This window comes from Ignavibacteriales bacterium (assembly GCA_026390795.1).
In the GTDB taxonomy this organism is placed as follows: domain Bacteria; phylum Bacteroidota; class Ignavibacteria; order Ignavibacteriales; family Melioribacteraceae; genus Fen-1258.
The window spans coordinates 115,343-173,013 of record JAPLFG010000001.1 but is presented as its reverse complement, the minus strand read 5'-3'; the positions used below and the strand labels follow the sequence as shown (position 1 = coordinate 173,013).

General features: G+C 36.1%; 53 protein-coding genes and 1 pseudogene (2 of these 54 running past the window's edge). 14 read left to right on the top strand and 40 right to left on the bottom strand.

Annotated elements, in window-relative coordinates:
* The 10 genes from NTX65_00690 to NTX65_00645 form a co-directional block, all read right to left on the bottom strand.
* On the bottom strand, positions 1–648 hold the beginning of the coding sequence (locus tag NTX65_00690) for a fibronectin type III domain-containing protein (GenBank protein ID MCX6167828.1). 2,958 nt of this gene lie to the left of the window's left edge; only the first 648 of its 3,606 coding nucleotides appear in the window; the start codon lies at positions 646–648; its stop codon lies beyond the left edge, outside the window.
* Positions 649–1,147: 499 nt separating this feature from the next.
* On the bottom strand, positions 1,148–4,366 hold the full coding sequence (locus NTX65_00685; GenBank protein MCX6167827.1) for a fibronectin type III domain-containing protein: 3,219 nt from the start codon (positions 4,364–4,366) through the stop codon (positions 1,148–1,150).
* Positions 4,367–4,934: 568 nt separating this feature from the next.
* Positions 4,935–5,981: a 6-phosphofructokinase gene (locus tag NTX65_00680; protein ID MCX6167826.1), complete on the bottom strand. Its 1,047-nt coding sequence runs from the start codon at positions 5,979–5,981 to the stop codon at positions 4,935–4,937.
* A gap of 36 nt (positions 5,982–6,017) precedes the next feature.
* On the bottom strand, positions 6,018–8,195 hold the full coding sequence (locus tag NTX65_00675) for a UvrD-helicase domain-containing protein (protein ID MCX6167825.1): 2,178 nt from the start codon (positions 8,193–8,195) through the stop codon (positions 6,018–6,020).
* 109 nt (positions 8,196–8,304) lie between these two features.
* A complete protein-coding gene (locus tag NTX65_00670; protein MCX6167824.1) occupies positions 8,305–9,267 on the bottom strand; it encodes an aminopeptidase in 963 nt (320 codons plus the stop codon).
* 11 nt (positions 9,268–9,278) lie between these two features.
* On the bottom strand, positions 9,279–10,019 hold the full coding sequence (locus NTX65_00665; GenBank protein ID MCX6167823.1) for a hypothetical protein: 741 nt from the start codon (positions 10,017–10,019) through the stop codon (positions 9,279–9,281).
* 38 nt (positions 10,020–10,057) lie between these two features.
* Positions 10,058–11,419, bottom strand: a complete 1,362-nt coding sequence (locus NTX65_00660) for an MFS transporter (protein ID MCX6167822.1) — start codon at positions 11,417–11,419, stop codon at positions 10,058–10,060.
* A gap of 83 nt (positions 11,420–11,502) precedes the next feature.
* Complete coding sequence (locus NTX65_00655) at positions 11,503–12,963, bottom strand: aminoacyl-histidine dipeptidase (GenBank protein ID MCX6167821.1); 1,461 nt, start codon at positions 12,961–12,963, stop codon at positions 11,503–11,505.
* A 2-nt stretch (positions 12,964–12,965) separates the two neighbouring features.
* Positions 12,966–13,346, bottom strand: a complete 381-nt coding sequence (locus tag NTX65_00650) for a PqqD family protein (GenBank protein ID MCX6167820.1) — start codon at positions 13,344–13,346, stop codon at positions 12,966–12,968.
* Positions 13,347–13,401: 55 nt separating this feature from the next.
* Complete coding sequence (locus tag NTX65_00645; protein MCX6167819.1) at positions 13,402–15,351, bottom strand: oligopeptide transporter, OPT family; 1,950 nt, start codon at positions 15,349–15,351, stop codon at positions 13,402–13,404.
* A gap of 205 nt (positions 15,352–15,556) precedes the next feature.
* Between NTX65_00645 and NTX65_00640 the strand changes: the two genes are divergently transcribed.
* Positions 15,557–17,644 (top strand): tetratricopeptide repeat protein, encoded by a 2,088-nt coding sequence (locus NTX65_00640; GenBank protein ID MCX6167818.1) that lies wholly within the window; start codon positions 15,557–15,559, stop codon positions 17,642–17,644.
* Here NTX65_00640 and NTX65_00635 read toward each other — a convergent pair.
* From NTX65_00635 to NTX65_00625, 3 genes are all read right to left on the bottom strand, one after another.
* Positions 17,633–18,427, bottom strand: coding sequence for a TIGR02757 family protein (locus tag NTX65_00635; protein ID MCX6167817.1), 795 nt, complete (start codon positions 18,425–18,427; stop codon positions 17,633–17,635). The two genes, NTX65_00640 and NTX65_00635, sit on opposite strands and share 12 nt — an antisense overlap.
* Positions 18,428–18,508: 81 nt before the next feature.
* Positions 18,509–19,222: a pyridoxine 5'-phosphate synthase gene (locus tag NTX65_00630; protein MCX6167816.1), complete on the bottom strand. Its 714-nt coding sequence runs from the start codon at positions 19,220–19,222 to the stop codon at positions 18,509–18,511.
* 70 nt (positions 19,223–19,292) lie between these two features.
* Entirely contained in the window at positions 19,293–19,919 is a 627-nt protein-coding gene (locus NTX65_00625) for a hypothetical protein (protein ID MCX6167815.1), read from the bottom strand.
* Positions 19,920–20,161: 242 nt separating this feature from the next.
* Between NTX65_00625 and lat the strand changes: the two genes are divergently transcribed.
* Both lat and rsmI read left to right on the top strand, forming a co-directional pair.
* Entirely contained in the window at positions 20,162–21,523 is a 1,362-nt protein-coding gene (gene lat, locus NTX65_00620; protein ID MCX6167814.1) for an L-lysine 6-transaminase, read from the top strand.
* A gap of 73 nt (positions 21,524–21,596) precedes the next feature.
* Positions 21,597–22,310 carry a 16S rRNA (cytidine(1402)-2'-O)-methyltransferase gene (gene rsmI, locus NTX65_00615; protein MCX6167813.1) on the top strand — a complete coding sequence of 238 codons (714 nt, stop codon included), beginning with the start codon at positions 21,597–21,599 and terminating at the stop codon, positions 22,308–22,310.
* On the opposite strand, the gene NTX65_00610 is transcribed toward rsmI, so the two are convergent.
* The 8 genes from NTX65_00610 to NTX65_00575 all read right to left on the bottom strand — a co-directional run bounded on the left by NTX65_00610 (position 22,292) and on the right by NTX65_00575 (position 30,013).
* Positions 22,292–22,813, bottom strand: coding sequence for an adenine phosphoribosyltransferase (locus NTX65_00610; GenBank protein MCX6167812.1), 522 nt, complete (start codon positions 22,811–22,813; stop codon positions 22,292–22,294). The two genes, rsmI and NTX65_00610, sit on opposite strands and share 19 nt — an antisense overlap.
* Positions 22,814–22,825: 12 nt before the next feature.
* Positions 22,826–23,818 carry a tRNA dihydrouridine synthase DusB gene (dusB, locus tag NTX65_00605; protein ID MCX6167811.1) on the bottom strand — a complete coding sequence of 331 codons (993 nt, stop codon included), beginning with the start codon at positions 23,816–23,818 and terminating at the stop codon, positions 22,826–22,828.
* The gene (locus NTX65_00600; protein ID MCX6167810.1) at positions 23,811–25,010 is read right to left on the bottom strand and encodes an MFS transporter; all 1,200 of its coding nucleotides are present in this window, start codon (positions 25,008–25,010) and stop codon (positions 23,811–23,813) included. Before NTX65_00600 ends, dusB begins: the two co-directional genes overlap by 8 nt.
* Positions 25,011–25,075: 65 nt before the next feature.
* Positions 25,076–26,230 carry a CapA family protein gene (locus NTX65_00595; GenBank protein MCX6167809.1) on the bottom strand — a complete coding sequence of 385 codons (1,155 nt, stop codon included), beginning with the start codon at positions 26,228–26,230 and terminating at the stop codon, positions 25,076–25,078.
* 123 nt (positions 26,231–26,353) lie between these two features.
* Positions 26,354–26,554 (bottom strand): histone H1, encoded by a 201-nt coding sequence (locus tag NTX65_00590; protein ID MCX6167808.1) that lies wholly within the window; start codon positions 26,552–26,554, stop codon positions 26,354–26,356.
* Between the two features lie 26 nt (positions 26,555–26,580).
* Entirely contained in the window at positions 26,581–28,578 is a 1,998-nt protein-coding gene (locus NTX65_00585; protein MCX6167807.1) for a (Fe-S)-binding protein, read from the bottom strand.
* A gap of 14 nt (positions 28,579–28,592) precedes the next feature.
* Positions 28,593–29,168 (bottom strand): biotin transporter BioY, encoded by a 576-nt coding sequence (locus NTX65_00580; protein MCX6167806.1) that lies wholly within the window; start codon positions 29,166–29,168, stop codon positions 28,593–28,595.
* Positions 29,169–29,176: 8 nt separating this feature from the next.
* Positions 29,177–30,013 (bottom strand): alpha/beta fold hydrolase, encoded by an 837-nt coding sequence (locus NTX65_00575; protein ID MCX6167805.1) that lies wholly within the window; start codon positions 30,011–30,013, stop codon positions 29,177–29,179.
* Positions 30,014–30,176: 163 nt separating this feature from the next.
* On the opposite strand from NTX65_00575, the gene NTX65_00570 reads away from it, so the two are divergent.
* The 5 genes from NTX65_00570 to NTX65_00550 all read left to right on the top strand — a co-directional run bounded on the left by NTX65_00570 (position 30,177) and on the right by NTX65_00550 (position 33,164).
* Complete coding sequence (locus NTX65_00570) at positions 30,177–30,443, top strand: hypothetical protein (protein ID MCX6167804.1); 267 nt, start codon at positions 30,177–30,179, stop codon at positions 30,441–30,443.
* 118 nt (positions 30,444–30,561) lie between these two features.
* Entirely contained in the window at positions 30,562–31,314 is a 753-nt protein-coding gene (locus NTX65_00565) for a 1-(5-phosphoribosyl)-5-[(5-phosphoribosylamino)methylideneamino] imidazole-4-carboxamide isomerase (GenBank protein MCX6167803.1), read from the top strand.
* A gap of 9 nt (positions 31,315–31,323) precedes the next feature.
* The gene (locus NTX65_00560) at positions 31,324–31,857 is read left to right on the top strand and encodes a cyclic nucleotide-binding domain-containing protein (protein MCX6167802.1); all 534 of its coding nucleotides are present in this window, start codon (positions 31,324–31,326) and stop codon (positions 31,855–31,857) included.
* An 11-nt stretch (positions 31,858–31,868) separates the two neighbouring features.
* Positions 31,869–32,345, top strand: a complete 477-nt coding sequence (locus tag NTX65_00555; GenBank protein MCX6167801.1) for a universal stress protein — start codon at positions 31,869–31,871, stop codon at positions 32,343–32,345.
* A gap of 15 nt (positions 32,346–32,360) precedes the next feature.
* Complete coding sequence (locus NTX65_00550) at positions 32,361–33,164, top strand: hypothetical protein (GenBank protein MCX6167800.1); 804 nt, start codon at positions 32,361–32,363, stop codon at positions 33,162–33,164.
* A gap of 35 nt (positions 33,165–33,199) precedes the next feature.
* Here the strand turns inward: NTX65_00550 and NTX65_00545 are convergent, their stop codons facing one another.
* A complete protein-coding gene (locus NTX65_00545; protein MCX6167799.1) occupies positions 33,200–33,823 on the bottom strand; it encodes a tetratricopeptide repeat protein in 624 nt (207 codons plus the stop codon).
* A gap of 268 nt (positions 33,824–34,091) precedes the next feature.
* On the opposite strand from NTX65_00545, the gene NTX65_00540 reads away from it, so the two are divergent.
* From NTX65_00540 to NTX65_00520, 5 genes are all read left to right on the top strand, one after another.
* Positions 34,092–34,706 (top strand): YHS domain-containing protein, encoded by a 615-nt coding sequence (locus NTX65_00540; GenBank protein MCX6167798.1) that lies wholly within the window; start codon positions 34,092–34,094, stop codon positions 34,704–34,706.
* A gap of 136 nt (positions 34,707–34,842) precedes the next feature.
* Positions 34,843–35,511 carry a sigma-70 family RNA polymerase sigma factor gene (locus tag NTX65_00535; GenBank protein ID MCX6167797.1) on the top strand — a complete coding sequence of 223 codons (669 nt, stop codon included), beginning with the start codon at positions 34,843–34,845 and terminating at the stop codon, positions 35,509–35,511.
* A gap of 331 nt (positions 35,512–35,842) precedes the next feature.
* A complete protein-coding gene (locus tag NTX65_00530; protein ID MCX6167796.1) occupies positions 35,843–36,703 on the top strand; it encodes a sigma-70 family RNA polymerase sigma factor in 861 nt (286 codons plus the stop codon).
* A 98-nt stretch (positions 36,704–36,801) separates the two neighbouring features.
* Positions 36,802–38,217 (top strand): alpha/beta fold hydrolase, encoded by a 1,416-nt coding sequence (locus NTX65_00525; protein MCX6167795.1) that lies wholly within the window; start codon positions 36,802–36,804, stop codon positions 38,215–38,217.
* Positions 38,218–38,279: 62 nt separating this feature from the next.
* Positions 38,280–39,749, top strand: a complete 1,470-nt coding sequence (locus NTX65_00520; GenBank protein MCX6167794.1) for an aminotransferase class V-fold PLP-dependent enzyme — start codon at positions 38,280–38,282, stop codon at positions 39,747–39,749.
* Positions 39,750–39,756: 7 nt separating this feature from the next.
* Here the strand turns inward: NTX65_00520 and NTX65_00515 are convergent, their stop codons facing one another.
* The 16 genes and pseudogenes from NTX65_00515 to hisG form a co-directional block, all read right to left on the bottom strand.
* A complete protein-coding gene (locus tag NTX65_00515; protein MCX6167793.1) occupies positions 39,757–40,266 on the bottom strand; it encodes a GNAT family N-acetyltransferase in 510 nt (169 codons plus the stop codon).
* 39 nt (positions 40,267–40,305) lie between these two features.
* Positions 40,306–40,923, bottom strand: coding sequence for a pentapeptide repeat-containing protein (locus NTX65_00510; GenBank protein ID MCX6167792.1), 618 nt, complete (start codon positions 40,921–40,923; stop codon positions 40,306–40,308).
* A gap of 149 nt (positions 40,924–41,072) precedes the next feature.
* Positions 41,073–41,378 (bottom strand): hypothetical protein, encoded by a 306-nt coding sequence (locus NTX65_00505; GenBank protein MCX6167791.1) that lies wholly within the window; start codon positions 41,376–41,378, stop codon positions 41,073–41,075.
* A gap of 46 nt (positions 41,379–41,424) precedes the next feature.
* Positions 41,425–42,357 (bottom strand): annotated as a pseudogene (locus NTX65_00500) (cysteine synthase family protein).
* Between the two features lie 160 nt (positions 42,358–42,517).
* Positions 42,518–43,156, bottom strand: coding sequence for a porin family protein (locus NTX65_00495; protein MCX6167790.1), 639 nt, complete (start codon positions 43,154–43,156; stop codon positions 42,518–42,520).
* Between the two features lie 232 nt (positions 43,157–43,388).
* On the bottom strand, positions 43,389–44,051 hold the full coding sequence (locus tag NTX65_00490) for a DUF4395 domain-containing protein (GenBank protein MCX6167789.1): 663 nt from the start codon (positions 44,049–44,051) through the stop codon (positions 43,389–43,391).
* Positions 44,052–44,421: 370 nt separating this feature from the next.
* Positions 44,422–44,754, bottom strand: coding sequence for a cupin domain-containing protein (locus NTX65_00485; protein MCX6167788.1), 333 nt, complete (start codon positions 44,752–44,754; stop codon positions 44,422–44,424).
* 598 nt (positions 44,755–45,352) lie between these two features.
* Positions 45,353–46,279: a sugar phosphate nucleotidyltransferase gene (locus tag NTX65_00480; GenBank protein ID MCX6167787.1), complete on the bottom strand. Its 927-nt coding sequence runs from the start codon at positions 46,277–46,279 to the stop codon at positions 45,353–45,355.
* Positions 46,280–46,563: 284 nt separating this feature from the next.
* A complete protein-coding gene (hisIE, locus tag NTX65_00475) occupies positions 46,564–47,178 on the bottom strand; it encodes a bifunctional phosphoribosyl-AMP cyclohydrolase/phosphoribosyl-ATP diphosphatase HisIE (protein ID MCX6167786.1) in 615 nt (204 codons plus the stop codon).
* Positions 47,175–47,927, bottom strand: coding sequence for an imidazole glycerol phosphate synthase subunit HisF (gene hisF / locus NTX65_00470; GenBank protein ID MCX6167785.1), 753 nt, complete (start codon positions 47,925–47,927; stop codon positions 47,175–47,177). The genes hisIE and hisF overlap by 4 nt, the downstream gene beginning before the upstream one ends.
* Positions 47,920–48,636 (bottom strand): 1-(5-phosphoribosyl)-5-[(5-phosphoribosylamino)methylideneamino]imidazole-4-carboxamide isomerase, encoded by a 717-nt coding sequence (gene hisA / locus NTX65_00465; GenBank protein ID MCX6167784.1) that lies wholly within the window; start codon positions 48,634–48,636, stop codon positions 47,920–47,922. Before hisA ends, hisF begins: the two co-directional genes overlap by 8 nt.
* Complete coding sequence (gene hisH, locus NTX65_00460; GenBank protein ID MCX6167783.1) at positions 48,630–49,217, bottom strand: imidazole glycerol phosphate synthase subunit HisH; 588 nt, start codon at positions 49,215–49,217, stop codon at positions 48,630–48,632. Before hisH ends, hisA begins: the two co-directional genes overlap by 7 nt.
* A complete protein-coding gene (hisB, locus tag NTX65_00455; GenBank protein ID MCX6167782.1) occupies positions 49,214–49,825 on the bottom strand; it encodes an imidazoleglycerol-phosphate dehydratase HisB in 612 nt (203 codons plus the stop codon). The genes hisH and hisB overlap by 4 nt, the downstream gene beginning before the upstream one ends.
* Positions 49,822–50,865, bottom strand: a complete 1,044-nt coding sequence (gene hisC, locus NTX65_00450; GenBank protein MCX6167781.1) for a histidinol-phosphate transaminase — start codon at positions 50,863–50,865, stop codon at positions 49,822–49,824. The genes hisB and hisC overlap by 4 nt, the downstream gene beginning before the upstream one ends.
* Positions 50,855–52,144: a histidinol dehydrogenase gene (gene hisD, locus NTX65_00445; protein MCX6167780.1), complete on the bottom strand. Its 1,290-nt coding sequence runs from the start codon at positions 52,142–52,144 to the stop codon at positions 50,855–50,857. The genes hisC and hisD overlap by 11 nt, the downstream gene beginning before the upstream one ends.
* Complete coding sequence (gene hisG / locus NTX65_00440; GenBank protein ID MCX6167779.1) at positions 52,141–53,007, bottom strand: ATP phosphoribosyltransferase; 867 nt, start codon at positions 53,005–53,007, stop codon at positions 52,141–52,143. Before hisG ends, hisD begins: the two co-directional genes overlap by 4 nt.
* A 283-nt stretch (positions 53,008–53,290) precedes the next feature.
* On the opposite strand from hisG, the gene NTX65_00435 reads away from it, so the two are divergent.
* The gene (locus tag NTX65_00435; GenBank protein ID MCX6167778.1) at positions 53,291–54,130 is read left to right on the top strand and encodes a metallophosphoesterase; all 840 of its coding nucleotides are present in this window, start codon (positions 53,291–53,293) and stop codon (positions 54,128–54,130) included.
* Here the strand turns inward: NTX65_00435 and NTX65_00430 are convergent.
* Positions 54,127–57,324: a pyruvate, phosphate dikinase gene (locus NTX65_00430; GenBank protein ID MCX6167777.1), complete on the bottom strand. Its 3,198-nt coding sequence runs from the start codon at positions 57,322–57,324 to the stop codon at positions 54,127–54,129. The two genes, NTX65_00435 and NTX65_00430, sit on opposite strands and share 4 nt — an antisense overlap.
* Positions 57,321–57,671, bottom strand: partial view of a hypothetical protein gene (locus NTX65_00425; GenBank protein ID MCX6167776.1) — the end only. 1,395 nt of this gene lie beyond the right edge of the window; only the last 351 of its 1,746 coding nucleotides appear in the window; the start codon falls outside the window, past its right edge; the stop codon is at positions 57,321–57,323. The genes NTX65_00430 and NTX65_00425 overlap by 4 nt, the downstream gene beginning before the upstream one ends.

Below are 57,671 nucleotides of genomic sequence, written 5' to 3'. Positions count from 1 at the left end.
TGTTCCTGCAACATCGGTTGCTGCAGATGAAACTGGATCGGAAGGAATTGTCCAAACCGTTATAGAATTAGAAGCCGTACTTATTGATAAACTAGTACTGACTGCTTGAACACTATATGTATACATTGTGCCGGCAGTTAAACCTGTGACAGCATAAGAAGTACCAACAATTAAAAAATAAGGACTTGAACCATCCACTACATTTGTTAATGTATATGAAGAAGCTCCTGCTACCGCACTCCAATTAGCAGTGAAACCGGAATTTGAAATTGATGTAGCAGCAGATGCAACTGAAATACCTGCAACATCAATAGTACTTGAATTGGGGCTACTCCCGAATCCGTTATATCCTCTTACTCTATAATAGTAAGTTGGACCGGCAGTTAAACCCGTAACAGAGTACGAGGTAACGAGACCTACATTTAAATTATTATATCCGGAAACAAATGATGCAAAAGAACTACTTGTAGATACATCCAGATAGTAGGCTGTTTCAGCCGCTCCACCTCCCGATGCCCAATTTGCAGTAAATGATGTAGCAGTTATCGAAGTCGCCGCCGAAGCTAATGGTGCAGCGGGAACTTGAGCAAAGATAACGTTGAAACTTATTAACGTTATAATTGCAAAAACAGTTAATTTTTGTTTCATGACACCCTCTTAAGTGATTAATAAGATATTTAAAATTCGGCTGAATTTTTCTCTCTACTTGGCTGGTAAGAGTAAAAAGATATTATATACTATATTTTTCTAATCTCTATGGATAATATATCCATTTTAAATTAATTGTCAAGGATATTCTATCTTTTTATTAAAAAAAAAATTGATATAAATCACATTGCTATCTTATTTGAAATTAGAGAATGAGTTTATCTTAAATGAAGGTTACCAAAGTTTTTCAAATTACTTATTGAGAAGACTAAGAATTGAAAATAAATTATGAATGACTCTATCTTTAAAATGCAAGAAGGTCACCAAAATTGGTGACCTTCTCACAATAAATAATTGTATCTATTTTTTTATTCAGCTATACAAAATATGCTTGATGACATGCGTACAGGGCTAGACCTACCGCAGCTATTACAAGAAAAAATATGATTCGAGCGCTGATATTTTTCATTTTAGTTTCCTCTTCTAGTATTAAAGATTATTATTTAATTAATACCATCTTCTTAGTTGAAACAAAGTTTCCGGCTGTTATCCTGTAAATGTACATTCCGGTGGCTACTTTGATTCCTAAGTTGTTATCAGCGTTCCAATCAATTGAATGATTCCCCGATACCATTTCTTGATTGATTAAGGTCTTTACTTCTTGACCAAGCATATCATATACTTTTATTGATACAAATGAATTTTGAGGTATAGCAAAATTTATCCTTGTCGTTGGATTGAATGGATTTGGATAGTTCTGTGATAACTCAAATTGGGTTGGAATAACTTCTTGATTTTCAACTGCTGTAGTGCCGCTTGTAATAAATGATCCTGTTGTAGAGTAACTTGATACTGAACCATTATCCGTCTTTGATAATACTCTCCAATAATATCTTGTGTTTGATTCTAGTCCCGATACTTGTGCAACGGATTCATTTAGATTTGTTATCGTTTGTATATTATTGAAATTCGAATTCTTTGAATATTGTAAATCATATTTCAAGTGAGATTCTGTCGGTACCGGTATCTTCCAGGTTAATATTGCACTAGTGTTATTTATCGGTTGTCCATAGTTAGGGCTGATAACCAATGGTACTACGGAAGAAGATCCGGCGGCTGTTGAAAATGTCGCAACCATTGACCATGCGGAAAAAATTAGAGGGTTTGAAACCAATCTAGATCTTACTTGCCAGTAATAAGTCGCTCCTGGTGTTACCGAATATGGTATGTCAGTTATTAGGATAGAATTGGTTGGATCACTTACTGGATATCCTCCGCCTGCCGTTGTCGAAACTGCCAATGGATGATCTAACATACCACTTCCGTCAACACTGGAACTTTGCGCAATCCTGACCTGATACTGCAATGGTTCAGTAGCTGGAGCAGTCCATGCTAACGTAATTCCTGAAAGTGGACTATCAAGAATTATTCCCCCAACCGGAGCTGAAGGGATTGGAGTAGTAGCTGCGCCGCTTGCAGTTGTAGCAATTTTGAAAGATGCGGGATCGGAGTAAAGAGAAACAACACCTGGATTTGCTGCTAACCTCGATCTAACATGCCAATAATATGTATTTCCCGGAATTAAGGAAATTTCTACCGCAGAGAACAGATCAGTAGTCCATGGTAAATCGACCGGTGAATTATTAAATGAAGTTCCTGCCCCGCCTAATAATGTGTTAGCTGGTGAATACTGTGCCTGGAATTCTAGACCTGTTGCGTATACATCGATATAGAAATAGAGAACAGGAGGATTATTATAAATTGTTGGTGTAGGACTTCCAGCAGGCCAGGATGGGAATGGAACAGGCGGTACTGTGGCCAAACTGCTAAACTCTACAAATGTTGCTGGATCTGACCAACTTGATACGTTGGCTCCCGCCTTTGATCTAACTTGCCAATGATAAGAACCACCTGCAGTTAGAGCAGTCGTAAGAGTTTTATATAATTTGTTTGATGTAGTTGTAATCTGAGGAACGTTTGTAAATGGAGTTGCCAAAGGTTGCCATTCAATTTCATAATCGAGAGCTGGTTCATTGCCCTCAATATACCAGAAGAATGTAGGAGTAGAAGCATAGACCGTAACACCACCGATAGGATAAGAAATAGTCGGTTTTGGCGGAGCTAAAGTTGTGAATGATTTTACATCAGAATAAGAAATAATAACAGCCCCTGTGGAGTTCTTTGCGCGAACCTGCAAGTAATAAGTTGTACCGTTGCTTAATCCATTATAAGTATAATAGGAATTGGTGAGATCAGTCACTGTTGTTAGATTGGCTGTCATTCCTACATTAGTAGCTCGATATAAATCGAACTTTAAACCGGATGAGTAAGGAACCTGATACCATCCGATAAATGCGGAAGTAACTCCCGGATTAATTGGATTGATTTCCGGTTTAGAAATATTGACCGATGTAAACTGCCATGCAGGTGAATAGATACCATTCAATGCCCCAGCTCCAACAGTTGCTTTCACACGCCAGTAATAAAGTGTTCCATTATTTAGGAATTCAGGATAGATAACAGTATATGAATTACCAACAATACCTGCATTACCGGTTAATGTAATTAAGGAGCCAAATGATGAACTGGTTGAAACTTCCAGAGTATAAGTTGTTCCTGCACCAATTGCATCCCAATCAAAAACAGGGAGAATACTTACACCCGTAACAAAATTAGTTGAAATTGATGCACTAGCATTAAAATTTGCTGCTACAAATGTCACTTCATTTCCATAAGCTGTACCTGCTGCATTAGTTGCATATGCTCTCAAATAATATTGAGTACCAACTACTAATGGTGTAACTGTGCTTGTAAAAGTTCCACCGCCTGCACCGTTAGTAGTCTTCGGATCTGCAGTCGTTGGTGTACCAGATGTATTCCAGCATACACCGCGCACTGTTACAGTTGAGCCACCATAAGTAACATTTCCTCCGCTGAAAACACTGGTACCCACCAGAATGTCAGCAGTGATCGGAGTTGTTGTTACTACAGGCATAGTAACCTGGGTGTTTGGATTGCCGGCTGCAGTATTAATATTGTAAGCTTGAGTACCGACGCCACCATTAAGATCGCATACCATTACGGAATATGTCGAACCAGCTGTAAGACCCGTAACGGTTACTGGACCACCAGGCCCACCATTAAAAACACAATACCAACCGCTAGCGCTGATTTGAGTACCCGAGCCAAATAGGGTATTCGGTGTATAAGTTGTGCCGTTGATGGGAAATGCCGTACCTGTACTGCCAGTACGAACAAATACCGCTTCGGTTGCACCGTTTCCAACTGTCCAGTTAACCTGGAATGAAGTTGTTGTAACACTTGAAATAACTACTGCTGACGCTTGAGAAGTTGGAAGCAGAATGGTTGTAAAAGAAAACGTGTACCATGGTCCATCTGCACCCGCACCATCAATATTAGTATCTCTCACTCTCCAATAATAAGTATTTGAAGGAATGAGCAGAGTTGGAATTGCCAATGTAGTCGCTGCTGTATTTGTTGCGAAAGCAACAGTCGAATGAGAACCCGCGAAAGAAGCGTCGGCTAATTCCACATCATAATTTCCCACACCGTTTCCATCATCAAATGCCGTCCATGAGATCGAAGCAAGATTCAGCGAAATCGTTGGGGCTGCATCCGCTGGTGTTGGTGTTGGTGGTCCTGCTTGCGCAGATAATATCAATGGAATAAAAATTAGCAATGTAATTAGTTTTTTCATAAGCACCCTCTTATGTGATTAAAAAAAATTTCTTTCGGCTGTACTATTTTTGGCTGTTGGCTGGTAATAATATTTTGACACAAGTAAACCACCGCGCCCTCGCGGCATTTAATTTTTTTACAAACTAATGTTTTCTTGTTACTTCGGCTGGTAACTGGTGTGAAATTACAGTTTCAGACATGAATTGTCAATAAAAATCTAGTTTAAGACTATGGAATATTGCACCTTATGTCCATTTTAAGTTCGTTTAAATATATAAGATTCTATAAAAATTAAATTCTTGAACAAGAAATGCCCATAGCTAGATGGCGGTTTTCAAAAAAAATAAAAATTAAACAAACATTTAAAAATTCACTTGTCATTCCCGTATATGCAGGAATCTTTTTAGAATTAAATTGCATTCCATTTTCTTAGGAATGACCGTTCTCAAAGAAATAATTTTTTAGAAGATTCACTTTTGTAATAGATAGATTTTTCAAATTTGAGTTAGAAAAAAAAACTAAACGGATCACAAAAAAAATCCCGCTATAAGCGGGACTTTTCATTTTTTTCCAATTTAAATTTATTATCATCCAAAAAAAGTACTGGCTACATTGAATAATTCTGCATCAACAAGTTTAAGTTGACCTACAGCTACATCTAAACTTTCGGCAACAATCTCATTTCCTCTTAATGCGGCCATCATTCCCCACTTTTCTTGATTAACAAGTTCTGTTGCAAATACCCCAAAACGGGTTCCAAGTACACGGTCAAAAGCAGATGGACTGCCACCGCGTTGTATATAACCAAGAACTGTAGCGCGAGTTTCAAATCCGGTCCGCTTCTCAATTTCATCAGCTAAAATATTTCCAATTCCACCGAGACGCACATGACCAAATGAATCTTTTTTCATACTGCTTAGAATAAAAGATCCATCCTTATCCATTGTCTCTTCTGTTTGAAGTTTTGCACCTTCGGATACAACTACAATACTGAAATTTCTTTTACCTGAATGTCTCTTCATTATCACACTGCATACTTCATCTATATTGAAAGGTCTCTCAGGAATTAAGATAATATCCGCTCCACCTGCGATACCGGAATGAATCGCGATCCAACCCGCATGCCGTCCCATAACCTCAACCACCATAACGCGGTTATGTGATTCGGCTGTTGTATGAAGACGATCAATTGCATCAGTAGCGATATTAACAGCGGTATCAAAACCAAAAGTATAATCTGTTCCAAATAAATCGTTATCAATTGTTTTGGGAACTCCGACTACTTTAACACCGGCTTTGAATAATTTAGCTGCTATTCCTAATGTATCTTCACCGCCAATAGCAACAAGAGCATCAATTCCGCTTTCTTTCATATTGTTAATGATTCTTTCTTCACCATCTTTTTCTTTGTAAACATTTGTCCTAGATGTACCGAGAATAGTTCCGCCTCTATGAAGAATTCCCGAAACCGATTCTCTATCAAGCTCGACAAAATTCTTCTCTAATAATCCTTTCCATCCTTCACGAATCCCGATCACTTCATAATCAAATTGTATCGCTTTTCTAACAACTGCTCTAATAACAGCATTCAACCCCGGACAATCTCCCCCGCCCGTCAAAACACCAAGTTTCATTTTAATTTCCTCTCATAATCTGAAGTTAATATTTCATTAAACTAATTTTAAATTTGCAAATTTAGTTAGAAGTTGTTTAGTCCCCACACCTTCAAATGCAATCGCAACTCTTTGCATATCGCCTGTGCCTGTAATTTGTAATATTTTTCCCATTCCAAAAACAGAATGTGTAACACGACTTCCGACTCGAAGTGAGCGTCTTTCCTGGTCGAATTCATCGTAACTTTCCTGGTAGAACTCATCATAAAAAGTTTTCTTTTTTCTTCCCGCTTTTCTTCCGGCCGCACCGTTTAATTCTTCATAAGTTGATTCATCAAGTTCATCAAGGAATCTTGATTTGCTTTGATATGCAACTTCTCCAAAGCGGTAACGTGAACGTGCATAACTTAAAAATACTTTTTCTTTTGCACGCGTAACTGCGACATAAAATAATCGTCTCTCTTCTTCAAGCTTTGATTCATTATCAAATTTTTGACTGAGAGGAAAGATATCTTCTTCGCAACCGGTAATGAAAACGATCGGGAATTCAAGACCCTTCGCGCTATGTATTGTCATCAGAGTTACAGAATTTACTTTTTCATCATATTGGTCAACACCGGCAATCAGTGAAACTTCAGAAAGAAAATCGTCGAGAGAAGAATTCGGATTTGTTTTACTGTAATCCTGAACTGCAGAAACCAATTCCTGAATATTGTCGTACCGTGCTAATGATTCTTGAGTTCCTTCTTCTTTATAGATTTTCAAAATACCAAGTTCATCTACAAGAGCCGCAGTTAACTCTCCAAGGGAAAATTTGCTTTTTAGATCAATGTATTTATCGAGTAATTGCTTGAACTGCTTAACATTTTTTTGAATTCTTTCTTTTACTTCAATTACTTCAAAAACGCGTGACATTGTAGTAAAAAGAGAAATATTAAGTTTACGAGCAAACAATATCATTTTTGAGATTGATGTATTACCGATCCCACGCTGAGGGAAATTCATAACGCGCAGTAAACTTTCTTCATCATTCTGATTTGACAACATTCTTAAGTAAGCCAATACATCTTTAACTTCTTTTCTTCTGTAGAATTCAACACCGCCGACAATTTTGTACGGAATTTTTTCTCGGCGTAATGCATCTTCCAAAGCACGCGACTGTGAATTGATTCTATAAAAGATTGCAATATCATTTAAAGAAAGTTTGCGTGTAGTAATCTCTTTTTTGATTCTTTTAGAAATTTGAAATGCTTCGTCTTTTTCATCGGAAGCTCTCATAACGGTTAGTTCTTCGCCGTCATTATTTTGCGTCCATAGTGTTTTTTGAATCTGTCCGGTGTTGTTCTTAATTACAGAATCCGCGGCGGCTAAAATCATTTTAGTTGATCTGTAATTCTGTTCCAGACGGAATATTTTAGACCCTTTAAAATCCTTTTTGAAGTTGAGCATATTTTTAATTTCTGCACCGCGCCAGCTGTAGATGCTCTGTGCATCGTCTCCAACAACACAAACTTTATCTTTTAGAGGGCTCAATAATTTTAATAATTCATATTGAGCTTTATTTGTATCCTGATATTCATCAACTAAAATATACTTGAACATTTTTTTGTATTTACTTAATACCTTTTCGTTTTTTTCAAAGAGTTCAATCGGTTTTAAAAGAAGATCATCAAAATCCATTGCGTTATTTTCAAATAGCCGTTGGTTGTATTCTGCATAAATCTCACCTAATTTTCTATCTGACGGTGTTGTAGCATTGTGTTTCAAATATTCTTCCGGCGACATCATCTGGTTCTTCATAAAACTAATTTTATGCTGAACTCCATTTGAAGAAAGGTTTTCTAAATTTATGTTAAGATTGGACATAATATTACTAACTAATGACTGTGAATCTTCACGGTCATAAATCGAAAAGTTAGGTTTGTAATTAAGCTTATCTGATTCAACTCTTAGCATTCGAGCAAAAATTGAATGAAACGTGCCCATCCACAGATGTTCGGCTTTTTTACCAATCAAGCTCTTAATTCGCTCTTTCATCTCTTTTGCTGCTTTATTAGTAAAAGTAAGAGCTAAAATTTCTGAAGGGTCGTATCCTTTTTCTTCAATTAAATATGCGATTTTAGTCATTAAAACGCGTGTTTTACCGGATCCGGCACCGGCAACTATCATATGCGGACCGGAATTGTATTCTACAGCTTCTAGCTGTTTGTCGTTAAGTTGGTTTAGTATTTTCATTGAGTGGTCTGTTTTTTGGTCGGCAAATATACAAAAAAATGATGGGATTTTTCAATTTAATTTAGTTGGATAATCTTGAGTAAACGACCAAGTGATTAAAATTATAGCTTTAAACCAATAGTTTACCGTTCTTCATTATCATTTTCCCATCGAAATAAACTGTTGGTTTCTTAACAACGCCATCGAGATGGATCGGAATATCAACAGTTCCTCCCATCGATTTATTATCGCCGAGAGCAATATGGATTGTCCCCATTACTTTTTCATCTTCCAGAAGAACGCCGCTCAATTTAGCTTTGTGATTTGTACCGATACCAAATTCCGCAATGTTTCTTGATAGATTTCCAAATTTGTTTAATGTAGCATCAAGTTTTTTTGCTTGAGCGCTGCCGGAAATATTTATTGCAAAACCATCTTTAACTTCAATACGAATCGGTTTCCCTTTTACAACGCCAAGTGATGCCATCGAACCGTCAACAAAAAAAACTCCGTTCGATTTTCCTTCGAGCGGTGCAATATAAGCTTCACCAGTAGGAAGATTTCCGCTTTCCCCTTTTTTATGAAAGAGTCCTTTACTCGGAAGAGCTTTCCTTCCGGTGATGTCCATCGTAATATCAGTTCCAAGCGGCGTTGTTACTCTAACCAGATTGACATCATTTAATATTTCTTGAAGTTTGATAGTGAGAGCTGCAATTCTATGATAATCTGCATTCAATCCCCGTATCATAATTTCTTCTGTAATACCTGGAAATGTTGCAATACGTACACCTAACGCTGAAGCGTTTCTTCTTGCATTTGTATGTGTTAGTGACTTTGCAGTAGGGCATAAAACAACATCAAACATTTTCATAAGCTCCGCAACTTGTGGTATCGGTTCCTGACCATGCATTTCTTTTGATTTCATTTCTACAAATAATGATTCATGCCCAAGACGTTTTGCATTTTGAAAAAGCGAATAACCGATTTTCTTTTTGAATTCATCCGTAACGATTAGAACTGTCTCATTAGGCTGTGTGCCCATGCAATCACGGATTGCAATTATGGAAGCTTTGTCAAGTTGTGTTAATTTCATATTCCCAGCAATTAGAAAGGAAAGCCAACGTTTAATTGAATTGTAGCGCTGAAACCGCCAGACGGTACCGCATTATTTATAAAAATTTCGTTACCTAAAGAATCGGTTCGCTTCATGCTCTCTAATTTCAAAAAATTATATCCAGCGGTTCCTTCAAGACTAATGTAATCCGGGATTATATGTAGAATTAATCCGGAGCCTAAATAATAACCTACTTTGGTTTTATCGAGATTATATTTTTCATCACTTTGAAAAATATTGTCTTTTGAATATTCCGAAGTAAAGTCTCCGTTATAAAAAGTTACATCTCCTTCCACTACCTTCCAATCGAGGATCCAGAAAAGTTTAACACCGAAATCAATTCCAACTCCCCAGTGGTTCATAGAGAGAGTATGTGTTGAAGTTAAATTAGAACCCGAAGATAAAACCGAAGTGGTATGTTCCTCTTTTAGAAACTGATAATATCCTTTTGCAGAAATAAAGACCTTATCAAATTTTACGCGAATAAAATTTGCGCCCACTCTATAACCGGTTCCCTTTTCAAATTTAATTGCATCACCGGATTGAAGATTAAAGAGTCTTACATTAAGATGATCATTTATACCGGAAGCATTATAACTTTCTTGAGAAATTCCGGCATAGAAACCGCTTAAACCTAAGCAACCAAAACCAAATGTCTGCGCATTAAGTGTTGAAGAAACTGTTAAAAGTAAAAGAGTTCCAAAAAAATATTTGATGAAAGAAGATTTCATTCAGTATCACTATTCTAGTGATGGAAATTTACAAAAATTTAATTTGTTTTGGAGTACCCTTTTTCCAAACCGTGTCCATTGGCACCGAGTTCACTTCGCCTTAAAAGATATGCAAAGAGTAATCCGAAGAACCCGAGTGAAGAGAAAATCCACATTCCCGCATTATAACCTGCAGGATTAGCTGCGCTCGCTCCGGAAAAATCATTTGCAAAACCGATGAGTAGATTGAATCCGAATAAACCGATATTCTGAATCATAGTCATCAATCCGTATGCAGTACCAAGTTTGGGACTGTCAATAATAAGAGCTACCGAAGGCCACATTACCGCCGGAACAAGAGAGAATGCTATTCCCATCATCGACATTGGAAGAAGTAGATAGATTGGGATGGCGGCATGAATATCAACAAAGTTGATATTAATATTTATAAAATCTGACGGAGACATTACTGCCAGTCTGCCAAATTTATAAGCCATCATGAGATAAACAGGAATAATTAGAAGAGAACCGAACATCATTAACAAAGATCTTTTTCCAATCTTATCAGCCATCAATCCAAAAAGCGGTGTGAAAAACATTGCCGCCAATGTTAGCATACTCGAAAGATTTCCCCCTACTTCACGGGAAGTACCGTGCGCATCTTGAAAAAATTTAATTGCGAATGTTTGAAATGGAAACATGGCAGAATAAAACGTTACACAAAGTGCGGTGATATACCAGAATGATTTATGAAAAGTAAAAATTTCCTTGAATACAATTTTATCCTGCTTTCCTTCTTCCGGAAGGGCATATCTCTTAGCTGCGTAAGCATCCAGAATGTAATAAATTATAATAGTAACAAATGCAAATACTCCGGCAGCAATCGTTATTAATAAAGGTGTCTGCCAATATTCATATAAACTTTTTCCCCATGTGGGAGAATTAAGTGCCAGGAAAGAACCAAGACGTGCTACAGTCAAATTCAAACCGAATGCAAACGACAATTCCTTTCCTTTAAACCATCTTGCTATAATTGTTGTGATCGCGACTATCATAGATTCAGCACCCATACCAAAAATCAAACGTCCGGCAGCCATGAAAAATAATTGACTGCTTAACGCTGTGATAATCGCACCTATCATAATTAGAAGTGTGAAAATCACGACGGAGATTCTTGTGCCGATCCTGTCTATTATAATTCCGCCGATAAGAACCATTATAATATTTGGAAAACTGTAAATCCCTTGAAGCAAACCGATATCGGAATCTGTGAAATGTAGTTGCTTAACGAGAAGATCTGCGAGAGGACTTACTGAATCATATATATAGTAATTGCCAAACATTGCCAAACTGATGAGAAGAAGAATTCCCCATCTTAGCAATGCATGCGGTTCCGGTTTTTGTAAGGATTGAGTTTCCATGAAGTCTCTAATTATAGAATAATCATGCTCTTGATCCTGAAGTTAATCTGCAAAAATAAGATTAAGATCAAGAGCAAGAAAATTTAGTTAGAAGGAATATTTTTTAAAACTGCTTTTAGTAGATCCCAGAATTTAGAAACTGTGCTGATTTGAATTTTTTCAGCCGGTGAATGAACATCCATAAGAGTAGGACCAAAAGAAATCATATCCATATCAGGATAATGTTCTTTAATTATTCCGCATTCCAGTCCCGCATGAATAGCTTTTACTTCAGGATAGTTCCCATACATTTGATGATATACATTTTTCATAGTTACTAGCACAGTAGAATTAATATCAGGTTTCCATCCAGGATAACCATCACCTTGAGTTACTTCTGCTTTTGCTAATTTGAAAAATGCTGCTATTGAATTCGAGATATCATTTTTCTCAGATTCGACAGAACTTCTCTGGCTCAATGTAGCTTCTACGACTTTCCCTTTCGTAACTACAACAGCAAGATTCGTTGAGGTCTCTACTAAACCTGGAATATCAGCACTCATTTTTATAACGCCGTTCGGCACTGCATAAAGAGAATCGATCAGGTGCTTTGTTGTAGTTTTATCCATTACTTTAGATTTCGATTTAGATTCCGTTGCTACAACTGCTAAATCAGGTTCAACTGTTGAATTTTCGGCTTGAACAATTTTACAATATCTCTCTATATAAGCGAGAGTCTCGGCACCAAATTTTTTGTCTACTCTTATTACAGCAAATGCTTCACGAGGAATTGCATTATGTTTACTTCCGCCGTTAATACTTACAAGACGAATTCCGAAAGTATAATTAAGTTCATGAAGTAAACGAGTCATCAATTTAATTGCGTTGCCGCGACCTGCATTGATGTCCAATCCGCTGTGTCCGCCTTTCAAACCGGATACTTTAATTTCAAACGCCGTAGTTTTTCCAGGAACATCTTTCAAATCAGATTTAAATTTTGCAATTGTAGTCTGTCCACCTGCACAGCCGATATAGAGAGCGCCATCTTCTTCGGAATCAAGGTTCATCAATATTTTACCGTTCAAAAATCCTGGTTTAAGGGCCTGTGCGCCGAATAATCCAGTTTCTTCATCGAGTGTAAATAAGGCTTCAATTGGACCATGTTCAATATCATTAGATTCCATAATTGCAAGTGCTGCCGCAACTCCAACACCGTTATCACCGCCAAGAGTTGTTCCTTTGGCTTTAACCCAATCGCCATCGATATAACATTGAATTGGATCTTTTTCGAAATCGTGAGTTACATTGGAATTTTTTTCAGCCACCATATCAAGATGACCCTGCATCACTACCGGTAACAGGTTCTCTTTACCTGGAGTAGCAGCTTTACGAATTACAACATTGCCGAAATCATCACGTGCGCTTTCCAAATTATTTTTTTTAGCAAACGAAACGATATACTGAGCAAGTTTCTCTTCTTTTCTTGAAGGATGCGGAATTCTGCAGATCTCTTCAAAATGATTCCACAATAATTCTGGTTTTAATTGTCCTAATACTTCTCCCATCGTTAATTTCCTTTATTTATTTCTTGGAATGTGATGAAACGTTGTTCATAAAGTCCTGTTAAAAATTTTGTTAATCTCTCATTTACAGGTTCAATTTTATCCCCAAATTTTTCCAGAAGAAGTTTACCGATTTTATCAACTTTTCTTTTTCCGTCAATCAACAACCAAACAGCGGTACCTAATTCGTCTAATTTCAGTCTGATTACAGGTGATTTTAATTTTGGATTAATAAACCGGACTGCAAATTTATTTTGAAATTTTGGAATAATAATAGAAACCAAATTTTCTTCTGAAATTTCTTCTTCATACAATCGAAGTGGAGTTAGTTCTAAATAGTTTGCGCCTTTTAATATTTTTCGTCGTTCAGAAAAACTTACCTGCATGATATTCCTTTTTGAAAAAATATGTCCCGGTTATTATACCGGGACATTAAATAAATTACATAGATACTTGAGGAGGAGCTGGTTCATCGGGTCTTCCGGCATTCTTAACCGGAATCCTAATTAACAACCAAGCTATAAAAGCAAACACTAATAAACTGACATAGAAACTTGGGTTTTCAAAAATATGGTATATTGATATATCGAAGAAAGCCAATGCCGCGAATAAAAGCCCAATTAAGGCTTCGCCGGCAATTAGACCAGCGGCTATTAGTATTCCATTATTTTCCACCCTTGATTTTTGAGCAGCGTTAAATTTCTTCTTTTCATTTACCATTTCAACGGCACCTTTAATTAAACCGCCAACAAAAATTGCAAATGTAGTTCCTAATGGTAAGTACATACCAACGCTAACAAGCATCGGACTTTTAACATTCATCATAATAAAACCAACACCCATCAACATACCTGTAAAGATTAAGATCCATTCCATATCACCGGCAACAATTCCTTTTGATAGAATTGCCATTAAACTTGCTTGTGGTGCAGGTAGGTTTTCACCACCAAACCCGGTGCCTCCCATTTTTATATCACCTTCGTGTAAGACTATAAGTGGAATAAACATTACGGCGGCAGAAACTGCTACGCCAATTAAATCGCCGATCTGCATTTTCCAAGGTGTACCACCAAGGATATGACCTGCCTTTAGATCCTGAAGCATCTCACCGGCAACGGCTGCCGCAACACAAACAACAGCGGCAACTCCAAGTACGGCTCCAACTCCTTGTATTCCTTTCATACCAAGAGCAACCATTAACAATGCCGCAACAACTAAAGTTGATAAAGTTAAACCGCTAATTGGATTATTACTTGATCCGATGATTCCAACTAGATAACCAGAAACTGCAGCAAAGAAAAATCCGGCTACAATCATAACGATTGTTGCAACTAATGCTGCAACTAAATCTTGTGCGAAATAATTGTAGATGAAAAATGTTGCAACTCCGGTCAGAAGAATACCGATCATAATCCATTTAAATGAAATGTCTTTTTCTGTTCGATCTACAACGTGCTCGCCGGTAGCAGCTTTCTTAACATCACCAACCGACCGCGCAATACCTGTGATTAAATTTTTTCTCATTTTCCATAATGTAAATGCGGCGCCAACCAACATTCCACCGATTGCGATTGGTCTAACATATGTTTTCCAAACTGCAATGATAGTTCCTGCCCAATCAAGACCTTCCATGGGAGTAGTACCGAATTTAAAATAAGTAATAAGTGGGGCTAGTAGTCCCCAAGCAATTACACCACCGCTAAAATTCAATGCAGCCAACCTCGGACCAATTATATATCCAACGCCCATATAGGCTGGGCTAACGTCTGGAGAACGAAATAAAATATTTCCTTTACTTAAAGAAATAAGTCCGTCTGCACTTGTTGCGAATAATCTAAATTGTCCTAAAGCTTGAATAGCTGCGCCAAAACCCATTGCGCTGAATAAAAATTTAGAGCCGGTTCCACCATGGCGGCCAGCTTTATGAATCTCTGCAGCTGCTACGGATTCCGGGAAAGGAAGTTCAACATCTTCAACCATCACTCTGCGAAGCATTGCTACAAACATAATTCCAAGAACACCACCAGCCATCATAATTGCTGCAGATAGTGCATAATTTCCCGGAGTGAAAAAAGGATCCCATATTCCCGCAATATAAAATGCGGGTAAAGTGAAGATCGCACCGGCAGCAATTGATTCACCAATTGAACCAACAGTACGGGCAAAATTTTCTTCGAGAATCGTTCCCTTAAAAAGTTTAATTATTGCCATGCCGATAACAGCGGCCGGATAAGTGGCGGCTATTGTCATTCCAGCTTTCAATCCTAGATACGCATTTGCCGCACCTAGAACTACTGCAAGGACAAGTCCGATCACAAGAGCTCGAATTGTAAATTCTGCCATATTTGTTTCCGATGAAACAAATGGAACATGTTTCTTTTGTTCCGCCATGATTTTCTCCTGTAAGTGGTGAGATTATTTATTTGTGAGTTACTAACAGTCCGATAACGCTTCGGCTAATATAAATATGTATCCTTAGCAGAGCAACATTTTTTATCTCAAAGAATCATACAATTATTTAGGTACAATTGACGTAATTGATACTTGAATTACACATGGTTAATAAGGATATTTAGTTTGGATATGGAATAAACCGTTGAAGACAAAGAAACAAAAGATAAAATCAGCAGAAGTTAAAACCATTAGTATCCCAAAGAACGGGAAAATCAAATCGTTACCTTTCGACTTTTCCTATGTTTATTTAACAATTCTAAGTATTCTTTTCATTTTGATGTGTTATCAGAACAAACATATTCAGGATGATGCGTTCATAACATTTAGATATGCAAATAATTTTATTGACGGTCACGGATTGGTTTTCAATATTGGCGAAAGAGTTGAAGGGTTCACCAGTATTTTGTGGGTATTGATTCTAAGTTCTGTAAAAATTTTAGGTTTAGATCTAGTCGGTTTCTCTCAAATTTCCGGAGTAGCATTAGGCATTCTATCAATCTGGATTACCTTCTTACTAACAAAATTATTTTTCTCAAACAACATTTTATATACAACTCCCTCTTTGAAAGGAGAAAAAACATTTTTTGGTGCATTGGTAAATTTACTTCCGGCTACAATGCTTGCATTTACAGGAGCATTTCAATATTGGGCAATAAGCGGAATGGAGGTAACACTTTTCATTTCATTTTTTCTCATTTCAATTTATTTATATCTCGAAGCAATCCGGTATGAAAAACCTTTAACCCGTTTTTCTGTTTTTATTTCTATCGCATCACTCGTCCGTCCTGAAGCTGTTTTGTTATTCATTGTTCTAATCCTTCACTTCTGGTTCCGTCTGTATAAAAAGCATGAGAATATTGCATTAAATATATTTTTTAGAGAGATTGTTTCAGAGAAGAATAGAACTCCAATCTTGATATTCTTCTTAACAAATTTTGCACTTCTTATCTTCCGGCTTTTTTATTACGGCTTCCCTCTTCCAAATACATTTTATGCGAAGACCGGACTTTCTTATGAATATTTGACTGCGGGATTAGATTACATTTATGATTTCTTTAAAACTTATCTGCTATACGGAACCATTTTATTTTCGGCATCATTACTTTTCATTAACAAGGAAGCAAAACAAAATATTGGTTTGCTCCTATCGATTATAATGATTTTTATAATTTACTCTATTGTAATCGGTGGTGATGTACTTCCTCTATTCAGGTTTGTTCTTCCGGTTCTCCCTTTAATTTATATTCTTTTCATAAAGTCTTTTCTCACTTTGGGAAATGTTTTGCAGAAGAGAATAAAGAATAGTTTTGAAAACCTTCCGGCAATTGGTACGATCATTATTTCCCTTCTAATAATTTATTATAATTATATAACTCCAAAAGAAAAGATCGAAAAATATTCTTACTTCGAAAATCAGTTGGTGAAGAAAATGAGTGCAAGCGGAAAGTGGTTGGCACAAAAGCAAATTGAATCAGAGAGAAAATTAATAGTTGCTGCAACTACAATCGGAGCGGTCTCATACTATTCTAATGCTAGAGTAATTGATATGCTGGGTCTTACAGATGCCACAATTGCTCATAACCCGAAACCGATTAAAGTGATTTCCGGCAGTCTTAGCGGTTGGAAAGAAAGAAATTATAATATTGATTACCTCCTTTCGCAAGAACCGGATTACATTTATTTTTCAACTGGCCTCAAGCCGAGTGCTTATGCCGAACGCGCACTTTTTTTGTCTGAAGATTTCGTCAATAATTACTACCCTTATTTCTTCAATGCAATAGAAAATTACGTAGAGACAATCTACAAACGTAAATCTCCGGCGATAGAAAAAAATAAAATGATTCGCTTTTCAGAAAATTCCAAATTCGATTCAAATTATGTTAATCTTTACAACAATCTTCTAAATATCAAAAACAAGCCGGAGTTTAGAGAAAGAGCTTTATCGATTTGCGAACAGATTAAAAAAATCGGGCCGGTCAATTTTACAGGAGCAGAATATCAGTTAGGGCTGTTGTATGAAAAAGAAGGAAATAAAGAAAATGGATTCAGAATAATGGAGGATGCTGCAGATAAAGACGATTATCTTTCCTTAGCTCATTTCTATTTGGGCAGGCATTATTCAATCAAAAAAAATATTCCTCTTGCAAAAACACATTTCGAATTAGTTCAGAAATACAATCCAGATTATTTTAATTACCAAACCCGGCACAGACAAAAGTTAGAAAATTAATTTTCTCATCCCGATATGACAGATTGCAAAATCATACTTCACCGGATCCGAGTCATCAAACCGTTTTAGCCGGTCAGTAATTTCTTCTGCCATTTTCCAGGATACATTCTTTTGTTTTGTTAGTTTAAGTTGCTTGCAAATTTTGGCCACGTGAGTATCCACCGGGATGACAAGTTTAGACGCCGGGATTTCATTCCATAAGCCGAAATCGAGTTCATCTTTTCTTACCATCCATCTTAAAAAGAGGTTCATTCTCTTACACGCACTTCCTTTCAGCGGGTCAGGAATCATAAATTTAATTCCGTGTGTGACGCTTCCTTTCTCTGAACTTAATTCAACAAAATTTCTTGAGAAAAAAGAAATGACATTTTTAAGATTTGGATCCTTCTCAAAATAGTATAGAAGGAAAAAATATTTGAGCGAGCCGTAATTCAAATAAATTTTATTCAGTGAATAAAATAGTTTCGCAATATCTTCGTTTGAATAAAAGCGGTGCTTCAGATCACTGAAGAGTTTTAATCCTTCGGCATAAGAGTAGTTTTTTACAAACTCGTGCGGCTGGTTATTCATCAGTTGATGAATTTTTTCGAGCGAGTTGTTAATCTGTTTGACGTTTCCATACGCAAAAATAGAAGAGATAAATGCGGAGATTTCTATGTCATAAAAATTTTTAAAACGGTGCGGAAATTCTAATGGGTCGGGAGATATTTTTGAGAAATCAAAATATTTATAGTGAAGTTCTAACTTTTTTTTAAGAGAAGTTTCTTTTATAGATAATTTCAAATAATTCTTTCTTCCTGCTTTAATAATTCTATACTTTTACTCCATAATAAAATATCCCATCAATGAATATTTTACAACGCTTTATCTTTTCGTTAACGCAATCATCTCTTTGATTGCTTGTTCTGCGCCAACGTACATTCCCCGTGCAAGTACCGCATGACCAATACTAACTTCATCGATTTCTTCGACAGCAAGAAATTCTTTCATGTTGATGTAATTCAAACCGTGCCCGGCATTCACACCGAGTCCAAGTTTTTTAGCATGTTTAGCTGCAAGTCTTACCTTTTCAAGTTCTTCAAAAATATCTTCCTCATTTACGGCATTAGCGTAATTACCGGTGTGAATTTCTATGAAGTCTGCATTTATTTCGGCTGCAGCATCAATTTGGTTTATATCAGGTTCGATGAAAATAGAAACGGGAATTTCCGCTTCATGCAAACGTTCAATGGCAGATCGAATTTGATCGATATTATCAATAACATTAATTCCGCCTTCGGTTGTTAGCTCTAGCCGTTTCTCAGGTACAAGTGTCGCAAGTTCCGGATGAATATCACACGCAATTTCTATTATCTCATTAACCGGCGCCATTTCAAGATCAAGCTTAGTCGTGATTAGTTCGCGAAGAAGACGAACATCGCGTTCATTGATATGTCTTCGATCTTCACGCAGATGAACAACAATTCCATCTACTCCGAATTGTTCTGCCATCAAAGCAAATGTTACAGGATCCGGCTGAGTTTCTCCACGTGCATTTCTCAATGTTGCAACATGATCAACGTTAATACAGAATCTCATTTTTAACCTTTCACTAAATTTGTTGATGTGAAATTAAAAAAAATATGGAAGAGTTACAGTGCCTAACTTTTTACTGCGGTCTAATTGATCCGATCGATGATTTAATCAGCGGCTGTGCGGTTTCCAAATAACCGGAAGGAATTGTGTAATCAAATTGGATTATCTGACCGGCATTATTTTCAAAAACCAGTTTATAAGAGAAGAGATTTTGTTTTTCAATAGTAAACTGGGAAAAATAAATTTTAGAATGAATAAAATTACTGCTTGAGAGTTTATCGTTTTTATGTTTTGTGCTGATCAATCCCTTGTAATAGTTCAACCGCGAACTTTTGGCTAATGATGTATCGTTTGTTACAACTTTACCCACACTTAGTAATCCGCCGGACGAATTATCAAAAAACACATAAGTCGGTTCATATATAAAATGATCGCCGGGGTTTGCTACATCCCGTGCCTCTATTTTTTTTGAGATTAATGTTTGTCTTAACTCCCAGCTAATTGGCGGGTAAAATTTTATTCCAAGATCCTGATCAACAACTTCCATCCCTAGTTTTGATTTATCAAACGAAAAGTAGTCTGAATCGGCTTGATCATTCTTCCCTTTTCCGCATGAAATAATAATAAAAGAAGAGAACAATCCTATTGCAATTAATATCAATGGTTTGCCAAAACGACTGAAGCCAAATAGTTTTTTCATCTTCGAACTCAACAGAATCAATTTCAAAACGATAATAAATTGAAAGTACAATTAAATATAACTATCTTTGACCAGAAAAATTAGTTAACCTATGTGCAAGTATAAAATATTTTCAAAAATAACGGGCAGAAAAAATCTAAGAAATTATGCTGCCTCCCGCTTTGAACAAGTCTTCTAATTGATTTTCCATCTTTCAGATTTTCTCAACTATTTTATTCACACTTTTATTTACGGTGGAACTGATGGATACTTCAATCAACATACTAAATTCAGAAAAAATTAATACAAATGTAACGGCTCAAAATGTTCACGAGATTCTTAGCAAGAGAATGCTTGTTGATGGATTTGATTTTGTATTAGACTTGAAAAAAAGTCATGGTTTAACAATAGTAGATGAAAAAACGGGTGATGAATATTTAGATTTTTTTTCATTCTTCGCTTCATCTCCAGTAGGCATCAATCATCCTAAGATGAACACTCCGGAGTTTCGAGAAGAACTTGCTACTGCGGCAATCAATAAACCATCAAATTCAGATATTTACACAGTTGAGATGGCAAAATTTGTTGAGACCCTTTCACGCGTTGCTGTGCCGGATTATTTCAAGCATCTCTTCTTTGTTGACGGTGGCGCACTCGCAGTTGAAAATGGTTTGAAAGTTGCATTCGATTGGAAGGTGCGTAAAAATTTCATAAAAGGTTATAAGGAAGAACGCGGACAAAAGGTAATTCACTTCCGGGAAGCATTCCATGGCCGTTCGGGATATACAATGTCTCTCACTAATACAGACCCAGTTAAAATCGCGCATTATCCAAAATTCAATTGGCCAAGAATCATAAATCCAAAAATTACTTTTCCACTCAAAGACAATTTGGATGAGATAATCAAATTAGAAACCCAGGCAATTGAAGAAATATATTTAGCAATAAAAAAGAATCCCGATGATATCGCTGTAATTATAATTGAACCAATTCAAGGTGAGGGCGGAGATAATTTTTTCAGAAAGGAGTTTTTCTTAAAGCTTCGTGAAATTGCTGATGAAAATGAAATCCTTCTTATGTTTGATGAAGTTCAAACCGGTGTTGGAATGACAGGCAAAATGTGGGCACATGAATATTTTGTTGAACCTGATATAATGGCATTCGGAAAAAAAACTAATATTTGCGGAATCATGGTGAGCGATCGAATTGATGATATTTCGGAAAATGTTTTTAAGAAATCGAGCCGAATTAATTCTACTTGGGGCGGTAACCTTACAGATATGGTGAGGTCGCGAAGAAGTCTTGAAATCATAGAAGAAGAAAATCTGGTTGATAATGCAGGTATTATGGGGGCCTATTTACTAGAAAACTTAAAAGAAATTCAAAACGAATACCCGGAATATGTATCACAAGCACGCGGTTTAGGATTGATGTGTTCTTTTAATTTGCCCTCTGCAGAGATCAGGAAAAAATTTCTTGAAGAACTTTACAAAAATAAAATGATTATGCTTGGCTGCGGAAACAATTCTGTTAGATTCAGACCGACTCTAACTATTGCAAAAAATAATATTGATGACGGTATGGAAAGAATCAAAAATGCACTCCACAAACTGCATAAATTGTAATTTCAATAGATTTTTAAGAAAAACCCCAATTGTTATTGGGGTTTTTTTATTTTTGTAAAAAGAGAATTTCAGTATGAAGAGAGGAACCCTTTTTATTATCGCTACCCCAATAGGTAATCTTGGTGATATAACCTACAGAGCGGTAGAGACATTAAAATTGGTAGACTTCATACTTTGTGAAGACACTCGTGTAACAAAAATTTTACTCGATCATTTTCAAATCAGTAAACCGTTTATCGTAGTCAACGCACACAACGAATCGAAATCAATTGAAAAAATTTTAGAGAGATTAGAAACCGGAGAGTCGTGCGCACTGGTATCAGATGCCGGCACTCCTTGTATCTCAGATCCGGGGGTTCGGTTAGTCAATAAATTCATTGAGTATGGAATTGAAATTGTTGGCATTCCCGGGGCTAATGCAGCAATTATGGCTTTGAGTATAAGCGGATTGCCGACAGATTCTTTCGTGTTTGAAGGCTTTCTGCCACAAAAGAAGGGACGCCAGAAAAAACTTAAACAGTTATTCGAAGAAGAGAGAACAATTGTCCTTTACGAATCAACTTACCGTATAAAAAAACTTATAGAAGAACTAAATGAATATATGCCTGCTAGACAGGTTGTTGTTGCAAGGGAGTTAACAAAAAAATTTGAAGAAACCTGGCGAGGAACACCGTCAGAAATACTCGCGGACTTTGATAAAAAAATTATTAAAGGTGAATTTGTAGTTACAATTGCACCGCTCAATTGGAAGGAACGAAAGTCACAAGATCATTCCGAACCGTACTGAATAATTGAACGAACATCATAAGATTTCAATTTATCTCTGCCTTTCAAAAAGTCGAGTTCGATCAGAAAGGAAATTTGAACAACTACCCCGTCTAACTTTTCTATTAACTTGCAGGCAGCTTCCATTGTTCCTCCGGTGGCAAGCAGATCGTCATGGAGCAAAACTTTATCTCCGGGTTGAATTGCATCTTTATGTATTTCTATAGAATCACTGCCGTATTCAAGCAAATAGCTTTCTGATATTTTTTCGGCGGGAAGTTTTCCAGGTTTTCTAATCGGTATAAATCCCGCATTAAGCTTTTCAGCGATTAATGCACCTAAAATAAAACCACGAGATTCAATACCAGCTACTTTTGTTATTCCTTTGTTTTTGGCAAAGTTATATAATTCTTCTGCCGAATCTTTAAGTCCCATTGGACTCTTTAGAAGTGTTGTAATATCTTTAAAAATAATTCCCTTCTTTGGAAAGTCCGGTACATCTCTAATCAATTTTTTCAGTTCCATAATTCCCTCTTATTAAATTGAATTTCCAATTTGTTCAAAAGAATTTATCTGTTCAAGATACTTTAATAAAATATCCTCGATGGGAGCATATTCAAGTTGCTGATATAATTCTTGCCGGATCTCCTTTGAGTTATGGAGTCCTTTCAAATATCCCGCATAATATTTTCGAAATGGGATAATGGCTGCTCGCGGTTCCTTCAACTCAAGAGAATATCTTAAGTGCCGAAGCGCTGTATGAATTCTTTCATAAGGTGAAACTTGATTAACTGGAATTCCAAGCAATAATTCTTTTGCTTCTCTGAAAATCCAAGGATGTTCAATAGCACCCCGTGCTATCATAATAGCATCGGCCTTTGTTTCCTGAAATGCTTGTTTAACATCGTCTGCAGTAAAGATGCCTCCGTTCAATGCTACCGGAATTTTAACTACTTCCTTGACTCTTGGAATCCAATTCCAATCCGGTTCACCACTGTGACCTTGTTTTCGTGTTCTGCAATGAACAGTTAATGCAGCTGCACCTGCATCTTCAACACGTTTTGCTATATCCAGAATATTTATAGAATCTGCATCCCAGCCAATTCTTGTTTTAACAGTTACCGGAATAGTCACAGCATTTACAATTGCTCCAACCATACTCTGCATATAACAAGGATCTTTGAGAAGACCGGCACCTGCACCCCGCGTAGCAATTTTTTTTACCCAGCATCCGGCATTTATATCTATCAAGTCCGGATTTCTAGATTCCGCTATTTTTGCGGCTTCAATCATCGGTTCAAGATTACCGCCATAAATTTGAATTCCAACCGGACGTTCTTCATCAGTGATTTCAAGTTTCTTTTCAGTTTTTTTATTTGAACGAATCAACCCATCTGAATTCACAAACTCTGTATAAACTACATCCGCTCCCAACTCTTTGCAGAGTCTTCTATAAGCGATGTCTGTAACATCTTCCATAGGCGCAAGCAGAAGAGCATGATCTATATTCAGTTTTCCGACTTTAAACATTTTGAGGTACTTCCAAACTATTGGGTTTCAATAAATAGATTGCAACAATAAACGTAATAAATGTAAATACGGCACCAGTCACAAACGGAAATTGATAACCAAATGCATCATAAGAAAATCCTCCCCATAACGGACCAAGCACGCGCGCAAAAGCTGAGATTGATTGACTGAATCCTAATATTGCACCCTGCTGATCTTCGGGTGAAAATTTTGAAATCATACTCGGAATAATTGGTTGAAGTATTCCCCCTCCAACTGCCATAATAGAAATTATGATTGCTACACCTAAAAAATTACCTCCAAACGGTAAAAATCCGAGCCCAATAATCATGAAAAAGATACCTATAAGAACGATTGTTTTATCATTTAACTTTTTTGAAAGCGTTCTAATAAATCCAGCTTGAATAGATGCACCTACCAATCCGGTAATCCCAAAGAGCATCCCGTTTTGTTGATCGCTGAAATGATAAAACAAATGACCAAGTATCGGGAACATACCGTAAATATTGGCAATCGAAAAAATTATCAAAAAGTAGAGAACAATTAAAAATCCGATAGATGTATTAGTCATTACATGTTTGGCAAAAGCGAAATCAAAAATTTTGATCTTAACTTTTCCATCGGTTTTCTTTTCTTTCAGAGATTCCGGTAACCTGAAGTAAGCAAAAGTAAATGCCGTTAATGTGAAACAGGCGCTTCCAATACCAGCCACATTATATCCATACTTAGCCAGCAACGCACCAATTACAGGACCAAAAACAAAACCTAATCCAAATGCGGCACCAATTACTCCCATCCCTTTTGCCCGTTCTTCGCGCGTTGTAATATCAGCAATATAAGCTTGAGCAACGCCAATGTTGCTTCCGCCGAGTCCCGCCAACATTCTTGAAAAGAAAAGCAATGCAAATGAATTTGAAAAAGCGAAAATGACATACGAAGCTGCTGTCATAAGCTGAGTTGCAAGAATTACAGGCCGCCTGCCGATTCTATCAGACAATTTGCCGAGCATAGGGTTGAAAACAAACTGCATCAAAGAGAAAATGGCAATAATAGAACCGATTCCAAAGTTTGAAATTCCGAGTTGCTTACTGGCAAATGTTGGGAGAATTGGAATCAGGATTCCGAAACCCATTAAATCGATGAAAATTGTTACGAAGATTATGCCTAAAGAAGCTTTATTTTTATTGGCCATTCAAAGTTTCTATTTAGTTCGATGCAAAGATAAAAAAATAAATGCGATTTAATAAGTCCAACAGATTAGTTGGATTTTTCGTTCAACGGAAGGTATATATGATTTTGAATTGATTCAAACATTTTACGCGTGTCATTGTTTGACTGGAGAAGTTTAATCCGGTCTGCTTCCATTACGAAATTATTTGATTTACTTATTGTTGTGTCGGCAGGAAGAATGACAAATTCATTTTTGCTTTCTGTCTTTCCTTTAAAAATCCAAGTCGGCAACACAGAAACATTAGATAATCTGATTAAACCAGTATAAATGTTTTTAATTAACGAAAAATTAAGAATTACTCCAGCATCAGAGTAGCGCCATCTTTGGTTTGAAATAAAATTACCAAGCGAATAAGCAATGAAACCTTCTCCAATTTTATTTTTGTTAGAAGTAAAATATTCAAGTGGCTGAATTACATGTGGATGACTTCCTATTATCATATCGGCACCGCAATCAATTGCAAACTTCACTACTTCTTTTTGAAATGAGTTTGGTTTGCGCTGGTATTCTTCGCCAAAATGAAAATAAACAAGAACAACTTCGGCATTTTTCTTCCTCGCTGACTGGATATCGAGCTTAATCAGATTTGTATCAATTACATTTACCAAATACTTTTCTTTTTTTGAGATGTAATTACCGTTCAAACCGTAAGTGTAAGCGAGTACTGCAATTTTGATTCCGTTAATTTCAAATATCCTGGTTGAATCTCTGTCTTGCTGAGTTTTGTAAGTGCCTATAGAATTCATTCCGATAGAACGAATTTTATCAATTGTATTTATGATTCCGATTTTACCTCTGTCGAGGCAATGATTATTTGCTGTTAACAAAAGATCAAATCCGGCATCTTTTAAAGCATCAAGATATTCATGAGGAGAATTGAACAATGGGTAACCGCTGTAGTGGTTTTTCTTCCCGGCAATTGTTGTTTCCAGATTTCCAATCGCTAAATCGGAAGCCGATAAATATTTTTTCACTACTCTAAAAGCCGGTTTAAAATCAAAACTGTCTTTGCTAACTTTTGCAAAATCCATCTGAGGAGTATGACACATCAAGTCTCCGGTGAAGGAAATTGTGACTGTACGGAGAGAATCGATATCATTCTTTTTTACTTTTGAAACCGGGCAGGAGAAGAATTGGAATCCTAAAATCGTTGTTATGAATAAGATAGATAAGTTTTTCATTATCAAAAGGAGTTACCTATTTCTAACTATAATCATTGACATCACCAGAGAAAATACTTTGAGAAAAAAAATAGGTCGGGCTAAAACTAACCCGACCTATAAAACTAAGAGAAAACTTAAAGACTAGTTTCCGCCTTTAGCAGCTTTGCGTTGTGCTTTTGTATCTTGAACATCATTACGCAAATCTTGAGTTAACTTCTTCAACTCGCTGAGACCTTTTCTCAGACGTGTGCCGGCAGCGGATTGCCCTTTCTCGTAGAATTTTGCTACGTCGGGTTCTAGACCTTTTAAGAAGTCAATAAGTTTTAAATATTTTTCGTTCATGTTACCTCCTACTGTTAGTGAGTGATTTATTGGATTGAGTTTTCGAGTACAATTTCAGCTACATCTTTTACCTGGACCGTTTCTTGTTTTTCAAATGACTTAATTCCGTCATTCATCATTGTCATGCAGAATGGACATGCCGAAGCTACTGTATCGGCTTTAGTCCCTATTGCTTCTTCTGCCCTGTTGTTGTTTATTCGTGTTCCTTCGGTTTCTTCAAGAAACATTCTTCCGCCACCCGCACCACAACAAAATCCTTTATCACGATTTCTTTTCATTTCTATCAGTTCTACGCCATTTATCATTTTCAACGAATCACGCGGTGAATCATAAATGCCGTTGTATCTTCCTAGATAACATGAATCATGATAAGTAATTTTTGATTTTGCTTCTTCATTCTTGAGTTTGATCTTCCCTTCATCAAGAAGTTGATTAATCAATTCTGTATGATGAACAACTTCAAAATTTCCGCCGAATTGCGGATACTCATTTTTCAATGAATTATAACAATGCGGGCATCCGGTAACAATTTTTTTGACGCCATAATTGTTTAGAGTCTCAACATTTTCATGCATCATCATTTGAGCCAAATATTCATTTCCAAGGCGACGCGCCGTATCCCCGTTACATTTTTCTTCTATTCCAAGAATTCTGAAATCAACATTAGCATTCTTCATCAAAGTTGCAAATGCTTTCGTCACTTTTTGATATCGGGCATCAAACGAACCGGCACAACCAACCCAGAATAAATATTCGGTATTTGCATCTTCCGCCATTGTCTTTATATTCATTCCTTCAGCCCAATTTGCTCTATCCTGTGAGTTAAATGCCCACGGTGTAAAGTTGTTTTCTATATTTTTGAAAACAGTATTCAATTCTGATGGAAAATTTGATTCGCTTAAAACAAGATTTCGTCTCATATCTACTATTGAATCAAGATGCTCTATAGTAACAGGACATTCTTGAACGCAAGCCATACACGTTGTACACGCCCAGAGTTCTTCATCGGTTATATAATTATGTACCAATGTTTTTTGAATCATCTCATTGTCATCAGATGTCTTTACCAAAATCAAGGGGGCTTTATCTTCTGTTCGATGACGGATATTTACAATTATTTCCCGGGGTGATAATTTCTTTCCGGTTGCAGCAGCCGGGCATGCGGCTGTGCATCGTCCGCATTCCGTACATGAAAATCCATCTAGGATTTGTTTCCATGATAAATGTTCAAAATCGGCAGCTCCGTATTGAGTTAAATTTTCATCTTCCAGATTTAATTTCTTGAGAGCGTATTTTTTACTGCCAAATTTTGAAAAATAAACATTCGGAATAGAAGTGAAGACATGAAAATGTTTTGAATAAGGGAGAAAATTCATAAACCCAAAAATGATCAGAATATGCGTCCACCAAAAAACTTCATACAAAATGTGCGAAGTTTCACTCCCACCGTTAAAAAATAATCCGCTTAAATAAAATGAAATAGGACGTATTTCAAAATTTGCTAAAACAAAATTTGAATTTGCAATGTGTGTAATGGTCTGACCAAACATTGATAACACAACGCCGAGTATCAACAAAAGAATTATTGCCGCATCAAGTTTATGGCCTTTTACATTCAGCCGGGGCACTTTCTGAATAAATCTCCTATTCAGAGCCCATACAACAGAGATGACTACTAGGACTCCAAAAATATCCTGGACAAGTGTTATTGCCGTATAAACTAGTCCAAGAAAACGTAAAGAGAACGACGGGAAAAAACCTTGCAGAATGGCTTCTCCAACTGCAAATAGGAAAAGCATAAATCCCCAGAAAATCAGAAAGTGAATTGAACCGGCAATCGGTTCGCGTAAAATTTTTGATTGCCCGAATGCAATTTTCAATACACTTTTAATTCTTTGGACTGGATTACCAAAACGATCTTCCGGTTGTGCAAGCTTAATGTATGAAAGAATTCTTTTCAAATTATAGAAAAGAAATCCAAACGCACCGACAAAGATTATAGAGAAAATTATCTGTCTGATCATGCTTGGCGCAATCGCTATGGAAGCTTTGGATATTTTTTAGAGACGGCTTTATAAATACTAAATGCCGCTGCTGTTTTGATTATATCCCATACAGAAAAAATAATTGCACCGCTAAATAATGCATTTATATAATTTCCGTTCATAAAAAGAGCTAAATATGATGCACCTGCAAGAAGAATCAATATCTGTCCGGTAACAAATGACAATAAAATTGTAATCGTTTTTTGATTTTTTTCTAAGATATATCCGACCAAAAATGCAGCAAACGGGAATGATATAAGAAATCCACCCGTAGGACCGATCAATCGTGCAAAGCCAAAACTAAAACCGGCAAATACCGGTAAACCGATTACGCCCGCAACAAGATATAGCAATTGACTGTAAGCGCCATTACGTGAGCCGAGAAAAGCGCCGGATAGTAAAACCAACATTGTTTGAAGTGTAAATGGAACCGGCTGTGTTGGTACCGAAACTTGTGCCGCAAATGTTGTTAGAACCGCAAATGTAACTACCCAGAATAATTCCGAACTTCTTATTTTAATTAACGTTGTTACCAACGGATTGTTTTTAACTTTTTCTTTTATGGCCATAAATTCCTCTAGTTAAGATTTTTAATAAAAAATTTTGTTGTCTCTTCCAATAGTTTATCAAACTTCGCGTTTGTACCGGAAAATGGATGCACAATATCAAAGGTATGTCCTGTGCCGAAAATTTTGAACAATTCAGTTTTTGATTTATCCGACCAATCATACAACATTTCCGCTTCGGAGATCTGCACAGCAAGGTCTTGATCTCCATGCGCTATAAGTAACGGTATATTCAAATTTCTCAAAGCATTTTCAAGATTCAATGAACTGCTTTCATTTTGTAAAATATCATCAAGAGTTGAAAGATTTAATCTCATCATCTGCTTTGTTCGCACATTCATTATTTCAAAAAAACCTTTTTTACGCCATTCATTTTTTTGGCGGAGCGAATATCTGTCTAATTTCGAAATTGCAGCCCAAGTTACTACGGCATTTACATCATTTCTCTTAGCAGCTGATAATATGGCTACTGCTCCACCTCTGCTGTGTCCAATTAATCCAACTTTCGAATTTGGATCGATCTTTTTAAAAAATCCTTTTCTAACCGAATCGAGAAGTTCATTCAGTTCTCTGACTTCTCGACTAAATGTATTCTCTTCAAATTTTTCGATTTCGGTGAATTCAAATTTACTGTCACCAATGCCATTATGCGAAAAATTGAAAGTAATTACGAAAAAACCTTTATTCGCGAAATATTCGCCAAGATAAGGTCCAAACCCCCAATCTTTAAATCCTTTGAATCCGTGAACAAAAATAATCGTTTTACCGAAAAATAATTGCTCATTCAGATAAGTAGTAATATTAAGTTTTTCGCCGTCAGAAGCAATTAAAGTGAAGTCTCTATTCATATAGCGGCAAATATGAGGTTTTGACTTCGGAAAGTCAAGAAATAGAATTACTAGGAGATCATGAATTTTTTGATTCAATTATTAAAAGTCCTTAAACGATTTTAGTTTTTATACGATAATAAGTACAGATTCACAGAATAATTATTAAAAAAGAAGTATGACATTGGAAGAAAAAACAAAATGGTTTGAGAAAGCCCTTAAATTTGCGTTGGATGGAAAAATTCATCTGATTATGAAATCCAATATAAATGGTGCCGCAAAATGGGCTATAATCGATAGCGAGAAAAACTTGGTACTAAACTCAAACATGGAATGGGAGCCGGAACCGCCTCTAGCCAAGGATAGAAATGAAGGTTTTTTAATACGAGCCCGATTCGATTTTGATACCGCTGTTGCCTTATATGATCAGATGAAGATGTTTGCTCAATAATATTTTCTCCTCAAATTGTCACAACATTATATTCATTTTCTTTTACCTCTCATTTAGCTATTTTTACCACAGCATTTAATAAAAGATTGTGGGCTGAATAAGTCCATTCGGAAATAATATGGTAAAGATTTTAGTTATTCCTTCGATTGATATTCAAGACGGTAAGACAGTTCGAGTTGTACAAGGGATCCCGGAATTGGGTTGTGCTGAGTTTGGTGACGATCCGGTTGAAATGGCAATGATATGGCGAGCTGAAAATGCGAAGTGTCTTCATGTAGTTGATTTTAACGCTTCACATGAACACACTCGTACAAATTCTGAAATAATACGACGAATTTGCGAATCCGTTATTATTCCTGTGGAACTCGGCGGAGGGATAGGAAGTTATAACGATGCAGAAGATGCTTTTAAACTTGGTGTTGCTAGAGTTGTGATTGGTTCAATGGCATTTGAGAATCCGCGTGAATTTATAAAAATATTGGACAATTTCTCGCCCAATAAAGTTGTTGCGGCAATAGATGTTGTAAATAATGAAGTTGTAACAAGAGGCAGACAGCAACGGACTCATCTTCCTGCTGTTCAATACGCAAAGTTTTTAAAATCTTGCGGTGTAAAACGAATAGTAGTAACCGATGTTAAAACAAACGGAATGTTAACCGGACCGAATATTGAATTATCAAAGCAGGTTGCCGAAGCTGCTGAAATAAAAGTAACACACTCCGGCGGTATTGGAGGTTTCCAAGATTTGATTAAATTGCAGCGTGAAGCTTCAGAACATGTTGATTCTGTTATTATTGGTCGTGCTTTATATGAGAATAAATTTCCTTGTCAAAAAATTTGGCGTGTAGCAGAATCTGGAATTTTTAACTGAGAGGTTAAAATGGAAAATAGCTCTACCGGTTTAGCAAAGAGCAGTTTCTGGTCAAATCTTTTCAAGACACCAACGGAAAAAAGTGAACTTGAAGAAGTTCTTCTTTCAATGCCTCCCTTTCAAAATCTAAACTCAAAACTTCTCAAACTTTTAATGAAGACTTTTCACAACCGGGTATATTCTGCTAATGAATCTATTTTTCTTCAAAACGATCCGGGAATAGCACTTTACATTATTATAAGCGGCGAAGTTTTAATTTCTCAGGATGCAGAAGGAGACCGTTTCGACTTGGCATTGCTAGGACGCGGGGATTTCTTTGGAGAGATTGCATTATTAGACGGAGAAAAACGTTCCGCATCTGCAACTGCATTAAAAGAATCTCAACTGGCAGTGATCTTCAGACCGGACTTATATGAATTCGTTGAAGCACATCCCAAAGAAGGAATAAATATTTTGCGCGGTATATCTATAATTGTTGCTACCCGTCTGCGTAATTTAAATCAAGATTATTTTTCTCTCTATTGCAGAACAAGAATAAAATAGTGGAGGACAGCATGGAGCCGACCAAGCTAATAAAAAATATTTTAGCACCAATTGATTTCTCTGATTATTCTAAGAATGCTTTAAAATATGCATCTCAATTCGCTAAAGAATTCAATGCAAATCTTTACCTTATCTATGTGGTTGAACCGATGATTTATCCCGCTGACTTCAGCATGGGACAAATCGCAATTCCTTCAACGGATGTTGATCTTCATGCGCGTGCGGAAGAGGAATTGAACAATCTCGCAAAAACCATTGATCCATCATTGAAAGTCGGCACTATGATCAGAACCGGTAAACCTTTTGTTGAGATTATAGAAGAAGCAAAGGAAAAAGATATTGACTTAATTATTATAGCATCTCATGGACACACCGGAGTAGAACACTTACTCTTTGGAAGTACGGCTGAAAAAATTGTTCGTAAAGCTCCTTGCCCGGTTCTCACATTGCGTGAACCAATTAAAGGTTTTCAGTTCAGTGCCAAATAACAGATTCATCACCCGATGAATAAAAAAACGCAGATTGCATTTAATAAATTACTTTCCGATAAAACATCGGGCAGTGTTGATTTATTATTAAAACTAAATACGTTTTGCAAAAAATATTTATTTGATGTAAAACACCCACTGGAATTTATTCAACAAGCCCAAATTCAGTTTTCTTCCTTTCAAAATATTCAAAGGTACTTAGCTGAACTTAAATCAAATGTTCATAGCAAGCAGGTAATAATGGAATTCTTTACCGCAACCGAAAGTAAAGCGGAAACATCATATTGGGAAATATACACTAGTGCTATGCCCTTTTTGCAAAACAAGAAATCAATTTTAACAATTTCAAACAGCCGTACCGTTTTAGAAACAATAAGAAATCTGGCAAAAACAAATTATTTAATAGTTACTATTTGCGAATCACGTCCAAAATTTGAAGGAAGAATTCTAGCCAAGAAATTATTGAGTAGTAAAATAAAGGTCGAAATTATCACCGAAGCGATGGCTCCATCTTATGTTAGAAAATGCGATTGTATATTGGTAGGCGCGGATACTGTCTTAAAGGATGGGAGCATTATTAATAAAGTTGGGACGTTACAATTGGCTCTCTCAGGTAAATATTTTAAAAAACCGTTTTATGTTGTTGCGGAAAAATCGAAATTCAAGAGAAGCTTAAAAATTACACAGCGAAAAGAATTATCAAATGAAATTTGGAATAACTCACCGAAAGGTATTGTATTAAATAATTTTTATTTCGAAAAAATTCCAGGCTCTTTAATAACCAAAATATTTTCTGAACAAAAAAAACCCGACCTATGATTAAGCCGGGTTACGACGAATAATTGTCAAAGGTTCTATTTAACTGCGGCTTTCTGGTTAAGTTGTTTTACAACTTCACCGGCAATACGACCAACTTCAGTTTGAGGATATTTTTTTGCTAGATCCTGCCATACGGCAATTGCCTTTTTATCATCACCTTTAGCTTGCGCCAGCCCGCCAATATTGTATTGAGCAATCAAATTGTTCTTATCAACCGCCAATACTTTGGAATTATATTCTTCCGCTTTATTCAAATTACCTTGATTGAAATAAACATAAGTTAGTTGCAACAGAATATCGATTCTCTTTGGGTCAACCTTGATAATTTTTTCGTAAAGTTTAATTGCTTCATCCGGTTTGTGAGCAATTAATAAATCTGCATATTCACGAGTCTTTAAAGTATCGTTCGGGTTTTTCTCAACGGCAGCTTTAAGATTGTTTATCTTTTCAACTGCTTCTTTAATTACATTCGATTTATTAGGAGTATCGCCATTACCTTGAGAATTCATTTTGCTATGAATATCGTCGTTTGGCATTTTGGCATCCGAACTAATTTCAGACGCTGTATTTGAATTTTTTGTTGTTCTTGAAAAGAATATGACCGCGGCTATAAATACAATAATAACACCGAGATATATGTAAATTGGTTTAACTTTCATAAAATCCTCGTTAATTGGAACTCTAGTATATAAGTTATAGTTGAAACATTGTATTCAAAAATAACTTTTTTTTAGTAAGCAAAAAAATCTTTCTTCTATATTTGCAATGTACAATTGAAGAAGACGCAGTTATACGGGATCAAATAGAATGTCATTCCAGCCAAAGCTGAAATTGCGCATATCGCAAAATGAGAACAATATTATTATGGAATCATCAAACAAAAAGAGATTTTTGAACAATACTAATTAATTAGGTAAAGGAGATAAAATGTTAAAAAGAAATAGTTTCGGCACATTTTTAATAGCAATTACATTGGTGTTTTCTTGCTCCTCTTTTGCGCAAGAGTCGATGCAAATGAAAGATTCAACCAAAACTCAAATGAAGATGCACAATATGAGCGGAATGAAAATGCATAACAAAAAAAGTTCTTCCCTTCCAGATTCCAATAAAGTACATAAAGGGACGATTGATTTAATGGCAATTGATAAAAATAACGATGGTAAAATCTTTCAATGTCCGATGGAATTAAATGTTATTTCTGACACAAAAGGCGAATGTCCAGAATGCGGAATGGATTTGAGAGAAATTTCGCTGCCCGATGCTAACTCAAAACTGGTCAAAAGAGGTTTCAAAGTAAGAGAATCGGTACTGAATAATGATTCAAAATCTGACGATCAAAAAAATCAAACTTCTCTTTCAATCTGGAATAAAGTATGCCCTGTTTCAGGCGAAGAGGTTGATCTTGAAACTCAAACAGTTGAATACAAAGGGAAAGTAATCGGTTTCTGCTGTTCGAGTTGTATTTCTAAATTCAAGAAAGAACCTGAAAAATACTTGAAAAATTTAAGCGACGATGGAACAAAATTTATAGGCACAAAATAATCTTCAAACACCCCGGAGTAATCCGGGGTATTCAATCATTATCTCTTTTCAAACATTCGACGATAGGTTACAGTATTGAACTATCTTTTATCTAAGATGGTTATACAGTTAAATATTAATTATCGAAAGTACAACAATGAGGAAGATTGAAACAAATAAGTTAATTGATAAAAAATATATTGATTTTGATAATGTAGTAATTCCCCATCTACCTGCAATTAAGAGTTTTGCACTCAAAATGACGAGTGATCCAGACGAATCAGAAGATTTAGTACAGGACACGTTATTAAAGGCTTTCAGGTTTTTTGATAAATTTGAAATAGGTACCAATGCTAAAGCTTGGCTTTTTCAGATTATGAAAAATTCATTCATAAACAATTACCGTAAAACTAATAAGGAGCCTTTCAAAGTCGACTATGACGATGTTCAAAATTTTTATGAAACCATCAAATCTGAGGAAGTTAAAACCCAGCATTACGAAAATGATGCTTTTAGCAATGTTCTTGACGACGAGATAACAAATGCATTATCCATATTACCCGATGATTTTCGTACTGTAGTCTTTTTGAGCGATATAGAAGGGTATTCTTACGAAGAAATTGCTGATTTTGTTGATTGTCCGGTAGGAACAGTTAGATCTCGTCTGCATCGTGCTCGTAAAATGTTATATGCTCTACTAATGCAGTATGCTAAGGAGAATGGATTCCTAAAGACAAAAAGCAAAAATGAGAAAGATAATAAAACTATAAAAATGCTTGATAAACTAATGATCAGTAAATCAATCAATCCGGAATTAATACATTAACACTCAAACCGATGGATAAATGGATTAGCCGGAAAACAATTAATTTTTGTAAATAAATGATAATTTTTATAGATAATATTTGGAAATTTACTTATTATTGGGCGGTGATTTTCATAAAAACATATCAAAAACCTACTTTTAATTTTGTATCCGGGCTCTCTTTTAGAAATCCTCGCGTTATCAAATAGAGTTGGGTGAAAAAGTTTTTCTTTAAGTGAGAATTAAATTCTTCTCTTAAGGAACTTTATTATGCATTAAAAGTAAAAATACAGCATTTAGTTTTCGGAAATAATTGTAAAAAATTTAAAAATAATTAAGGAGAAGTAAGGATTTGAAGATAACGAAGCAGTTTACTAATCGTGAGAGTAAATCTTTAGATCAGTACCTTCAGGAAATTGGAAAAGTAGATCTTCTTACTCCCAATGAAGAAATTGATTTAGCAATTAGAATCAAAAAGGGAGATCAAATGGCTTTGGAAAAATTAACCAAAGCTAATTTAAGATTTGTTGTGAGTGTGGCTAAACAGTATCAGAATCAAGGTCTACCGTTAGGTGATCTTATAAATGAAGGTAATCTTGGTCTCATTAAAGCGGGCAGAAGATTTGATGAAACTCGCGGATTTAAATTTATTTCTTATGCGGTGTGGTGGATTCGCCAGTCTATTATGCAGGCAATTGCAGAGCAGTCCAGAATGGTTCGTCTTCCTCTTAACCGTGTAGGTGCTCTCAATAAAATGGGAAAAGCACTCAGCCAGCTTGAACAAGAGTATGAAAGAAGACCAAGCCCGGAAGAAATTGCTACACAGCTCGATATGGATGTTTCTGATGTTACTTATGCAATGCAAATTGCCGGACGCCATGTTTCTATGGATGCGCCGTTTGCACATAGCGAAGATAATAACAACAGTCTGCTCGATGTCATGCCGAATGAAGATCAACCGGCTCCGGATTTTACATTAATGAAAGAATCTTTGAAAGCAGAAATTGAACGTTCTCTTTCTACATTAACAGAAAGAGAAGCTGAAGTAATTCGTCTTTACTTTGGACTCGGCAAGGAACATTCTCTAACGCTTGAAGAAATAGGCGAAAAGTTAAATCTGACGCGTGAGCGTGTAAGACAAATTAAAGAAAAAGCACTAATCAGATTACGTCATTCAACTCGTAGTAAAAATCTTAAAGCTTATCTTGGTTAAAATATTGTTGCTTACAAAAGAAGCCGTTGCATTGCAGCGGCTTTTTTGTTTTAAATCACTATTTTTCTAATCGATAATTTAAGGAGTGGATAGTAATCATGAAGCGATTAGCCAAAACGTTTATTGCTCTGGTTTTTATTTTTTCTCAGACTAATGCTCAGAATGATATTGCCGGTTATTGGAGTGGTAAAATCAAGATGCTCACAATGAATTTGGATTTCCAGATTAAAGTTGAAAAAACAAAAAAAACACTAAATGCCTTTATGAGCATCCCCTCTCAAAAATTAAATAATTATCAACTCGCGGTTTTCACATTCAAAAAAAATAATGTTCATTTTGAACTCCCAAGTCAAGCGGGAATTGCAAATTTTGATGGGGAATTAAATGCCGATTCTATAAAAGGAAAAATTTTACAAGCGGGAATTCAAGGTACTTTTTATCTTGCAAAAATGGAAGAACCAAAAGCAGTACAGCAAAACGAACCAAAAATTGATGAGCCCCTTCCCTATTTCGAAGATGAAGTTGCCTTCAAGAGCGGCAGAATCTTATTAGCCGGAACTCTGACAATTCCTAAAGAAGAAAAAAAATATCCGGCAGTTATTCTTTTAACCGGCAGCGGACCGCAAAACCGTGATGAAGAAATTTACGGATTTAAAATTTTTCAAAAAATTGCCGATTATCTCACACGAAAAGGAATTGCCGTTTTACGTTATGATGACCGAGGTGTAGGTGGTTCTACTGGAAATACGATGCAGTCAACAACGGAAGATTTTGCAGAAGATGCCCGAGCGGCAATTGATTTCTTAATAAAACAAAAAAATATTGATCCAAAGAAAATTGGATTTCTCGGGCATAGTGAAGGCGGAATTATTGCCCCGCTTGTTGCGGCAAATTCCAATAATGTTGCTTTCCTCGTTCTTATGTCCGGTACCGGTGTGAATGGAGGAGATGTTTTACTTGAACAGCAAAAAATGATCTTGAAAGCGAGCGGCGTTGCAGATAGTTTGATTGACGAAAATCTTGCTCTCCAAAAAGAAATTAACAAAGCATTAAGTAACGACAAAGATTTGAATGACATTAAGAAAGATATTACAGCTTTTGCAGAAAAAGATTTTGAAACATTAAGTAAAGAAATTAAAGCATCAATTAAAGATAAGAACGCATATATTAATTCCACCGTTCAATCACAGATTATACTTTTTAACAATCCGTGGTTCAGATATTTTATTAAATACGATCCCGCGCCGACACTTCAAAAAGTAAAAGTGCCTGTTCTAATGACTTTCGGCGAACTTGATTTACAGGTTCCAGTAAATCAAAATAAACCGAAAATGGAAGAAGCTTTAAGATCAGGCGGTAATAATAATTTTAAATCAATCATTTTCCCTAAAGCAAATCATCTTTATCAAGAAGCCAAGACAGGCAGCCCGGGCGAGTACAATGAATTACAGAAAGAATTTGTACCCGGCTTTTTACAAACGATCGCAGATTGGATAATTCAGACAGTAAAATAATTTGTGCTTTATCAAAATTGCTTAATAATAATCATCATTTTATTCATTAAAAAAAAATAACCATGTCACCAGAAAAATATTTTTCCAAATTCAGAAAAAATATAATCGGCATAGATCAAGAATTCGATTCCCCTTACGGAAGAAAAAAAATTATTTATGCGGATTGGATTGCAAGCGGACGTCTCTATGAGCCGATTGAAAATGTACTGACTGATAAATTTTATCCATACGTCGGCAACACGCATTCCGAATCATCAGTTACCGGAACTACGATGACCAGGGCTTATGCCGAAGCAAAAAGAATAATCAAACATCATGTAAATGCCTCTAATGAAGATGTAATTATTTTTGCCGGATTCGGTATGACAGTCGCTGTAAATAAATTCCAGCGCTTGCTCGGGCTTCGTGTCTGCGAACAACTTCAAAAATACACTAACATTCCAGATGAAGAAAAACCGGTCATATTTTTAACTCACATGGAACATCATTCGAATCAGACTTCATGGCTGGAAACAATTTGCGAGGTTGTAATAATCGAACCTGACGAACAAGGAATGGTTGATCTGGTACACTTTGAAGAACTGCTTAATAAATATAAAACACGGAAATTTAAAATTGGCTCATTCACGGCGGCTTCAAACGTAACCGGAATCCAACCGCCCTACTATCAAATGGCGAAAATGATGCACCAACGTGGAGGACTTTGTTTTGTAGATTTCGCAGCTGCGGCTCCTTACATTGACATTAATATGCATCCGGAAGACCCGCTTGAAAAACTTGATGCAATCTTTTTCTCTCCTCATAAATTTCTTGGCGGTCCGGGAACTTCAGGAGTTTTAATTTTCGATTCCAATTTGTATAAACGGCAAGTACCGGATAATCCCGGCGGAGGAACTGTGGATTGGACAAATCCATGGGGCGGTCATAAATATCTTGAAGATATAGAACTGCGTGAAGACGGCGGAACTCCCGGATTCCTTCAAGCAATTAAAACAGCTCTTGCAATTAATTTGAAAGATGAAATTGGAACAAAAAATATATTAGCACGCGAACACGAACTTCTTGAAACAGCCTTTGCCAGATTCGATAAAATTCCTTCGGTTCATATTCTCGCGCAAGAAACTAGAAAACGGCTCGGTATTGTTTCTTTCTACGTGGAAGACATTCATTATAACTTGATGGTAAAATTATTAAACGACCGTTTTGGAATTCAAGTGCGCGGAGGCTGTTCATGTGCCGGAACGTACGGTCACTATCTTTTACACGTTGATCCGACTCGTTCTAAGCGAATTACAGATAAAATTAATCACGGCGATCTTTCCGAAAAACCAGGATGGGTACGTTTATCACTTCATCCTACGATGACAAATGAAGAATTGAATTTTATCCTGACTGCGATTGAAGAAGTAATTATAAATGTTAAAGAGTGGTCTAAAGATTACACTTACTCGCCAAAGACAAATGAATATTGTCATAAATCTCACAGCGAGGAAGAATTTGAAGTAATAAAAAATTGGTTCGAACTGGGTTGAAATTAAATTAAAACTGCTCGGCTAGTTTTTTAATTGCTTCTCCAGTTACGCGAAAAACTGTCCACTCATCCATCGGTTTTGCACCGAGATTCTTATAAAACTTAATTGAGGGTTCATTCCAATCCAGTACACTCCATTCGAGGCGCCCGCAATCACGTTCAATTGCAATCTTGCCTAGATAAGTAAGAAGAATTTTTCCAATTCCCTTTCCGCGCATTTCCGGCTTAACAAAAAGATCTTCAAGATAAATTCCGGGTTTTCCTAAAAATGTAGAGAAGTTGTGAAAGAAAAGAGCAAAACCGACTGCTTCATTTTTATAATCGGCAATCAAAACTTCTGCATACTTAGTTTTGCCGAAAAGCGAGTTCCGAAGGACTTCTTCAGTTGCAACAACTTCATGCGATAATTTTTCATATTCGGCAATTCCGTGGATTAGTTTTAGTATTAACAGAACATCTTTTTCTTTAGCAAATCGAATTGTTACTTCCGGTTTATTGGTCTTGATCAACTCATTCATTTTATACTCTTGATTTATATTAAAAATAGCAGAATAATTTTATTTTATTTCAAGATCCCATGAATCAAGAAGGGTGATTGCCTCGGGTAGAGAAAATATTGCCTTCTTGATATTATTATTATTTGGATTGATGCGGTAATTTATTGCATCTGTGAAATCAGCCAATGATAAATTAGTATTTGAAAATGTACTGTTCAGAAAATCCGATGATTTAAGATTTGCTTTGCTCAGATTTGTCTGTTCAAAATCAACATTATGCACTTCGCAAGAGACTATTCCGGTTGACCTGAAATCCATGTTGAAAAAGATTGAATCGTTAAGTTTACATTTTAGAAAGTCCACTTTAAGCGGTTGACAAACCTTTGTCCAATCGATCCCAATTAGTTTGCAGCTCTCGAACATAACATCTAAAAACGAACTGTTATTAATTTTTGCCAAACTTAGATCGCAGTTTGTAAATTTGCATTTTTCAAAACGGCATGAATTGAATACGGTTTTTGTGAAGACTACTCCGTCGAATTCGCACATAAAGAATTCAACATCGTTAAGGCGTAACTGCTGAAACGATAACTTTTCAAATTTTTCTTCCTCGAAATAATTTTTATCGAATTTGAATTCTACGCTGCTTTCTGGCGGGAATAAGGTTGGTTCATTCACTAATTAAAATACTCTCCTATTTTGATATTGATTGATTAACGGCAGCCGAAAAATAAGAATTATTTCTTTCCAACCACCGGTTTAATTACTTCCGACGAATTTCACTTCTGTCTTTAGGAGAAGAGAACTCACGGATTTTAATCAGATTATTATTTACGGAATTTTGCTTTACGTGTAGAAGCCGAACTTCCACCGCCGATCGACATGCTCAATCCTAATAGAAAACCGAAGTTATACCATACTCCGTTATTATAGACTGCGTAGACCGCAACTTGATTATTGAACAGTGATATTATAAAACTTATCGGCATTATCATTCCGTGCCAAAGTCCATACCAAAACCCTACCTGCTGAATCTCTTTCGAATATTGGTATTGAATCAAATCCGCGCATCCGCTCAACATAATTAGCAGCATGATTGCAATTGGTAGAAATATAATTTTTTTCTTTTCCATTTTTAGATTCCTTAATCCGTTGAACTGATCTTTGTTTGCAATTATTTTATTTTTTATAGACATCAGTACTAAGATATTTTAAACCGGAATCAACCATTAAAGTAACAATTGTGCTCTCCGGACCTAACCGTTCCCCAGCTCGAATTGCTGCCACTACATTTGCGCCTGATGAAGTGCCTGCAAACAACCCTTCTTCGCGGGCTAAACGTCTTGTCATTTCTTTCGCGTCTTCGGTTTTCACTGCAATAATTTCATCTACAAGACTTGGATCCCACAATGGTGGAATATAACCAATTCCAACTCCTTCTATTTTATGTGGACCGGGTTGACCTCCCAACAGTATTGATGATTCAGCCGGTTCAACCGCAATCACTTTGATATTGGGATTTCGTTTCTTTAAAATAGTTGCAACACCTCTCAATGATGCTGCTGTCCCAACCGACTGAATAAATAAGTCAACTTCCCCATTAGTTTGATTCCAGATTTCTTCTGCCAAAGGATAATAACCAACTATACTGTCAAGATTCTTAAGTTGGTCAGTCCAGTACGTGTGAGGCTGCTTGCTGAACTCTCTTGCTGCTTCAATCATTTCTAGAATCAATTTCTTTGTTGTAAGTCCACCCTCGCTTGGAATAATTGTTATGTCGGCACCATAAGCAGTCATCTGATTTCTTTTATCCTGACTAAATGCATCCGAAGTAATTATATGAATCCGGTATCCTTTTGCAACACAAATCAACGCAAGCTAAATCCCGGTACTGCCGCCTGTGTATTCAACAATCATATCGCCGGGTTTCAATCTGCCGTCTTCCTCTGCTTTCGAAATCATTGCAAGAGCAGTACGGTCTTTCATGCTTCCGGTTGGATTTTCCCATTCAAGTTTTACAAATATTTTTGCGCAACCTGGCGGAACAACATTGCGAAGTTGAACTAACGATGTGTTTCCAATTGCCTGTAGAATGTTGCGGTAGATATTCATTCCCTTCTTCTCCATCAATTTTGATTATTTACCTTTCCAAAAATAAATTTTATCGTTTTACATAACTGAATTTATAAAACTATCAAGTTCTTTGTAAGTCGCCTTTCGGCCACGGAAGAATTATAAATTACCTTACCATTTTTATGTAATTGATGCTATCTCAAAAATTTAATGCAACCAGAAATTCCATTGAACTGTTCCTGACTTTCAATGAATTATTGGAATAACAATCCTGGAATGTTGGGCTGTACCGGAATTCCAATGCAAACCGGCTTGGTAAAATTGGTGCTAAATCCAACCCGATCCCAAATGTCCCGCCGATATCTAGTTTGTTGGGGTCATAAGAAATTGAAGTGCTGCTGCTGGAAAGTTTATAATCGAATCTTGGTCCGGCAAATAGATACGGGGCAAACAATCCAAGATTCATTCTTACTTTTAATAGTACCGGTATTGTTAAATAACTAATTCGTGTTGAATAAGAGAGGAATCTACCGGTCCCATCGGGATGCTGTAAGTCGGTGATCATTATATTAGTATTTTCTTTTGAGCCTTTTTGAGTATAGTGAATCTCCGTTATTGCACTCAGCGCCGGAAGATCAAACCACTCAACGAAGAAACCAACATCCAGTCCCTGCTGCGGCTCTGAATTTGCAATTACACCCGACTGAGCAGGCCAATTCCATGATTGAGTCGTGGATGTAGAGCCGGCTTTTATACCGTAATTTTTTATTAATTGAGCGGGTGTTGTTGAAACGCCTACTGCTGTAATCATCAGAACGGCAAAGAATATTTTCTGCATATAATTTCCTTTCTTTAACTGCACAATGGTCTTCTTTGTACATTCAAACATTAACAAAAGATTCTGCCGAAAGGCAATTCAGTTTAGAAAGTTTCGCTAATAAATTATAAGTTACTTTTGAACTCCGCCGGTCATTATTCCTAACGCAATGAATGACTGGAGATTTGCAAAATATTTTATGTTAGCCGCGTTATCCTCTAAGGAAAAGTATTATTAAAAATTAATCTCTCTTTTATTTTGTTTGAGTAGTATTACTGTTTCCGAATAAGGCATGAGGTTTTATGCTAAAATTATCATTAAATATAATGGCAGTGAGGAAAATGAAAGCAATAAGTCCTAAGACAACAAGCATTTGAACCCATGAAGTTTTTTGAATTTCTTGTTTTGATTTTACATCACAGACTTCACCCGGACAATATTGAGCTTTTTCTTTATAGAACATTGAATAAAATTTACACCCTAAACAAATACCAAATGCAGATTCAAAGAATAAGAATATCAAGCAGATAAGGCATACAATACCGGTAATTGGGCTGAATGCGTTTACAATCACAAACATAACGAACATTATAGCCGACAACACAACGCCGATTGCCCATGAAAACTTTTTTTGCTGGGCACCGACATATTCCGGCACTTGATTCCTAACAATCAAACGCCCGATTATTAATGTGGGAGAAAATCTGGGATTAACAAATACACGTATAATAAAATCCGTGAGGAAGACAGTTATAACATACTTTATTAGTAGAAAGTCTTCCTTAAACAGAATGAACATTAAAGAGAGAAATGTAAAGAAGAATAGAATTCCTGCTGCCGCTCTTATTTCACGTTCATTTAGAACAGCAATATTATATCCTTCAACATCTTCCCCGAATTTTATTACGTTCTTCATTTTATAATCCTATCTTTTATGCCTACGTTTGACGCATTGAAATCTTTGTTGGTTACATTAAAGTAACCAAATTTATTAGATGTATTACGGTTTTGTTTCATACTTTTTCATATACACGTTGGAGGTTGACACCTTATTAATACTTATCCGAATGGGATCCTCTTCATCATTTGTTTCTGATAAAGAGTGGTTCTTGACGGTCCAAGAACGCAATACGAACTCATCGAGGACGCGGCCGCTTTTGAGGTGCGGGATATTCCGTACTTATAAGTAAAATATTTTATTCCAGCATAAAAATAAAAACTAAAGCCTCTCTACTATTAAAATATTTACAACAACAATTCTTGCAGCCCTACTTATCACTTATATACTATTTTACAGAATAACGGTTAGATTCATCAAAGAATGTTATATCACTATATCCAGCATAGATTTTACCAGGATGTTTTATACCTTCAGGAATATAATATCTATCTCCTTTTGCAAAACAGTGTTTATTACCACCTATAACTAAATCGATCTTTCCTTCTAAGATGAACCCAACTTGTGCAGCATGAGAATGTTCTGGTAACAAAACATCCTTTTCAAACTGCATAAAAACTATTTGATGTGTTTTTGATTGTGACAAATATGCTTTCACTCCATCTAGTAGGACATCTGCTTCTGGAAGATTTAATATGGGCAATGGGAATATACTTTCCAATTTTATTCTCCTTAATTATTTACGGTATAACTATTAACTATTCCGCCAACAGTAAACATTGCGGAAGTTGTTTATCTGCCTATAAATTTTTTGTTTTTATTTTCGTTTCTATTTTTTTGCGTCTTAATTAGAATCTAACTGGAATAAGAAAATGTCATATTATCATATATATAAAGTCTTACGACCTAAAACTAGCGAATGTTAACAAGAAAGGAGATTTAATGTTCGATTCCACGTCGGGGTTTGACTTTGTTCAGATCGTGAGATAGAATCTGATCTGATTTTTTAAGTATCCATTTCCCCAGCTTATTTTGAGGTATTTCTTTTCTGGATTATTTCTGTAACCTGTATAAAAATCCCCATCTTTAGAAGATTTTATTAAGTAGATATAATATTTTATAATTATGTCTCACAGTTTAAAAATGATTTGCAGTCAGCTGGATTGAGACGAGAAACGAGAAACTGGAAACGTGAGATGAAATGCGAAACTTCCGTTTCACTTTTCACGATTCACGGTATAATAAGAATGGTGCATATTAAATTAAATTACAAAGATAAATTCGCCCCCCAAGAAAACAGGAATCCCTGTTCTCAAAAACTACATTGCCAGTAGCGCTTCTTCCATAGCAACGTTAATACTTTCTAGATCGGAATTGATCCGGTGTTCATCACCCCAATCGCTCCAATATACATCCGTAACTTCGAGAACGTTCAGATATTGAGGAATATTTTCAAGAACGGATTTTGAAAAATTGAACGATGGAAGATATTTATATAACCGTCTAATATTTATTTTTTCCATTGAAGTCCCCATCTTGGCACGGATCGGTTGAAATGCACCGACAAGTTCAGGGAGACAAAAATTAATATGTTTAATAAACGAAGAACATTTACCAATCATTACAAATGTATTGATCATACAGCCCTGACTCATAAGAACTTTTGTATAACTGCTGTCCGGCTTTTCAATAAACTTTTTTACATTAAAAATTTTGGTTGTTCCGTCGCTGAAGAGATCGCGTGTTGGTTCGATCCATCCGTAACCGGATTCAATTCTATCCGGTTTGATTCCGAGCGTGACAATCGATTTTGGATTTTCCTCTACAAATAGAGCAGCTTTATTAACATGTTCCATAAACCTTTTTTCATTCAGAATGTAATGATCTGAAGGAAAGATTGCTACGGTCGCATCGGGATTAATGCTTTCAATTTTCAGAAGAGGCAAAAGAATTCCCGCCGCAGTATCACGCAGGCATGGCTGTTCAATAATTGTGATAGGAGTTCTATTGAGTGATTCTTCGGCAACATAATTGCGGTGATCGCTGTTCACAATTGTAAACAATTGCTTTTGAGGAATCAGCATTGAGGCACGGTCAATAGTGTGTTTGAACATTGAACGCGTACCCGTGAATGTACAATATTGCTTCGGTCGGTGATATCCGTATAGCGTCCGGACAAAATTTTGAAGTCGAACCCCCTCACCGCCTGCAAGTATGACGCCCATCATATTATTGCTTCGATACATTATAAATTACTCTCTATTAAACTGAATATTTTTCGAGTAAATTTTTTTCAACAAGATTAATAATATTTTATATAGAAACGACTAAAGTTTATTTTTGTTAATTCAGACGACCGGGAGCAAAGTTTTGATCTATGTTCGAGAACCCAATTGATTTTCATTATAGTTATACCCCTTATGTTATCATTATCGAACTCTCTTGAATAAAGTTTAACGTGGGATATAATTTATATACCGGGATGGCTGAATAGAGCTTAAAAACTCAAGAAAGAAGCGAATTCTGGGCTTTATTCAGATTTTATTTTATGACGGGAAATCAGCTTATTAATAACTTCGTCAAGCTCAATTTCCTGTTCGGCAAGCATTACTAGAAGATGATAGATTAAATCGGATGTTTCATTTATAATTTCTTCTTTATTACGGTTCTTTGCGGCAATAACCGTTTCAATTGCTTCTTCGCCTACTTTCTGAATAATCCTATCGGCGCCTTCCTTAAAAAGTTTTGTTGTGTATGAATTTTCCGGAAGATTTTTTTTTCTTTCTTTAATCAATTGACTAAGCTGGTCTATGAAAGGAGTATTCTTCTTTTCAATTCCGAAACATGAATAAGTCCCCCTATGACATGTGGGTCCATCCGGTTTTGCAAGGATTAGTAAAGAATCACTGTCGCAGTCTTTTTTGATATCAATAAGATTCAAAAAATTACCGGATGTTTCCCCTTTTGTCCATAAAGTATTTCTCGTTCTGCTGAAAAAAGTTACTTGTTTTGTTTCGATTGTCTTTGCAATTGCTTCTTTATTCATAAAGCCGAGCATTAAAACTTGATTTGTTTCTGAATCTGAAACAACAGCCGGAATTAAACCGCCAAGTTTTTCAAAATTCAATTCATCTGCTTTTATCATAAACGCACTCTAATTCCGTTTGATTGTAAATATTTTTTTAATTCTAAAATCGTCAATTCTTCATAATGAAAAAGAGAAGCTGCAAGAGCGGCGTCAACGCCAATATTAAAAACATCCAGAAAATGTTCCTTAGTACCGGCACCTCCGGATGCAATCAGCGGAATTGTTATATTTTTAATTACTTCTTTTAAGAATGGAAGATCGTAACCGTTCTTGGTTCCGTCGTGATCCATAGATGTTAGTAATATTTCTCCGGCGCCAAGCTCATTAACTTTTCTGCACCACGCAAGACCATCCAATTCAGTTTCTTCTTTTCCGCCTTTAACAAATACTTTTTTTTGCGATCCGACATTTTTTACATCAATAGCGGCAACAACAGCTTGACTTCCGAATCTCTTCGCGGCTCCGGAAATTAAAGAAGGATTTTTTACAATTGATGTGTTGAGAGAAACTTTGTCAGCGCCTGCTCCAAGCAACGCTTCAATATCTTTTAGTTCAGAGATTCCGCCGCCTACTGTAAAGGGTATCCTTATAACTTTGGCAACTTGCTTAACAAGTTCTACAAGGGTTTTTCTTTTTTCTATTGAAGCTGTTATATCAAGAAAAACTAATTCATCGGCTCCTTCGTTGTAATATCTTTCTGCAAGTTCAACAGCCGATCCGGCATGACGCAGTTCAACAAAATTTATTCCCTTTACAACCATGCCGTTTTGAACATCGAGACACGGGATGATTCTTTTGCTAATCAAATTTTGATAATTCCTTTAAATCAATTTTATTCTCATAGATAGCTTTACCAACTATAGCGGCATTGCAATTATACTCTTTAAGATCTTCCAAATCTTTTTTCCCTCTTATACCGCCGGACGCAATCAGAAATAGATCGGGAAAGAGTTCTTTCAAACCATGGTAAAGCCGCAAATTCGGCCCTTCAAGCATTCCGTCTTTATCAATATCGGTAATAAGATAATTGTTAATTCCATAACCTTTGCATTGAGTTATATAAACACTAATCTCAAGGTATGAATTTTCGCTCCATCCTTTTACTACAACCTCACCTTTCTTTGTATCGGCAGCGATAATAATTTTATCTGGCGGAAATGTTTCAACTACTGTCTCAAATTCGGGTTTATCAAGAACCGGAAGTGAGCCGACAACAACTTTATCAACTCCAATAGAAAACAGTTTTGAAATATCTTCAACGTTTCTTATACCGCCGCCGAATTCAATTTTTAATTTTGTATTCTTTTTGATCTCTTCAAGAATTTTAAGTGAAGTAATTATTCCATCTTTTGATCCGGAGAGATCAACAATATGAATCCATTCAAAGCCGGACTCATCATAAATTTTTGCTTGATCAACCGGATGATCGGAATAACTTTTCGCAGTAGCGAAATCCCCTTTTTGCAGACGGACAACTTTTCCGTCCAAGATATCAATTGCCGGTATTATTAACATATTTCCACAAAGTTTTTTATTAATTGAATCCCCATTTTGCCCGATTTTTCCGGATGGAATTGAACTCCGTAAAAATTTTCTTTCTCCATCGAAGAACAGAAATCAATACCGTAATTACAAATTGAAGTTGTATTTTCATTAACCGGAACATAATAAGAATTTGCGAAATAGAAATATTCTTCTTCAGGAATTCCGGTAAATAATTTTGAATTCTTAACATATTTAATTTGGTTCCAGCCCATATTCGGAACTTTAATTTTTGTTTCATCAAACTTTTCCGTAGTTACAGAAAAAATTCCAAGACAAGATGTGTCTCCCTCTTTCGATTTATCGCAAAGTAGCTGCATACCGAGGCAGATACCAAGCATCGGTTTCTTTGTTACACGAAGCATCGTAAAGAGATTTGTCAAATGAAGATTTCTAATTGCGGAGGATGCCTCACCGACTCCGGGAAAAATTATTTTCTCTGATTTAGAAATTTGACATTCGTTATTCGTAATTATGTACTCATAATTTAATTCATCAAGAACATTTGCGACAGAAGCAGTATTTCCTGCGCCGTAATCAATTAGTGCAATCATATCAATCCTTTTGTTGACGGCAAACTGCCTTTATTTCTGGAATCATATTTAAGAGCATTGTTGAGGGCCCTTGCCAATGCCTTGAATATTGCTTCCGCTTTATGATGATCGTTCTCCCCTTTTGATTTAATATGTATGTTCGCACGTAGCCCGGTCGATAATCCTCTAAAAAATTCTTTAAACAGCTCAGTAGGAAATCCACCGATCATTTCGCGCTTAAATTTGCAATTGAATGATAGATAAGCTCTCCCGCCGAGATCAATCGCGCATTCAGCTATAGCATCATCCATCGGCAGCATGAATCCGAAGCGTTCAATTCCTTTGCGGTCGCCGAGAGCTTTACTTATTGCTTCTCCTAATGCGATTCCAACATCTTCAACCGTATGATGTTCGTCAATATGCAAATCGCCCTTAACCTTAATTTCCATATATATATTCGAATGTTTTGCTAATTGTTCAAGCATATGATCAAAAAATCCGATTCCGCTTTTAATCTTAGATTTGCCTTTTCCGTCCAAATCCAGTTTTATTTTAATAACTGTTTCATTTGTCTTTCTTAGATGTTCCGCTTTACGGGCATTTTTTATTTTAGCAGCATTTTTATTCATAATACATTCCGGAGTTCATTCAAGAATTTTTCATTCTGATCCCGCGTGCCGACAGAAACTCTGAGACAATCCTTAACTTGATTGCTTCTGTCGCGTATGATTATTCCTTTCTCTGTTAATTTATGATAAATGTTCGTCGGATTCTCACATTCAAACAAAATAAAATTGCTGTCGGAAGTAAATACCTTTTTAATTTTCGGAATCATTTTTAATTCTTTTATTAGAAATTCCTTCTCGGAATTAATTATAGTAACAAATTTATCTTTTTGTGCGAGATTTTTTAGTGCATCTATCACAAATTGCGAGGTCAGCTTATTGATATTATACGGGAGTTTGATTTTATAAAGCAAATTTATAATTTCCGGTGAAGTTATACAGTAACCGCAACGCACTCCGGCAAGTCCCCATGCTTTTGAAAATGTTCTAAGCACAACGATATTTGAGAATTCATCAACAAAATTTATCATCGAGGGTTTGCCGCTAAATTCGGCATAAGCTTCATCAATAATAATAATTCCGTTAAAATTTTTTGCTAAATCTAAAATGCTTTCGGAATTGATAACATTTCCGGTCGGGTTATTAGGTGAGCAGATAAAAATTAGTTTTGTGTTCTTGTTAATTGCAGAATAAATTTTATCCAAGTTCGGCTGGAATGACTCGTCCAGCATTACCGGAATTGTAGATACATCATTAACATCGCAAGCAACTTTATACATTCCGTAAGTCGGTTCAAGTATAACTGCATTGTCTATTTTCGGTTCACAGAATATTCTTACTAGCAGATCAATTATTTCATCCGATCCAACTCCAATAAATAATTTATCTTTTCCAACATTCAGATAAGAGCCAAGTTCATTTCTTAACTGATTATGGAACGGGTCGGGATAACGGTTCAGTTCAAGATGCAATTCATCATTTACAACCGAACCGATGCTGTTTTCATTTGCATCCATAAGAATTCCGGTTAAGAATTCACCGCGCGCAGATGTATACGGCTTTAATTTGAGAATATTCTCTCTAACTAACGATTCAATTTTCATTTTTTGCTCTTACTTTAACTGAATTTGCGTGTGCGTCAAGTTTCTCAAGTGATGCTAATTTTATTACTGTAGATGCAATTTTATTAAATCCTTTTTTACTCACTTTCTGAAATGTAATTGTTTTCATAAATGATTCGACCGAAATTCCTCCAAACGATTTTGCGTAGCCGTATGTTGGTAGAGAATGATTTGTTCCGGAGGCGTAATCACCTATACTTTCCGCCGAGTATTTACCTAAGAATACCGAACCAGCATTTGTAATTTTATCTTTGATTTTGTCGGCATGTTCTATATTTAGTATCAAATGTTCGGGCGCGTATTGATTGCTAAGTTTAATTGCTTCATCTATCGAATCAGCGATAAGAATGAATGAATTTTTCAACGATCCGCTGATATATTCTCCTCTTGACAAATATTTTTTTTGTCGCTTAATTTCATTTTGAACATCACATGCCAACTTTCTGTTTGTTGTTAACAAAATTACTTGCGAATCTTTTCCATGCTCTGCCTGCGAAAGCAAATCTGAAGCGATGTAAGATGGATTTGCTTTTCCATCGGCAATAATCAATAGTTCGCTCGGACCGGCAGGCATATCAATTGCAGATCCTTGTGGATCAATGCTAATTAAAGTTTTGGCGGCAGTTACAAATTGATTTCCCGGGCCAAATATTTTATCAACTTTATTGATTTGACTATCGCCATAAGCAAGCAAGGAAATTCCTTGTGCGCCGCCAATTTTATAAAATTCATTAATTCCGCAAATCTTTGCAGCAAAGAGAACTGCGGGATTAATTTTATTATTTGTAGGCGATAAAGCAACAACTCTTTTACATCCGGCAAGTTGCGCAGGAATTCCAAGCATTAATAAAGTAGACGGAAGAACAGCCGTGCCGCCGGGTACATATAGAGCAACATTTTCAATCGCTCGAAATTCCCTTGAACATTTTACACCATCCAACGTTTCTATCTCATAACCAACAGGGATCTGTTTGCGATGAAACTTTTTGATATTTTTTGCAGCAGTGAGCAATGCTTTTTTTGCTTCGCTATCCAGTAATTTTTCAGATTCTTCATATTCTTTTTTTGAAACCAATATTTTATCGGCGTCGTAACCGTCAAATTTTTTCGCATACTTGAGCGCAACATTTATACTGTTTCTTTTAACATCTTCCACTATCGGTTTTACTATCTTGAAAATAGATTCCGAATTAATAGCGTGGCGTTTGAAAAGATTTTCCAGCTCAATTTCGGAGAGGTTTTTTGTTGAATAGATTTTCATAATATCATATTCTCGATTGGTATTAAAAGTAATCCGGACGCGCCCGCAAAATGTAATTTTTCTTGGATTTCCCAAAACATTTCTGATGGTATTACAGCATGTACAGCAAGCATCGATTCGTCGGCAAGAGGAAGTACAGTAGGACTTTTAAGCGAAGGAAGAATTTCGCGAATATTTTGAAGAGCGGATTTCGGAATGTTCATCATCAAGTACTTAGAATTTTTTGCATTCAAAGCTGATTCAATTCGTAGTATTAGGTTATTTAACTTCATAAATTTTTCAGGATAGCTTGCTATATTTTTACTTCCTATCAACACTGCTTCGGAATCAAAAACAGTAATAAATTTTTTGAGCTTATTCAATTTCAGCGTGTTGCCGGTAGAAACAATATCACAGATATAATCCGCTATTCCTAATGACGGTGCTATTTCAACCGAACCGCTGATCTGAATTATCTTCGCATTTATTTTATTATTCCGGAAAAAATTGGAAAGAATTTTCGGATAAGATGTGGCAACACGTTTTCCGTTAAGTTGATCAATCTCGGGAATCTCTCTATCCTCCGGACCGGCAAGCATTAATCTGCATTTACCATAAGATAGCCTTTTGATTATTTCGACATCGGCTTCTTTCTCTAACACAACATCTTCTCCCACAATTCCTATATCCGCAACACCATCCTGAACATATTCGGGAATATCGTCATCTCGGAGGAAAAGTAGATCCAATTCGTAATTACGTGCGGAAACTATAAGACGATTTGAATAATTTTCTATATCCAATCCGCAAGTCCGTAAAAGCTGCAACGACTTCTCTGTAAGCCGCCCGCTTTTTTGAATGGCAAGTTTCAAATTTCCGTTCATAATTTCTCCTTTAAAACAAAAAACCCCGTTGCAAGCGGGGTACGATTCAAATTAATTTATAATAATTTTTAAAATACTCCGGATTCCGTTATCAGGATTGAATGGTGGTGGTGGTGATTGAAAACTAAAAGCATTTTTTTTCTTCGTTTAATTTCTAGTGCAAATATATCCTATTAAAAAGGATTGTCAAATTAATTTTTCTTAATAAACGGTTAATGAATAAGATTAGTTCATCTTTAAGAGACGATTCATATATTGAGTTACGCTTTTAGGCGAGTATAAAATGAATAATTATTTTTTCGTTTCCGACCTCCATGGTAAAACCGAGCGTTACGAAAAATTGTTCAATACCATTTTGAACGAAAAGCCAATTGCAGTATTACTCGGCGGAGATTTGCTTCCGCATAGTAATATAAATGCAAATTTTATAGATGAATTTCTAACAGTTCGTCTAACATCCCTCAAAGAAAAGTTGAATAATTTTTATCCAAAAGTATTTTTAATTCTAGGTAATGATGATGCACGCTCGGAAGAACACGCAATCATAACCGCCGAGCAGAAAAAATTATTTGAATATTTACATATGCGCTCTGCAGAATTTTGCGGAAGAAAAATATTTGGTTACTCATTCACTCCTCCGTCTCCATTTCTATTAAAAGATTGGGAAAAATATGATCTTTCACGGTATACAGAATTCGGTTCAATTTCTCCGGAAGAAGGAAAGCGGACAGTTGAAATCCCAATTGATGAGATAAAATATTCAACAATTAAAGATGATCTGGAATTATTGACCGGATCGGAAAATCTTTCAGAAGATATAATTCTCTTTCACGGACCACCCTATAAAACCAATTTAGATAGAGCCGCGCTCGATGGTAAAATGATTGACCATACTCAAGTTGATCTTCATGTTGGAAGTATTGCAATACGTAAATTTATCGAAAAGAGAGAACCAAAAATTACTTTACACGGACATATCCACGAATCGGCTAGAATAACAGGAAGTTGGAAAGATAGGATCGGAAAGACATTTTGTTTGAGCGCCGCTCACGATGGCAAAGAGTTAGCCGTCGTTAAGTTCAATCCCACCAAACCTGAAGAAGCCGAAAGGGTTTTGATTTAATTATTTTTTTGCTTCATCTTTAACGGTCTTGCAGCATCTGTTATTGCGCCTATTTTTGAAGCATAACTTGATCTTGCTTTAATATCTGCATCGGTTACATAATGAATATCAAGCAATCCTTGAGATTTGTATCCCGAGCGCAAATAATTCATTTCACTTAAAGCCAAACTCCATCCTTCGAACCAAAGATTTAGTTCTTGAAGGTTGCACTTCTCATCATCTATATGAACTATTAAATCAATATCACTCCCTGGACCTGAATCAGCATTTTTTGTACTTCCGAAAATATAGAGACCAACTATTCCGAAACGATCACCATCAATTTCGGACGCAAGTTTTTCCGCCATCTTCATTCTCCATCGCCAATGGTCGCTGGGATGATAATCAAATGTTTCTTTGTATTCTTGTTCCTGTATAATTTCGCCTGTAGGAGTAGTGAAAATACCAACTGCTTGTTCTTGATCTGCATTCATCAATACTTTTAGAATTAATCCTCCGGTTGAATTAGGAACATCAATAACTTTTATTAGATCCGAAAGAGAAGCGTATTCCGGAACTATTTCCGAAAAAATATTTTTCGATTCATTAAAAAATCTCTCATTGAAAATTATACCGGCATCATCAGGATAAAGCGGAAGATATCTAATGTTCGCTTCAACCAGATCTTGAAAGAAATGAGTGCCGAAAGAAAGATCCGGAACGTAATTTCCTTTCTTACGCGCAACCTCAATCAACATCGCTGTATTGTTGATATCGGAGTAAGTTACATTTACCCCAAGTTTAATATCACCCCTGCTTCCCCATCTGCCGGGACCAATTAGAATAAATTTTCTTTTAGGAAGTGTTTTGTTCAGCCGACTCACAGCACGCCCCACATGGAGCATTTTATCTCTATCTGTTATATCTGAATACTTTTGCGGATCAACATAAACTATATGAGTAACATCGGGCATTCTGCCATTTGAAACAAAACGCCTCGCTGTGAAAATAATTTTTTCCAAAGGAACATCTTTAGGAATTGTATCCGAATTGGAATCTCCGGCAAAACTTTGAGGACGGCATTGAAGCATATAAAAATCTTTACCGTCGGAAGCGAATTCGATATCAACAGGTGATTTAATTTTTTGCTGAAGAGTTTTAAGAATTGAAGCAATTCTTTTTAAAAAGTTCGTTTGTGTAATCAATCCATTAAACGTTACAAAAAATTCTTTGAACGGATCGCCCGCATCCCAATCATTTGGCTGCCGGATCATTGTTCCGTCCATAACTGAAAAAATCTGTGTGAACAGCGGGTATTCGGCACCGTGTTCTTTAAGAAGATCGTTTATTGCTATAGACTCAAATTCATTCGTTGTTAAGTTTATCAAATCCACTTTTTTCGGTGAGTAGCGCAATATTTCTTCCGGTGATACATTAACTTTCAAATTTGGTTGACCCGGTGAAATCAATACAGGGTAATCATCTCCTAAACGGTCAACTGCGCGAGTTCCAAGTCCCGGAACAAGACGTAATAAACCATCCTCCCGCTTAATACGCGGCGACCAGCGGAATTCGTTATTGCTGAAAGCAACGCCGGCAAGTGCGGGTAAAAAATAATTTCCGATTTTTGTACCAACAACTTCTTGAATCATTACACCCATTTCTTCATTGAAATCGAGCAAGCCACGTTCTGCACGGTATTCAATAGGATCCGGGCTAAAAGTGGAAGCGTACACTTCAGAAATTGCATCCATCAATGCAATTAATCTCTCTTGTTTTGTTCCTTGGTTTGCGAGGAATAAACTTTTGTATTTACCGGAAAAGGTTGCACCGATTTGATCTTCAAGCAAACTTGAACTTCGAACAACTAAGGGACGCTCACCAAGATCATCGAGTGCAACAGATAATCCTTTTAGAATGTCTGATGGGAATTCGGAATTTTTAAATAATTGAACGATATGCGGATATTCAATACGCACTTCATCAATCTCTTTATATTTTTGTTCCAGCACTTCTTCAAGACTATTATGCCGCATGAAGTAAAGAATACTGTCGGAAGTTAAGTACCATGTTTTTGGTGTTTTGATATTCTGCAGAAGTTCATTTTGTTCGGCTTCTTTATTCAAGATATGAACCGCTAAAAATAATCCGGCGCTCTTACCCCCTAATTTTCCGTGACTTCCACCGGGAAAAATCATTTTGTCAATCAATGAATAGAAATCACTCAGCATTACGTATTCTTTGGCAACGCTTATATAATCGAGATGATCTGTAAAAAATCTTCTTAATAAGGAAACGCGTAAACCCTTAACAGTTGAAGGAGGAAGTTCAAATTTTTCCGGAGTTAAATGAACAAATTTCCGGATCGCGTCTGCAATCTCAGAAAGAGATGTATCCTGGTTATCAACTACCTTAATTAGAGAACTGGATTTATCTTCTTGTATCCATTTTTGAATTCTGCCAAGTATTATCTCGTCCGATAAATTTTCATCAGCAAGTTTTAAAATAGTATCTACATACTGATCATAATTAATAATCTTGGTAAGCTTCATCGGTTTATTATCATCATAAACCGATTCATCTTCTTTTGTACCGCGTCTAGAGACATTCGCATGCTTCATCAACATTTCCGCTTCTTCAACACCTTTCCAGCAAAGAAGGTGAAGAGTTTTGCGCAGCAGACTCATAAATAAACCGGGATCAGTTTTGCGAATCATATCCAGTACAATCCGCCACTCACCTTTTGTACGTCCGTCAACTTGTTCACGTACATTTCTGAGTTCATTAAAAACGTTTTTTAATTTATGGTGAAGTATAAAATGACCGAGCCGGTCAGCTATTGTGTTGAGTAATTTTTTTTCTTCTTTCAAAAATGGACCATGACCATTATTGGCTTGAGGAAATTCTGCCAAATAGAAAACGGATATCTGTCCTACTAATTTGTCCTGCACAATAATATCAGATTGTATAAACCATTTTGTTTCTTCGAAGTCACTGGTCTGATAAACGATATCGCCATAAACTAGTTTAGCTTTACATTCTTTGGGAAATTGCCAAGCCGGTGGTATTGAGTTGATAACAGTGTGAAAAGCTTGACGCAGCGAAATTTCTGAACGGTTAAGACTATCTTCTATTGTGTAAAGACAATTTAATTCCTTCGCACGCTCCTGAAGTTCAAAAACTAAATTATCTATCGGTTTATGTTCATTTATCATTTTTTAATAACTCCGCGGCTCTTTCTCCCGTCAACTTTAATAGTTAACGGCTTTATTAGTTTAATGTGCTTAACAAAATTCGTTTCGTGAACTATCTGCTGACTGTTAAGCCAATCCCAATCAATCTTAAAGTCACTGTCATAAGTTATCGAAAAATAGCTTACGTTAAAACTGGTAAGATTATGAAAGAAATGTGAGCCTTGACTGAGTTCTACGTTTATTCCGAATAATGTTGATTCAACAATTACTTTCACGCCTGCAATTTGTCCCCATTCTACAGGAATTCCGAGCCATGGATCGGAACTGCCCCATCTTCCAAAACCGATCAGAACATACTTATTATTTGA

What these genes read in the sequence shown, in the direction of transcription:
- NTX65_00685 (MCX6167827.1), bottom strand. Translation starts at nt 4,366, where the DNA reads ATGAAAAAACTAATTACATTGCTAATTTTTATTCCATTGATATTATCT.
- NTX65_00680 (MCX6167826.1), bottom strand. Translation starts at nt 5,981, where the DNA reads ATGAAACTTGGTGTTTTGACGGGCGGGGGAGATTGTCCGGGGTTGAAT.
- NTX65_00675 (MCX6167825.1), bottom strand. Translation starts at nt 8,195, where the DNA reads ATGAAAATACTAAACCAACTTAACGACAAACAGCTAGAAGCTGTAGAA.
- NTX65_00670 (MCX6167824.1), bottom strand. Translation starts at nt 9,267, where the DNA reads ATGAAATTAACACAACTTGACAAAGCTTCCATAATTGCAATCCGTGAT.
- NTX65_00665 (MCX6167823.1), bottom strand. Translation starts at nt 10,019, where the DNA reads ATGAAATCTTCTTTCATCAAATATTTTTTTGGAACTCTTTTACTTTTA.
- NTX65_00660 (MCX6167822.1), bottom strand. Translation starts at nt 11,419, where the DNA reads ATGGAAACTCAATCCTTACAAAAACCGGAACCGCATGCATTGCTAAGA.
- NTX65_00655 (MCX6167821.1), bottom strand. Translation starts at nt 12,963, where the DNA reads ATGGGAGAAGTATTAGGACAATTAAAACCAGAATTATTGTGGAATCAT.
- NTX65_00650 (MCX6167820.1), bottom strand. Translation starts at nt 13,346, where the DNA reads ATGCAGGTAAGTTTTTCTGAACGACGAAAAATATTAAAAGGCGCAAAC.
- NTX65_00645 (MCX6167819.1), bottom strand. Translation starts at nt 15,351, where the DNA reads ATGGCGGAACAAAAGAAACATGTTCCATTTGTTTCATCGGAAACAAAT.
- NTX65_00630 (MCX6167816.1), bottom strand. Translation starts at nt 19,222, where the DNA reads ATGAGATTCTGTATTAACGTTGATCATGTTGCAACATTGAGAAATGCA.
- NTX65_00625 (MCX6167815.1), bottom strand. Translation starts at nt 19,919, where the DNA reads ATGAAAAAACTATTTGGCTTCAGTCGTTTTGGCAAACCATTGATATTA.
- lat (MCX6167814.1), top strand. Translation starts at nt 20,162, where the DNA reads ATGGATACTTCAATCAACATACTAAATTCAGAAAAAATTAATACAAAT.
- rsmI (MCX6167813.1), top strand. Translation starts at nt 21,597, where the DNA reads ATGAAGAGAGGAACCCTTTTTATTATCGCTACCCCAATAGGTAATCTT.
- NTX65_00610 (MCX6167812.1), bottom strand. Translation starts at nt 22,813, where the DNA reads ATGGAACTGAAAAAATTGATTAGAGATGTACCGGACTTTCCAAAGAAG.
- dusB (MCX6167811.1), bottom strand. Translation starts at nt 23,818, where the DNA reads ATGTTTAAAGTCGGAAAACTGAATATAGATCATGCTCTTCTGCTTGCG.
- NTX65_00600 (MCX6167810.1), bottom strand. Translation starts at nt 25,010, where the DNA reads ATGGCCAATAAAAATAAAGCTTCTTTAGGCATAATCTTCGTAACAATT.
- NTX65_00595 (MCX6167809.1), bottom strand. Translation starts at nt 26,230, where the DNA reads ATGAAAAACTTATCTATCTTATTCATAACAACGATTTTAGGATTCCAA.
- NTX65_00590 (MCX6167808.1), bottom strand. Translation starts at nt 26,554, where the DNA reads ATGAACGAAAAATATTTAAAACTTATTGACTTCTTAAAAGGTCTAGAA.
- NTX65_00585 (MCX6167807.1), bottom strand. Translation starts at nt 28,578, where the DNA reads ATGATCAGACAGATAATTTTCTCTATAATCTTTGTCGGTGCGTTTGGA.
- NTX65_00580 (MCX6167806.1), bottom strand. Translation starts at nt 29,168, where the DNA reads ATGGCCATAAAAGAAAAAGTTAAAAACAATCCGTTGGTAACAACGTTA.
- NTX65_00575 (MCX6167805.1), bottom strand. Translation starts at nt 30,013, where the DNA reads ATGAATAGAGACTTCACTTTAATTGCTTCTGACGGCGAAAAACTTAAT.
- NTX65_00565 (MCX6167803.1), top strand. Translation starts at nt 30,562, where the DNA reads ATGGTAAAGATTTTAGTTATTCCTTCGATTGATATTCAAGACGGTAAG.
- NTX65_00560 (MCX6167802.1), top strand. Translation starts at nt 31,324, where the DNA reads ATGGAAAATAGCTCTACCGGTTTAGCAAAGAGCAGTTTCTGGTCAAAT.
- NTX65_00555 (MCX6167801.1), top strand. Translation starts at nt 31,869, where the DNA reads ATGGAGCCGACCAAGCTAATAAAAAATATTTTAGCACCAATTGATTTC.
- NTX65_00550 (MCX6167800.1), top strand. Translation starts at nt 32,361, where the DNA reads ATGAATAAAAAAACGCAGATTGCATTTAATAAATTACTTTCCGATAAA.
- NTX65_00545 (MCX6167799.1), bottom strand. Translation starts at nt 33,823, where the DNA reads ATGAAAGTTAAACCAATTTACATATATCTCGGTGTTATTATTGTATTT.
- NTX65_00540 (MCX6167798.1), top strand. Translation starts at nt 34,092, where the DNA reads ATGTTAAAAAGAAATAGTTTCGGCACATTTTTAATAGCAATTACATTG.
- NTX65_00535 (MCX6167797.1), top strand. Translation starts at nt 34,843, where the DNA reads ATGAGGAAGATTGAAACAAATAAGTTAATTGATAAAAAATATATTGAT.
- NTX65_00525 (MCX6167795.1), top strand. Translation starts at nt 36,802, where the DNA reads ATGAAGCGATTAGCCAAAACGTTTATTGCTCTGGTTTTTATTTTTTCT.
- NTX65_00520 (MCX6167794.1), top strand. Translation starts at nt 38,280, where the DNA reads ATGTCACCAGAAAAATATTTTTCCAAATTCAGAAAAAATATAATCGGC.
- NTX65_00515 (MCX6167793.1), bottom strand. Translation starts at nt 40,266, where the DNA reads ATGAATGAGTTGATCAAGACCAATAAACCGGAAGTAACAATTCGATTT.
- NTX65_00505 (MCX6167791.1), bottom strand. Translation starts at nt 41,378, where the DNA reads ATGGAAAAGAAAAAAATTATATTTCTACCAATTGCAATCATGCTGCTA.
- NTX65_00495 (MCX6167790.1), bottom strand. Translation starts at nt 43,156, where the DNA reads ATGCAGAAAATATTCTTTGCCGTTCTGATGATTACAGCAGTAGGCGTT.
- NTX65_00490 (MCX6167789.1), bottom strand. Translation starts at nt 44,051, where the DNA reads ATGAAGAACGTAATAAAATTCGGGGAAGATGTTGAAGGATATAATATT.
- NTX65_00480 (MCX6167787.1), bottom strand. Translation starts at nt 46,279, where the DNA reads ATGTATCGAAGCAATAATATGATGGGCGTCATACTTGCAGGCGGTGAG.
- hisIE (MCX6167786.1), bottom strand. Translation starts at nt 47,178, where the DNA reads ATGATAAAAGCAGATGAATTGAATTTTGAAAAACTTGGCGGTTTAATT.
- hisA (MCX6167784.1), bottom strand. Translation starts at nt 48,636, where the DNA reads ATGTTAATAATACCGGCAATTGATATCTTGGACGGAAAAGTTGTCCGT.
- hisH (MCX6167783.1), bottom strand. Translation starts at nt 49,217, where the DNA reads ATGATTGCACTAATTGATTACGGCGCAGGAAATACTGCTTCTGTCGCA.
- hisB (MCX6167782.1), bottom strand. Translation starts at nt 49,825, where the DNA reads ATGAATAAAAATGCTGCTAAAATAAAAAATGCCCGTAAAGCGGAACAT.
- hisC (MCX6167781.1), bottom strand. Translation starts at nt 50,865, where the DNA reads ATGAAAATTGAATCGTTAGTTAGAGAGAATATTCTCAAATTAAAGCCG.
- hisD (MCX6167780.1), bottom strand. Translation starts at nt 52,144, where the DNA reads ATGAAAATCTATTCAACAAAAAACCTCTCCGAAATTGAGCTGGAAAAT.
- hisG (MCX6167779.1), bottom strand. Translation starts at nt 53,007, where the DNA reads ATGAACGGAAATTTGAAACTTGCCATTCAAAAAAGCGGGCGGCTTACA.
- NTX65_00435 (MCX6167778.1), top strand. Translation starts at nt 53,291, where the DNA reads ATGAATAATTATTTTTTCGTTTCCGACCTCCATGGTAAAACCGAGCGT.
- NTX65_00430 (MCX6167777.1), bottom strand. Translation starts at nt 57,324, where the DNA reads ATGATAAATGAACATAAACCGATAGATAATTTAGTTTTTGAACTTCAG.